Origin of the sequence: Mangrovimonas xylaniphaga (assembly GCF_001280435.1) — a bacterium.
Lineage (GTDB): Bacteria > Bacteroidota > Bacteroidia > Flavobacteriales > Flavobacteriaceae > Mangrovimonas_A > Mangrovimonas_A xylaniphaga.
In genome coordinates this window covers 1-57,671 of record NZ_LBIP01000018.1, presented here as the reverse complement: position 1 = coordinate 57,671, position 57,671 = coordinate 1, and the positions used below count along the sequence as shown (strand labels likewise).

The 57,671-nt window shown below is 36.5% G+C and carries 53 protein-coding genes, 1 rRNA gene and 1 pseudogene (1 of these 55 running past the window's edge); 26 read left to right on the top strand and 29 right to left on the bottom strand.

From position 1 onward, the window contains the following. From ZA06_RS11345 to ZA06_RS11325, 5 genes are all read left to right on the top strand, one after another. Positions 1-1,176, top strand: partial view of a 3'-5' exonuclease family protein gene (locus ZA06_RS11345; RefSeq protein WP_053977597.1) — the 3' portion only. The gene continues 192 nt to the left of window position 1, outside the view; the window shows 1,176 of its 1,368 coding nt (coding positions 193-1,368); its start codon lies beyond the left edge, outside the window; its stop codon occupies positions 1,174-1,176. Positions 1,177-1,181: 5 nt separating this feature from the next. Further along, a complete protein-coding gene (locus ZA06_RS11340) occupies positions 1,182-3,146 on the top strand; it encodes a DUF3857 domain-containing protein (RefSeq protein WP_053977596.1) in 1,965 nt (654 codons plus the stop codon). Positions 3,147-3,168: 22 nt separating this feature from the next. Continuing rightward, positions 3,169-4,026, top strand: coding sequence for an ion transporter (locus ZA06_RS11335; protein ID WP_053978066.1), 858 nt, complete (start codon positions 3,169-3,171; stop codon positions 4,024-4,026). After that, positions 3,977-4,930, top strand: a complete 954-nt coding sequence (gene miaA / locus ZA06_RS11330; RefSeq protein ID WP_240472245.1) for a tRNA (adenosine(37)-N6)-dimethylallyltransferase MiaA — start codon at positions 3,977-3,979, stop codon at positions 4,928-4,930. Before ZA06_RS11335 ends, miaA begins: the two co-directional genes overlap by 50 nt. A 78-nt stretch (positions 4,931-5,008) precedes the next feature. After that, positions 5,009-5,200 (top strand): cold-shock protein, encoded by a 192-nt coding sequence (locus tag ZA06_RS11325; protein WP_053977594.1) that lies wholly within the window; start codon positions 5,009-5,011, stop codon positions 5,198-5,200. A gap of 72 nt (positions 5,201-5,272) precedes the next feature. On the opposite strand, the gene ZA06_RS11320 is transcribed toward ZA06_RS11325, so the two are convergent. The 13 genes from ZA06_RS11320 to ZA06_RS11260 all read right to left on the bottom strand — a co-directional run bounded on the left by ZA06_RS11320 (position 5,273) and on the right by ZA06_RS11260 (position 17,820). After that, positions 5,273-5,983, bottom strand: a complete 711-nt coding sequence (locus ZA06_RS11320; protein ID WP_053977593.1) for a response regulator transcription factor — start codon at positions 5,981-5,983, stop codon at positions 5,273-5,275. Between the two features lie 3 nt (positions 5,984-5,986). Further along, entirely contained in the window at positions 5,987-7,567 is a 1,581-nt protein-coding gene (locus ZA06_RS11315) for a sensor histidine kinase (protein WP_053977592.1), read from the bottom strand. 69 nt (positions 7,568-7,636) lie between these two features. After that, entirely contained in the window at positions 7,637-8,230 is a 594-nt protein-coding gene (gene coaE / locus ZA06_RS11310; protein ID WP_053977591.1) for a dephospho-CoA kinase, read from the bottom strand. A 46-nt stretch (positions 8,231-8,276) separates the two neighbouring features. Beyond that, positions 8,277-9,245, bottom strand: a complete 969-nt coding sequence (locus tag ZA06_RS11305) for a CdaR family protein (RefSeq protein WP_053977590.1) — start codon at positions 9,243-9,245, stop codon at positions 8,277-8,279. After that, entirely contained in the window at positions 9,235-10,248 is a 1,014-nt protein-coding gene (locus tag ZA06_RS11300) for a glycosyltransferase (RefSeq protein WP_053977589.1), read from the bottom strand. Before ZA06_RS11300 ends, ZA06_RS11305 begins: the two co-directional genes overlap by 11 nt. Before the next feature lie 193 nt (positions 10,249-10,441). Further along, on the bottom strand, positions 10,442-11,260 hold the full coding sequence (locus tag ZA06_RS11295; RefSeq protein ID WP_053977588.1) for an enoyl-ACP reductase FabI: 819 nt from the start codon (positions 11,258-11,260) through the stop codon (positions 10,442-10,444). Between the two features lie 72 nt (positions 11,261-11,332). Continuing rightward, positions 11,333-12,985 (bottom strand): DNA repair protein RecN, encoded by a 1,653-nt coding sequence (gene recN / locus ZA06_RS11290; RefSeq protein WP_053977587.1) that lies wholly within the window; start codon positions 12,983-12,985, stop codon positions 11,333-11,335. 54 nt (positions 12,986-13,039) lie between these two features. Then, the gene (gene porD, locus ZA06_RS11285; protein WP_053977586.1) at positions 13,040-13,930 is read right to left on the bottom strand and encodes a type IX secretion system protein PorD; all 891 of its coding nucleotides are present in this window, start codon (positions 13,928-13,930) and stop codon (positions 13,040-13,042) included. After that, the gene (gene coaBC / locus ZA06_RS11280) at positions 13,923-15,131 is read right to left on the bottom strand and encodes a bifunctional phosphopantothenoylcysteine decarboxylase/phosphopantothenate--cysteine ligase CoaBC (RefSeq protein WP_053977585.1); all 1,209 of its coding nucleotides are present in this window, start codon (positions 15,129-15,131) and stop codon (positions 13,923-13,925) included. The genes porD and coaBC overlap by 8 nt, the downstream gene beginning before the upstream one ends. 8 nt (positions 15,132-15,139) lie before the next feature. Continuing rightward, a complete protein-coding gene (locus ZA06_RS11275; RefSeq protein ID WP_053977584.1) occupies positions 15,140-15,469 on the bottom strand; it encodes a DNA-directed RNA polymerase subunit omega in 330 nt (109 codons plus the stop codon). Positions 15,470-15,481: 12 nt separating this feature from the next. Next, entirely contained in the window at positions 15,482-16,297 is an 816-nt protein-coding gene (locus ZA06_RS11270; RefSeq protein WP_053977583.1) for an outer membrane protein assembly factor BamD, read from the bottom strand. 123 nt (positions 16,298-16,420) lie between these two features. After that, positions 16,421-17,299 carry a 4-hydroxy-tetrahydrodipicolinate synthase gene (gene dapA, locus ZA06_RS11265; RefSeq protein WP_053977582.1) on the bottom strand — a complete coding sequence of 293 codons (879 nt, stop codon included), beginning with the start codon at positions 17,297-17,299 and terminating at the stop codon, positions 16,421-16,423. Further along, positions 17,299-17,820, bottom strand: coding sequence for a DUF6913 domain-containing protein (locus tag ZA06_RS11260; RefSeq protein WP_053977581.1), 522 nt, complete (start codon positions 17,818-17,820; stop codon positions 17,299-17,301). The genes dapA and ZA06_RS11260 overlap by 1 nt, the downstream gene beginning before the upstream one ends. 70 nt (positions 17,821-17,890) lie before the next feature. Here ZA06_RS11260 and ZA06_RS11255 point away from each other — a divergent pair, with 70 nt between their 5' ends. Both ZA06_RS11255 and ZA06_RS11250 read left to right on the top strand, forming a co-directional pair. Beyond that, positions 17,891-18,646 (top strand): 5'-nucleotidase C-terminal domain-containing protein, encoded by a 756-nt coding sequence (locus ZA06_RS11255; protein WP_053977580.1) that lies wholly within the window; start codon positions 17,891-17,893, stop codon positions 18,644-18,646. Between the two features lie 39 nt (positions 18,647-18,685). Beyond that, a complete protein-coding gene (locus ZA06_RS11250) occupies positions 18,686-19,594 on the top strand; it encodes a bifunctional metallophosphatase/5'-nucleotidase (protein WP_053977579.1) in 909 nt (302 codons plus the stop codon). A gap of 1 nt (position 19,595) precedes the next feature. Here ZA06_RS11250 and ZA06_RS11245 read toward each other — a convergent pair whose 3' ends face one another. From ZA06_RS11245 to ZA06_RS11215, 6 genes are all read right to left on the bottom strand, one after another. After that, entirely contained in the window at positions 19,596-20,354 is a 759-nt protein-coding gene (locus ZA06_RS11245) for a hypothetical protein (protein WP_053977578.1), read from the bottom strand. Between the two features lie 214 nt (positions 20,355-20,568). Next, positions 20,569-21,288, bottom strand: coding sequence for a hypothetical protein (locus ZA06_RS11235; protein ID WP_053977576.1), 720 nt, complete (start codon positions 21,286-21,288; stop codon positions 20,569-20,571). A gap of 98 nt (positions 21,289-21,386) precedes the next feature. Beyond that, entirely contained in the window at positions 21,387-23,381 is a 1,995-nt protein-coding gene (ligA, locus tag ZA06_RS11230; RefSeq protein WP_053977575.1) for an NAD-dependent DNA ligase LigA, read from the bottom strand. Positions 23,382-23,567: 186 nt separating this feature from the next. Further along, positions 23,568-24,158 (bottom strand): LOG family protein, encoded by a 591-nt coding sequence (locus ZA06_RS11225; protein ID WP_053977574.1) that lies wholly within the window; start codon positions 24,156-24,158, stop codon positions 23,568-23,570. Next, a complete protein-coding gene (gene prmC, locus ZA06_RS11220) occupies positions 24,155-25,021 on the bottom strand; it encodes a peptide chain release factor N(5)-glutamine methyltransferase (RefSeq protein WP_053977573.1) in 867 nt (288 codons plus the stop codon). The genes ZA06_RS11225 and prmC overlap by 4 nt, the downstream gene beginning before the upstream one ends. Beyond that, a complete protein-coding gene (locus ZA06_RS11215; protein WP_053978065.1) occupies positions 25,018-25,506 on the bottom strand; it encodes a GNAT family N-acetyltransferase in 489 nt (162 codons plus the stop codon). Before ZA06_RS11215 ends, prmC begins: the two co-directional genes overlap by 4 nt. Positions 25,507-25,540: 34 nt before the next feature. Between ZA06_RS11215 and ribD the strand changes: the two genes are divergently transcribed. Genes ribD through ZA06_RS11200 form a run of 3 tightly spaced genes read left to right on the top strand, consistent with a single transcriptional unit; the run spans position 25,541 to position 27,847 of the window. Beyond that, a complete protein-coding gene (ribD, locus tag ZA06_RS11210; protein ID WP_053977572.1) occupies positions 25,541-26,593 on the top strand; it encodes a bifunctional diaminohydroxyphosphoribosylaminopyrimidine deaminase/5-amino-6-(5-phosphoribosylamino)uracil reductase RibD in 1,053 nt (350 codons plus the stop codon). Next, entirely contained in the window at positions 26,586-27,197 is a 612-nt protein-coding gene (locus ZA06_RS11205; protein ID WP_053977571.1) for an HAD family hydrolase, read from the top strand. The genes ribD and ZA06_RS11205 overlap by 8 nt, the downstream gene beginning before the upstream one ends. Positions 27,198-27,226: 29 nt before the next feature. Further along, positions 27,227-27,847 carry an IMPACT family protein gene (locus tag ZA06_RS11200; protein WP_157503274.1) on the top strand — a complete coding sequence of 207 codons (621 nt, stop codon included), beginning with the start codon at positions 27,227-27,229 and terminating at the stop codon, positions 27,845-27,847. On the opposite strand, the gene ZA06_RS11195 is transcribed toward ZA06_RS11200, so the two are convergent. Next, the gene (locus ZA06_RS11195) at positions 27,844-28,254 is read right to left on the bottom strand and encodes an acyl-CoA thioesterase (protein ID WP_053977569.1); all 411 of its coding nucleotides are present in this window, start codon (positions 28,252-28,254) and stop codon (positions 27,844-27,846) included. The two genes, ZA06_RS11200 and ZA06_RS11195, sit on opposite strands and share 4 nt — an antisense overlap. Positions 28,255-28,452: 198 nt before the next feature. On the opposite strand from ZA06_RS11195, the gene dnaA reads away from it, so the two are divergent. The 4 genes from dnaA (at position 28,453) to ZA06_RS11175 (ending at position 32,530) form a co-directional block, all read left to right on the top strand. Further along, positions 28,453-29,880: a chromosomal replication initiator protein DnaA gene (gene dnaA, locus ZA06_RS11190; RefSeq protein WP_053977568.1), complete on the top strand. Its 1,428-nt coding sequence runs from the start codon at positions 28,453-28,455 to the stop codon at positions 29,878-29,880. A 3-nt stretch (positions 29,881-29,883) separates the two neighbouring features. After that, on the top strand, positions 29,884-30,345 hold the full coding sequence (locus ZA06_RS11185) for a low molecular weight protein-tyrosine-phosphatase (RefSeq protein ID WP_053977567.1): 462 nt from the start codon (positions 29,884-29,886) through the stop codon (positions 30,343-30,345). 62 nt (positions 30,346-30,407) lie between these two features. Continuing rightward, entirely contained in the window at positions 30,408-31,811 is a 1,404-nt protein-coding gene (locus ZA06_RS11180) for a PQQ-dependent sugar dehydrogenase (RefSeq protein ID WP_053977566.1), read from the top strand. Between the two features lie 2 nt (positions 31,812-31,813). Then, a complete protein-coding gene (locus ZA06_RS11175; RefSeq protein WP_053977565.1) occupies positions 31,814-32,530 on the top strand; it encodes an SAM-dependent methyltransferase in 717 nt (238 codons plus the stop codon). 9 nt (positions 32,531-32,539) lie between these two features. Here ZA06_RS11175 and ZA06_RS11170 read toward each other — a convergent pair whose 3' ends face one another. The 5 genes from ZA06_RS11170 to dapF form a co-directional block, all read right to left on the bottom strand. After that, the gene (locus ZA06_RS11170; RefSeq protein WP_053977564.1) at positions 32,540-33,214 is read right to left on the bottom strand and encodes a hypothetical protein; all 675 of its coding nucleotides are present in this window, start codon (positions 33,212-33,214) and stop codon (positions 32,540-32,542) included. Between the two features lie 106 nt (positions 33,215-33,320). Next, entirely contained in the window at positions 33,321-34,232 is a 912-nt protein-coding gene (locus ZA06_RS11165; RefSeq protein WP_157503238.1) for a DUF2279 domain-containing protein, read from the bottom strand. 2 nt (positions 34,233-34,234) lie between these two features. Beyond that, positions 34,235-35,278 (bottom strand): endolytic transglycosylase MltG, encoded by a 1,044-nt coding sequence (gene mltG / locus ZA06_RS11160; RefSeq protein WP_053977562.1) that lies wholly within the window; start codon positions 35,276-35,278, stop codon positions 34,235-34,237. Beyond that, positions 35,279-35,803 carry a GNAT family N-acetyltransferase gene (locus tag ZA06_RS11155; RefSeq protein WP_053977561.1) on the bottom strand — a complete coding sequence of 175 codons (525 nt, stop codon included), beginning with the start codon at positions 35,801-35,803 and terminating at the stop codon, positions 35,279-35,281. Next, positions 35,797-36,576: a diaminopimelate epimerase gene (gene dapF / locus ZA06_RS11150; protein WP_053977560.1), complete on the bottom strand. Its 780-nt coding sequence runs from the start codon at positions 36,574-36,576 to the stop codon at positions 35,797-35,799. Before dapF ends, ZA06_RS11155 begins: the two co-directional genes overlap by 7 nt. Before the next feature lie 159 nt (positions 36,577-36,735). Here dapF and ZA06_RS11145 point away from each other — a divergent pair, with 159 nt between their 5' ends. The 7 genes from ZA06_RS11145 to rplS all read left to right on the top strand — a co-directional run bounded on the left by ZA06_RS11145 (position 36,736) and on the right by rplS (position 43,442). Then, entirely contained in the window at positions 36,736-38,142 is a 1,407-nt protein-coding gene (locus ZA06_RS11145) for a trypsin-like peptidase domain-containing protein (RefSeq protein ID WP_053977559.1), read from the top strand. Between the two features lie 148 nt (positions 38,143-38,290). After that, positions 38,291-39,736, top strand: a complete 1,446-nt coding sequence (locus ZA06_RS11140; protein WP_053977558.1) for a glyceraldehyde-3-phosphate dehydrogenase — start codon at positions 38,291-38,293, stop codon at positions 39,734-39,736. 397 nt (positions 39,737-40,133) lie between these two features. After that, positions 40,134-40,649, top strand: a complete 516-nt coding sequence (locus ZA06_RS11135; protein ID WP_053977557.1) for a hypothetical protein — start codon at positions 40,134-40,136, stop codon at positions 40,647-40,649. A gap of 1 nt (position 40,650) precedes the next feature. Continuing rightward, complete coding sequence (locus ZA06_RS11130; protein ID WP_168155224.1) at positions 40,651-41,394, top strand: LVIVD repeat-containing protein; 744 nt, start codon at positions 40,651-40,653, stop codon at positions 41,392-41,394. Between the two features lie 130 nt (positions 41,395-41,524). Further along, positions 41,525-42,136 (top strand): hypothetical protein, encoded by a 612-nt coding sequence (locus ZA06_RS11125; RefSeq protein ID WP_053977555.1) that lies wholly within the window; start codon positions 41,525-41,527, stop codon positions 42,134-42,136. A 145-nt stretch (positions 42,137-42,281) separates the two neighbouring features. Continuing rightward, the gene (gene trmD, locus ZA06_RS11120) at positions 42,282-42,959 is read left to right on the top strand and encodes a tRNA (guanosine(37)-N1)-methyltransferase TrmD (RefSeq protein ID WP_053977554.1); all 678 of its coding nucleotides are present in this window, start codon (positions 42,282-42,284) and stop codon (positions 42,957-42,959) included. 132 nt (positions 42,960-43,091) lie between these two features. Beyond that, positions 43,092-43,442 carry a 50S ribosomal protein L19 gene (rplS, locus tag ZA06_RS11115; RefSeq protein WP_053977553.1) on the top strand — a complete coding sequence of 117 codons (351 nt, stop codon included), beginning with the start codon at positions 43,092-43,094 and terminating at the stop codon, positions 43,440-43,442. A 594-nt stretch (positions 43,443-44,036) separates the two neighbouring features. On the opposite strand, the gene ZA06_RS11110 is transcribed toward rplS, so the two are convergent. Together ZA06_RS11110 and ZA06_RS11105 are read right to left on the bottom strand one after the other, a co-directional pair. After that, positions 44,037-47,552, bottom strand: coding sequence for a glycosyltransferase family 2 protein (locus tag ZA06_RS11110; protein ID WP_168155223.1), 3,516 nt, complete (start codon positions 47,550-47,552; stop codon positions 44,037-44,039). A 226-nt stretch (positions 47,553-47,778) separates the two neighbouring features. Continuing rightward, positions 47,779-49,095 carry a glycoside hydrolase family 2 TIM barrel-domain containing protein gene (locus ZA06_RS11105; protein WP_168155222.1) on the bottom strand — a complete coding sequence of 439 codons (1,317 nt, stop codon included), beginning with the start codon at positions 49,093-49,095 and terminating at the stop codon, positions 47,779-47,781. Positions 49,096-49,264: 169 nt separating this feature from the next. On the opposite strand from ZA06_RS11105, the gene ZA06_RS11100 reads away from it, so the two are divergent. The 4 genes from ZA06_RS11100 to ZA06_RS11080 all read left to right on the top strand — a co-directional run bounded on the left by ZA06_RS11100 (position 49,265) and on the right by ZA06_RS11080 (position 53,481). Continuing rightward, a complete protein-coding gene (locus ZA06_RS11100) occupies positions 49,265-49,834 on the top strand; it encodes a pentapeptide repeat-containing protein (RefSeq protein ID WP_053977550.1) in 570 nt (189 codons plus the stop codon). A 192-nt stretch (positions 49,835-50,026) separates the two neighbouring features. Continuing rightward, positions 50,027-52,252 (top strand): NADP-dependent isocitrate dehydrogenase, encoded by a 2,226-nt coding sequence (locus tag ZA06_RS11095; RefSeq protein ID WP_053977549.1) that lies wholly within the window; start codon positions 50,027-50,029, stop codon positions 52,250-52,252. Positions 52,253-52,436: 184 nt separating this feature from the next. Beyond that, the gene (gene murQ / locus ZA06_RS11085; RefSeq protein ID WP_053977547.1) at positions 52,437-53,255 is read left to right on the top strand and encodes an N-acetylmuramic acid 6-phosphate etherase; all 819 of its coding nucleotides are present in this window, start codon (positions 52,437-52,439) and stop codon (positions 53,253-53,255) included. Then, complete coding sequence (locus ZA06_RS11080) at positions 53,245-53,481, top strand: DUF6095 family protein (RefSeq protein WP_053977546.1); 237 nt, start codon at positions 53,245-53,247, stop codon at positions 53,479-53,481. The genes murQ and ZA06_RS11080 overlap by 11 nt, the downstream gene beginning before the upstream one ends. Positions 53,482-53,572: 91 nt before the next feature. Here the strand turns inward: ZA06_RS11080 and ZA06_RS11075 are convergent, their stop codons facing one another. Then, on the bottom strand, positions 53,573-56,725 hold the full coding sequence (locus ZA06_RS11075; RefSeq protein ID WP_082332016.1) for a lectin-like domain-containing protein: 3,153 nt from the start codon (positions 56,723-56,725) through the stop codon (positions 53,573-53,575). A gap of 460 nt (positions 56,726-57,185) precedes the next feature. On the opposite strand from ZA06_RS11075, the pseudogene ZA06_RS16795 reads away from it, so the two are divergent. Beyond that, positions 57,186-57,311 (top strand): annotated as a pseudogene (locus ZA06_RS16795) (universal stress protein); the annotation flags it as partial. A 249-nt stretch (positions 57,312-57,560) separates the two neighbouring features. Here the strand turns inward: ZA06_RS16795 and rrf are convergent. Further along, positions 57,561-57,668, bottom strand: a 5S ribosomal RNA gene (gene rrf / locus ZA06_RS11070). Between the last annotated feature and the right edge of the window lie 3 nt (positions 57,669-57,671).

Here is a 57,671-nt window from a genome sequence, read left to right as displayed (position 1 = left end):
CCTAAGTTTTACGAAGTAGCCAAACGTATAGTAGAAATTACGGAAGACTGCATTATCGTAGCCCACAATGCCCAATTTGACTACCGAATTCTGAAAACCGAATTCAAACGCTTAGGTTTTGGCTACAAACGAAAAACCCTTTGTACCGTTGAATTGTCGAAAAAGTTGATTCCTGGGCAGGACTCTTATAGTTTGGGAAAATTGGCAAGATCTTTAGGAATCCCTGTAAGCGATAGACATCGTGCTGCTGGGGATGCCATGGCAACGGTGAAGCTTTTCAAAATGATCCTGAACAAGGATTTGGACAAGTATATAATTCAAGATGCTTTAAAGTCTGACCAGAAGCAAATCAACCCCAATTTAAAACGAATTATTGATGAATTGCCCAATGTGACTGGCGTCTACTATTTGCATAATGATGATGGTGAAATCATTTACATAGGAAAAAGCAACAACATCAAAAATAGAGTAAGTCAACATTTTTCGGCCACTACAACCAAATCGAAAAAATTACAACTGCAAACTGCTGCAGTTACCTATGAAGAAACAGGTAGCGAACTTGTTGCACTTTTAAAGGAAAGTGCCGAGATTAAACGTAACAAACCACTTTTTAATAGAGCATTACGACGAAACAACTTTACTTTTGCTCTTTATTCACATAAAGATGAAGCAGGTTATATCAACCTAAAAATTGACAAAACCGACGGACGTAAACACCCCATTACCACATTTACAACCAAACAAAGCGCCAAACAATTTCTTTTTAAGATTGTAGAAGAATTTCAATTGTGTCAAAAATTGGCAGGACTCTACCCTACTTCCCGTAATTGTTTCAATTATACCATCAAGGAGTGCCTTGGAGCTTGCGTTAAAGAAGAACCCCACGAGAACTATAACTCAAGGGTAATGGAATTTATTGACAAAAACAGCTATCGAGACAAGGACATGCTCATTATTGACAAAGGACGGGAATTGGACGAACGTTCTGTTGTGAGCATTAAAAATGGGGCTTTTGTTGGTTTAGGGTATTACAATTTGAACCATCAAATTACCAAACCTGAAATTTTGGATGCCATCATCACCCCCATGGAAAACAACCGAGATAGCCAACACATAATTCAAAGTTATTTGAGGAAACATAAAAAATTAAAACTAATTACTTTAACCAATTCTTAAAATTTATGAAACAACCAACCTTAACCATTCTTTTTCTTTTCTTCTCATTCTACCTGTTCTCACAATCACCTTTTAACTCCGTCGACCTAAACGTTACCAAAGGTGACCTCGAAACAAACATTTACCCAAATGATACAACTGCCAATGCCTTGATGCTTTATGAGTATGGCAAAAGCTACGTGAACAAAAATACTTATAAGCTAAACACTGAAATCACCAAAAAAATTAAAATACTTAACAAGAAAGGATTTGGCAATGCAACAATAACTATTCATTTATACAACGATAAATCCAACCAAGAAGATATCAAAAACATTCAAGCTACAGTATATAATTTGGAAAACGGGAAAGTTACCAAAGTAAAACTTAAAAAAAATGAGGTTTTCAGGGAAACCTATGATGAACACAATACTTTGGTGAAATTTACCTTTCCAAATATTAAAGAAGGTTCTGTTATCACTTACAGTTATACCCTTACCTCTCCTTATATGTTTAAGTATAAATCATGGGAGTTTCAAGGAGATATTCCAAAGCTTTACAGTGAGTATGAAACTAGTATTCCAGGTAATTGGGAGTATAATATAAAACTTGTGGGATCCCAAAAATTGGTAAAAAACGATTCCCATATTGAGCCTAATTGTCTCAGTGGTGCTCGAGGCGCCTATTCGGGTTGTGCAGTAAGCACTTATGCCATGGAAAATATCCCTGCCTTTGTTGAAGAAGACTACATGACCACTAAAGAAAATTATTTGGCTAGAATTGACTACGAGCTAAAAACATTCAAGGGATTTGATGGCTCTATTAATAATTATACTAAATCTTGGAAAACAGTTGATCACGAACTAAAAACAGACAAAGATATAGGAAGGCAGTTCCTTAAAAACAGTGGATTAAGTGATGAAATGACGAATCTTTTGTCTGGAATTGATTCGCCTTTAGATAAAGCTCTACTTATTTATAAATATGTTCAAGAGAATTTTCGATGGAATAAAAAATATAATCTTTTCAAGGATGTATCTGTCAAAGATTTGATTAAAAACAAAAGTGGTTGTGTTTCTGAAATCAACATTTTACTTCATAACCTCTTAAATGAACAAGGCATTGATGCTAAACCTGTGCTTTTGTCTACTAGAGGCAATGGATTTGTCACTAAACTATACCCTGTCCTATCCGATTTTAACTATTTAATTGTACAAGTCAATATTGGCCGTGAGAGCTTTTTGCTGGATGCTACAGATGAATTCTTGGATTTTGGAGAAATACCATTCAAATGTTTAAATAGAGATGGACGACTTTTAGATTTTGATAAAGGAAGTGAATGGATAGAAATTTCCCCTAGAAAAAATTCTGTTATAGTACAAAGTCTAGACCTGAAACTTGACACCGACAATGTTTTATCTGGCAATATTAACCTAAGGTCTACTGGTTACCACGCACTACCTAACAAGAAAAAATTCCATAGTAACAGAGACGATTACTATGATAGCTACTTCAAAAAATTTGAAGATATCGAAATAATAAACCATGAGGTAACAACCCAAAACAAATCGGATTACGAATTTTTAGAAAATTTGGAAATTTCATATCCACTCAACGAATCAGGCAACAAAATTTATATCAATCCATTTTTGCTAAAATTCTTCTCACAAAATCCTTTTAAACTGCAAGAGCGAAACTACCCTATCGACTTTGGTTTTAATGATTCCTTTATGTATAAACTACAAATACAAGTGGCAGATGATTTAGATATCTTAGAAATCCCTGAAAATTTCACAATCTCATTACCCAACAATACAGGTACCCTAATATTCAATTCTAAAAAAGAAGACAACAATGTTATGCTTTACCTCAAATTTGATTTTAAGGAATCTATTTACGGTCCTGAGTATTATAAAAGCCTAAAAGTTTTCTTTGGAAAAATTGTTGACATACAACACAACTCCCTGATTGTATTGGAGAAAAAATCCTAAATCTTTTAGTACTTTTGGATTAATGAGCAACCAAAAATCAAATAAAAACTGGAAAACTCAGCTTCATGAAATCATTTATGAAGCTGATACTCCTGCTGGAAAGTTATTTGATATTATTTTGTTCTTTGCCATACTTGCCAGTATTATTTTGGTGATGTTGGAAAGCGTAAAGAGAATTGACAATCGCTATCATGACTTTTTAAACATCTCAGAATGGATCATTACCATTCTATTCACCATTGAATACATTGCCCGAATTATTTCAGTAAAAAAACCCATTAGGTATATTACCAGCTTTTATGGAATAATAGATTTACTTTCTACCATACCAAAATACTTGTCACTTATTTTTGCAGGAACCCATGCCTTGATTGCTTTACGAGCCTTGAGACTTTTGCGGGTATTTAGAGTATTGAAGTTGGCCAGATTTTTAGGCGCCTCCAATAATTTGGTCAACGCCCTTAAAGCCAGTAGAGCAAAAATTGCTGTGTTTTTATTCGCGGTGCTTATTATTTCCATTATTTTGGGAACCATAATGTATCTAGTAGAAGGTGAAGAAAATGGGTTTTCAAATATTCCCAAAAGTGTGTATTGGTGTATCGTAACCTTAACCACCGTAGGGTTTGGAGACATTGCACCACAAACACCCTTAGGGCAATTTATAGCGTCTTTAGTTATGATTTTGGGTTACGGAATCATCGCGGTGCCTACAGGAATTGTCTCTGCAGAATACACCAACCAAAGCAAGTCTTCAAATAAAATAACAAAAGACGATACCGTACATGTGAATACGCAAAGTTGCTCCAATTGTTTAGCCGAAAAACATCAAGATGAAGCAAAGTATTGTTATAACTGCGGAAGCGAATTACACCATGACTAAATATCTTATTTCTATAGTTGGACCAACAGCCATAGGAAAAACAGCCTTAAGCATACAACTAGCCCAACATTTTAACACCGAAATAATTTCTGCAGATTCCAGACAATTTTTCAAGGAAATGCAAATAGGCACCGCTGCCCCTTCTCCAGAAGAATTGGCTGCTGCGCCCCATCATTTCATTCACCATAAATCAATTGAAACCGATTATAATGTTGGAGCCTTCGAAAGAGATGCCATAGAATGTCTAGATGTATTGTTTAAAACCCATGATGTGGTGATTATGGTAGGTGGTTCTGGACTATATGTAGATGCCGTGACCAAAGGACTGGATGATTTCCCAGACCTAGACCCTAAAATTAGAGAAGGACTAAATGAAACTTTAGAAACCGAAGGACTTGGCGTTTTGCAAAACCAATTAAAGGAACTCGATCCAGAATCCTACAATCGTATCGCGATTGATAACCCGCATAGAGTGATACGTGCTTTGGAAGTTTCTATTGGAACAGGAAAACCGTATGCTTCTTATTTAAACCAAAAGGAAAGCAAGCGTCCATTCAAAACTATTACTGTTGGTTTGACTGCCGATCGTGAAATCGTTTATGAAAGAATCAACAAACGAGTAGATATCATGATGGAAAGTGGCCTTCTTGAAGAAGCCAAAGCTTTGTTACCCAACCAGCACTTAAATGCCCTCAATACCGTAGGTTACAAAGAATTGTTTGAATATTTCAATGGCAATTGGACTTTGAATTTTGCTGTCTCGGAAATAAAAAAGAACTCCAGACGCTTTGCCAAGCGCCAATTTACATGGTTCAAAAAAAATGAAAACATCCTTTGGTTTAACTATACAACACCTTTGAAAACCATCATAAACGACATCACAAAACTAGTTGAAAAACAATAAATTAAAATAAACTTAAGATTATAGCTGTAATCCGTTTATTAACCCTACCTTTGGCCCTTTATTAAATTAATTTATATTATGAGTAAAGGTACAGTAAAGTTCTTCAACGACTCAAAAGGTTTTGGGTTTATCGTTGAAGAAGGGACCAACAAAGAACATTTTGTACACATTTCTGGTTTAGAGGATGAGATTCGCGAAGGAGATGAGGTAGAATTTGATCTAACCGAAGGAAGAAAAGGATTGAACGCAGTAAACGTAAAAGTTATCTAATATTCACCCATTTTTTTAAGTAAAAAGCCTATCAAAAATTGATAGGCTTTTTTATTATTGGAAGATGAAGAATTAAGCGCTTTGGTTCACTACCAATCTAAACCCTTCTCCATGTATATTTAAAATCTCTACGTTTTCATCTGGTTTTAAATATTTACGAAGCTTGGCAATGTAAACATCCATACTACGAGAGGTAAAATAGTTATCGTCTCTCCAAATTTTTGTCAAGGCCAATTCCCTAGGCATCAAATCGTTTTCATGAAGCGCCAACATACGTAACAATTCATTTTCTTTTGGTGACAATTTGATAGGTTCCCCGCCGTCAAATCGCAAGAATCTCAATTTGGAGTTTAAATCGAATCTACCTATTTTGAACTCAAACTGTTTGCTATCTGTAACTGTTTCGGTAGCCTTACGTTGCATGATGGCCTTAATTTTCATAAGCAATACCTCACTGTCGAAAGGTTTGTTCAAATAATCATCGGCTCCTACTTTATACCCTTTCAAAACATCTTCCTTCATTGCTTTGGCAGTTAGAAAAATGATTGGAACTTCAGTGTTTTTCTCTCTAATTTCCTTAGCCAAGGTAAACCCATCCTTGTAAGGCATCATGACATCTAGGATACACAAATCAAAATCGTCCTTCTTGAATTTTTCAAAACCTTCCATCCCATTTTTAGCATGAACAACATCGTAATCGTTCATGGTTAAATAGTCCTTTAATACCGTTCCAAAATTTGGGTCATCCTCAACAAGGAGAATTTTTTTATTTTGTTCTTCCATAATTTATGATATTAACGGTAGTTTAATTGTAAATACACTACCTTTTCCTTTTTCGCTTTCTACTGATATATGACCGTGATGGTCTTCTACTATTCGTTTTACATAGGCCAAACCTAAACCATGGCCCTTAACATTATGCACGTTTCCGGTGTGTTCTCTATAGAATTTTTCAAATATTTTTCGCTGAACCTGCTTGGACATTCCGTTACCTTGATCGGCAATTTTTAATAAAATATTGTTCCCTACATTCTCTGTATACACATCGATTTTTGGTTCGTCGTCTGAATATTTTATAGCATTGTCCAAAATGTTAACGATAACATTTGTAAAATGACTTTCGTTGGCTAAGATTGAAGATTTCGTGGCGTCCAAATGTGTTTTCACGTAGCCTTTTCTATCTTCTACAATTAGCTCTACATGGGTAATAGCATCTTCTATTAAGTCGTGTAGTTTTACCCGGTCCTTACTAATGTTCAATTCGTTCTTTTCAAGCTTTGAAATCCGAAGCACATTTTCTACCTGTGCATGCATCCGCTTGTTTTCATCCTTGATCATTTTTAAGTAACGCTTTACCTTCTCTTTGTCCTCAATAACCTTTGGATTTTTAATGGCATCCAAAGCCAGATTAATGGTTGCAATGGGCGTTTTGAACTCATGGGTCATGTTATTGATAAAATCTGTCTTGATTTGCGAAATCTTGCGCTGTTTTATCAATTGGTAAATGGCATTTGAGTACGCAATAATGATAATTAATGTAAACACTACCGACAGCACAATGGCCTTAATAATGGTAGAAAACAAAAACTTTCTACGGTCTGGAAAGTTTACATACAACCTATAATCATTTTGATTGTCATTTCCCGAATAGACCGAAATCCCATAAGTGGAAGCCTTGTCCAACTCAAAATTTTCTGATTGTACCTTTGTGGCCAGATCCTTATCGTAAATGGCAAACTCAAAATCGATGCCAATACCATCTTCCTTTAATTGATAATTCAAAAGCTTTGCTACTTCTTCCGAAGACACCCTTTTATAAATTGGAAAATTCTTGTAGGTATCCCTATAACTATCTTCCATGATTTTTTTTGTAACCTCGGGTAACTCCGAATACTCTCTGTAAGTGCGCTCTGGGTTTACGTTTAAATCTCCTCCATTCCCCAAAGCTGTGTTACTATATATCTTAGTTTCACGTTCACTAAACAAACGACTGATGCTGACACTATCTACTCCTAAATCAAAGAACACCGATGGCACCTTAAAGCTTTCCTCTAAAACTGTGTTTCTGTAAATTATGGTTTCATCTCTTTCATTATCCTGAGTTTTCACCAAAATTTCCCTAATGGTACTCGTATCTGCCTTAGCATCATGTCTTCTAATTTGGTTAAGAGCCTTTTTAGTATAATCTTCAAGCTCTCTGTCTTCCAAATTTTTTGATACCAAGCTTAAAGCATGCTTTACGTTTCTTTCAAATTGCTTTTCTTCAATCTCAACCGAATTTTTGATAAAAAACGCTTGCACTAAAATTATACCAATGAGTGAGACACTCATTAAAATCACCAATAAGACGAATAGCTTTCTGCCCATCGTTCAAATTTAACATTTTAACATTTATTAGATATCCGCTTTAACCTTACATTAACAAAAATGTTAAAATCAGGGTTCTTTTCCTACAGAAAGCAGGGTTTCATGAAGTTTTATCACCTGATTATGAGTAGCTTCTAACTTATCATTAACAATAATGTAGTCTGCCAATTTGAGTTTTTCGTCATCACTAAATTGGTTGTCCATGATGGCTTGTATTTTTTCTCGGGAAGTATCTTCTCGCTTTAAAAGGCGCTCTATTCGCTGATTGGTACCTGCAATCACCAAAATAACCGCATCGTACTCCTTTTCCATATGCTGCTCAAAAATAATCGCCGCTTCCTTAATTACATAAGGAGAAGATTGCTCTGCCAACCATTCTTTAAAATGTTTGGCCACTTCTGGATGCACAATGGCATTCATAGCTTCCAACAAGGCTTTATTGTTGAAAATGGCATCTGCTATAAAGGGTCTATTAAGTTCTCCGTTCACATAGGCCTGTTCTCCAAAAAGTACTTTTAATTTACGCTGAAGCTCAGGCGAAGTTGCCATAATCCTTTTGGCCTCCATGTCTGCCGTATATACTGGAATCCCTAAACTTCTAAACATATTGGCCACAGTACTTTTACCGCTTCCTATGCCACCCGTAACTCCTATAACCTTCATACAACCGTTAATTATCTAATTAATTGATATTCAGAATATAAATTTATCATTTTACAACGATAAACTCAACTTTATTTTGCTTGATTCTTGTACTTTTTGCCGCTTCAGGTACAGAAGTTAGTTTTGGAGTCATGGTATTTTTCTCTGTTTCCGCTATTTCCTTGTAATCGCAAACCACTTTAAAATCAGAAGCTTTTATTTCATTGAACCTGTTCAAAGGCACATAATACAAGACGGTTACTGCTTTGGGGAAATAGTTTAGCGTTAACCTTTTGGGAACATTGATCATTGTAACGGGCACTTCTATAGCACCTTCCGTAAATTTTACAACTTCAGAAGAGACAGTCACCTTAGGTGTTGAAAGTTTCAACTCCCCATCCATTTTCGGAATTTTGATTGAAATTGGCATTGTAAAACTTGCATTCACATCCTTTAAAGCCAAAGGTTCTGTTGATAGTTCCATAATTCCATTCACAATGTTTTCTGGCCCTATAACGGTTACTGAATCTGGCTCAACCACCAACTTCTCCAACACATCATAGCCCACAGTATAGGAAATATTGGCATCCAACTTAATTGGGACTTTTTTGGTATCCAAAGTCTCAAAATAAAAATTCAAGGTATCGGGCTTTACAGAAAGCATCTCCACTTTTTGTCCTAACATAGATTTAATCTTATGCGAAGATTTGCTTGCAATCCATGAATAATGGTCTTCGTTATAATACAAATCTGATTCAAAATCTATTTTAACAGGACGATTGAAGAAGATTAAAGGTAAAAGATTGAATCCGTTGGAAGATATCACAGCATTAATTTTTTGCTTTTTCTTCTCAAGCAAGACTTTATTTTCAGGCACCTTTTCAAAAGACACATTAAAAGCAACTGTTTCGGTATACTTTCCAGAAAGCTTGCCAATAATCAAAAACAAAAACGACAACAGAAGAAAAAAGCCAAAGACATTGAGCTTTTTGTTTCTTATTGATTCTAACAGTTTTGATCTTAATTTATTCAGCATGTTTAAAAAATAAATGAGGAAAAGCCGCTTCTGGCGTTTTTCCCAGCACCTTCAATGCAATGGTAGATTTTAGAAATCCATAACCATATCCAAAAAACTGAACCGCTATAGCATACATTGATTTTAGAGCTACTTCCAAACTCTTCGTTTCAAAAAGGGCTAAAAGAAATGCTATGAAAAAATACGCCAGATAAGCCAAAATTCCAAAACTATAGCCAAAAAGCCACAAAATAACAGCTCCAACAAATCCTAACATAAACAAAGTAGGGAACCAATAAGTAAGCTTTGATGTTTTTGGATGCCATGAATTTAAAATCGGTCTTACTAAACCAAACTTATGAACTTGAGTATAAAACTTAGACCAAGAGATTCGTCGTTTATGATATACAAAAGCATCCTCTATTAATGCGGTTTGAAACCCTAAATCTGTCAATCTAATTGAAAGATCTGGATCTTCACCGGGATGAATAACTCCAAATCCACCAGAAGCCTCAAATGCTTCTTTGGAAATTCCCATATTGAAACTTCTAGGCTGGAACTTTCCAACCTGTTTCTTCCCTCCTCTAATACCTCCAGTGGATATAAAAGATGTCATCGCAAAATTGATAGCCTTTTGTAGTGGCATAAACGACAAATGTGCCGTATCTGGCCCGCCAAAACAATCCACGTAATTATTTTGCACATAAGCAAAAACCTCTTTTAAATATTGGGGAGGCAGGACACAATCGGAATCTAAAATGATAAAATAATTGCCCTTAGCCCGTTCCATTCCATAATTACGGGAATCGCCTGGTCCCGAGTTAGACTTGAAAAAATATGTTATATCTAAAGAATTAGCATAACGCTCAACTTCCGGTTTACAATCGATAGAGGAGCCATCCTCTACGATCACAATCTCAAAAGGATCAGGGTATTCTAACTTGGAAAAACTCTCCAATAATTCAGCAACCTCATCAGGTCTGTTGTATACAGGTACAACAAATGAAAAAGACAGTGTATTCATACGATACAAATGTAACCAAAGAAAATATAATACATCCCTCAAGGGAGATTTATAAAATAATTGAAATCTATTTTTCCAATATTATAGTCTACAAAACAGGTTTCTTAATTTAAGATTCATAAATTCTAATTCTAATAAATAATAAAAAAAAGGCGCTAAATAGCGCCCTTTCATTAATATATATTTTCTTTCTCTATTGCTCCTTTACAAAAGCCTCCATCACTTCGGCACTCACACCCATGTTACTAAAGCCTCCATCGTTGTATAAGTTTTGTAAGGTCACACGACGTGTTAAATCACTAAACATAGCCACAGTATAGTTGGCACAATCTAGAGCGGTTGCATTTCCTAGTGGCGACATTTTATCGGCATAGGCGATAAATCCGTCAAATCCTTTTACGCCTTGTCCTGCAGTAGTAGGAGTTGGAGATTGTGAAATAGTGTTTACTCTAACCTTTTTGTCTTTTCCGAAGAAATACCCAAAGCTTCTTGCAATACTTTCCAAATACGCTTTGTTATCAGCCATATCATTATAATCTGGGAATACACGCTGAGCTGCCATATAAGAAAGGGCTACAATACTTCCCCATTCACTCATGGCATCATTTTTATAAAGCACTTGCATTACCTTATGAAAAGATACTGCAGATACATCCCATCCTTTATGAGTGAAATCGTAGTTTTGGTTTGTATAGTGATTTCCTTTACGCACGTTAACCGACATACCAATCGAGTGCAATACGAAATCAATTTTACCTCCCAAGATTTCCATTGACTTGGCTACTAGATTTTCTAAATCCTCTAAATTGGTTGCATCGGCAGGAATAATTTCAGAACCTGTTTTTTCAGCCAACTCTTTAATTTGTCCCATGCGCATTGCAATAGGTGCATTGGTCAACACAAAGGTTCCTCCTTCTTCGTGAACACGCTCTGCGGTTTTCCAAGCAATTGAATTCTCATCCAATGCTCCAAAAATAATCCCTCGTTTTCCTTTTAATAAATTATATGACATGGTATTTATTATTTAGTCAATTGTTGTTTTTGGTTTTGTGGGGCAAAGATACTATTAAAATGAGAATTTCCTCTAATTCAATAATTGTTTTGCATGTTCTAATGCTGAATTGGATACATCTATGCCTCCTAACATTTGTGCGATCTCCACAATACGTTCATCATGGGTCAATCGTTTTAATTGTGTTTGGGTTACCTCATCAATATCGGTTTTAAACACTTTATAATGTGCATCTCCCTTTGCAGCTACTTGAGGCAAATGTGTAATGGTAAACACCTGCATGGTTTTACTCATTTCTTGCATAAGCACTCCCATTTTATCTGATATTTCACCAGAAACCCCTGTATCTATCTCATCAAACATAATCGTTGGTAATTGCTGATATTTACTCAAAATAGACTTAATCGCCAACATAATTCGGGAAAGCTCTCCTCCAGACGCCGCTTTTTTAAGTTCGTTAAATTGTCCTCCTTTGTTTGCCGAAAACAAAAACTCCAAATCGTCCTTACCGTTATTATAAAACTGTTTGGACAATTCAAGTCCTATTTGGAATCTTGCATTTGGCATTCCCAAAACAGACAATAGCTTTTCCAATTGTTTCTGAAGTTCAGGAATTGCTGTATTTCTGCTTTTGTGAATTTTAAGAGCAAGTTCATTTAAATCCTTTTCGATAACTTTCTGTTCTTGCTCCTTTTTAGAAATGACATCGTCCAAATTTTGGGTGATATTCACCTTTTCCTTTAAATCATCCCTTATGGCAATCAACTCCCCTACATTTTCAGCAACATGCTTTTGCATCAAGTTATGAATCAACTGCAACTTAGTATTCACTACGCCCAATCTTTCTGGATCTGCCTCCAACTGATCTTGTAAGCGCTCTATTTCAACAAAAACATCATCCAGTTCAATGACCGTGCTATTGACTCTTTCAAACAACGATTCATAGTTTTTGGAGTAAGAAGACAACCTAGATAATTGATTTTTAATTTCTGTCAAACTTGGAATTACCCCAACAGTTTCATCACTCAACAAACCATGCGAACTTCCTAAACGTTCACTGATTTCCTCAATATTGTTAAGGGTTTCGTATTCTTCTTCCAAAGCCTCCATTTCACCATCAATTAAATTGGCCTTTTCCAATTCTTCCAACAAAAATAAATTGTAGTCCAACTCTTTGGCTGCCTCAATTTTTTGTTGGTTTAAATCATTCAACTCACGTTGAACGCCTTTATAGGCTTTCAGCTTCTTGCCATACTCAAGAATCAACTCTTGATTTTTGGCCAAAGCATCTATGACTTGAAATTGAAATGAATCATCCGTTAACTGAAGCGTTTGGTGCTGCGAATGGATATCCAATAGATACACTCCCAAAGTCTGAAGGTTCCCAAGAGTTACTGGGGTATCATTGATAAATGCCCTAGATTTCCCAGAAGGCAAAATTTCCCTTCTAATTATAGTTTGAGGCTCGTAATCTAAATCCTCCGATTTAAAAAGAGCTTTCAAATTATAATTGGTGATATCGAAAGTGGCCTCGATTACACATTTTTTGGATTCATCTTTAATGCTGCCCAAATCGGCTCTTTTTCCCAAAATCAACGAAAGCCCTCCTAAAAGGATGGACTTTCCCGCACCAGTTTCACCGGTAATTATAGATAAGCCATTATTGAATGTCACATTAAGTTCATCAATCAGGGCATAGTTTTTTATTGAAAGATTTGTAAGCAAACGGAAATGTTTAAAATTAAACTATCAACTGAAATCGAGTATGACCACAAAGGATCAATAACTTATGTTACGCCATTTTGAGGCGTAGGTTGGTGCAATTCTATTAAGAGAAGATACCACGTTGGTGATATTCACATTAGGTCCATCACTAAAAATTTCTTCAATCTCATCAGACTTGGCATCGAAAAACACACGCATCAAGAAGGAATTGGGTCTTTTGTTATGTAGCTTTTCCAAAGTCCCAATGGCAGTGGCAATCTCCTGCTTTCCTTTTTTAGGGTTTTCATGCATCACGTCCAAGCCATTTCTGTGGTAATTGTACATTACCTCCCTGAATTGTTCAAAAGTTGGAGACATTAAGTTATCGATCAACACAAAACGGGATTGCGTACCATCTTCAAGTTTCCATCCCTTGAAGTTTTCCTGTTGTGAATAGTTTAAAATGGTTTGTGCCTGTTTAAAATACTCGTCGCCCCCATTAAGTTCAAATGTATCGGCATCCATCCCCAAAATCATGTAGATATGATAGGTCAAAACCGAAACCAAGTTGGATTCATACTGATTTGGATTGAATACCAAATTTTGGAATTCCAAATACTGAAACGTAAAGTTTCTATCATTAAAATTATAAACTGGCGTACTATACGTTGAATTGAATACAGGTCTTGAAGATTGTACTTGTATGGAAGCCTGAAACACATCGGTATCATAATCTGCAATGGTGATAATCATGCTACAGTTAATGCGTTCCTGAGGTTTAAAGTCCTTGTTGGTCCAAGTAGTATTGTTGACAAACTCTGTTAATTGTCGCTCCAAAGTTCTAAACACCTGAACGTTTTCGTTTCCTGTTTTTTGCGCATTAACCACTAAATTACAATTGAGTTCCTGGGCATAACCAGACACAAAAAAGGCAACAAAAGTAATTACAAAAAAGACTCTATGCATTGAGTTGTTTAATTATTAGGTTCATTAAATCGCCTGCCACTTCGGCCTTCGATTTCAAGTCTTGACTCAAGACTTCGTTTGTATTGGTAATAAAAGTAACTTTATTTGTGGAAACCCCAAAACCTGCACCTTCGTCATTCAGGGAATTTAGTACTATGACATCTAAATTCTTGGATTCCAACTTGCCTTTGGCATGTTCCAACTCGTTGTGGGTTTCCAAAGCAAAACCAACCAAGAATTGATTCTTTTTGATTTTCCCCAAAGATGCCAAAATATCTTGAGTACGTTCCAACTCTATACTAAACGTATCGGCTTTCTTTTTTATTTTTTTATCGGCTACATATTTTGGACGATAATCGGCCACTGCAGCAGACAAAATTGCAATGTCCACATCTTTAAAATAGTTGTGAACCTCAGTGTACATTTCTGCGGCACTGAAAATTTTTATAAGTTTTATAAATTGATGGTTGACCGTTTCATGTGTTGGTCCTGAAATTAAAATCACCTCAGCGCCCAAATTGGCCGCAGATTTTGCAATTTCAAAGCCCATTTTCCCACTAGAATGGTTACCAATGAATCTTACAGGGTCAATAGCTTCATAAGTAGGACCTGCTGTAATAAGCATCTTTTTCCCCTTCAAAGGCAAACCTTCCAAAATATCCCTTTCAATGAAATCCACAATATTTTCTGGTTCTGCCATACGCCCCTCTCCTACCAAACCACTGGCCAGCTCTCCGCTAGTAGCAGGAATCATAATATTCCCAAAACTATTCAACAAATCGAAAGAGCGTCGTGTAGTAGGGTGTTTGTACATATCCAAATCCATTGCTGGCGCAAAATACACAGGACACTTGGCAGACAGATAAGTTGCCATAAGCAAATTGTCGCAGACACCATTGGCCATTTTAGCCATGGTATTGGCCGTAGCTGGAGCAATAAGCAAGAAATCTGCCCACAGCCCTAATTCTACGTGATTATTCCAAACAGCATCATCTTCATCATGGGTAAATGATGAATACACAGGATTTTTGGATAAAGTTGAAAGGGTTAAAGGTGTAATGAAGTCTTTAGAAGCAGGCGTCATGACGACCTTTACGTCTGCGCCTGCTTTTATAAATAACCTAACAAGGTTTGCCGTTTTATAAGCGGCAATACCAGCAGTAATGCCTAGAAGTACCTTTTTGCCACTTAATACCGACATTATTTAATTTATGCCTGAGTTTCGTCCTCAGTGTTTCTGAAGTAGATTTTATCGTCAAGCCATTCTTGAACTGACAAAGCGTGAGGCTTAGGCAATTTCTCATAGAATTTAGAAACCTCTATCTGCTCTTTGTTTTCAAAGATTTCCTCCAAGCTATCATTATAGGTGGCAAACTCATCAAGTTTGTCAACTAGTTCTCTACGGATATCAGTGTTAATTTGTTCTGCTCTCTTTGCAATAACAGAAATAGCCTCATAGATATTTCCTGTTGGCTCATCTATTTCATTTCTGTCGTAAGTAACTGTACTTACCGGAGCATTGGTTTTCTTTAAATCCATCGTATTTATAAATTAACTTTTTGTTTCAAATTTATTTAATTCCGCCGTCAATTCGTCGTTCATTTTATTGGCTTGTTCGGCAAATTTAGAATCCGAATAATACTTGATAAACGAATTGTAATAACCTTGAGCCGTCAATAATCGGGCTTCTTTTTTATACTGCATACTGTTTACAGCCAAACGGTGAGCCGAGTCCAAACGATAGAACATGGCCTCTTCCCTAAACGTACTTCCTGGATATTCCAATAAGAAATTATCAAACGACTTGATGGCCGCCTCATAATCTGAAGCATCATAATAGGCTATTTGGTTATATTGTTTCGCAATTTCAAAGGCCTTTCTTTCTAATTTATAATCCAATTCTTTTACCATTGTGTTTACTTCTGGCAAATATTCTGAATCTGGATATTTACTTAAAAATATTTGAAGCTTGTCCAAAGCCTGAACAGTTTCCTTTTGTTCTTTACTGTAAACAGGAGACAACATGTAGTAGCTTCTTGCAGAAAGAAACGATGCCTCTTCAGCCTTTTCACTTCTCGGATATGCTGTTTCAAACCGTTCAAATTGATAGCCCGATAGGTGATAATCGCCCATTTCATAGTATGTTTTAGCATACATGTAGGTTAGTTTTTCTGCCTGTGGCTTTCCTCGATACTGAGGCATGATCTGTGCAAATAAACGGTTTGCCTTACCGTACTTCCCTTGCTCATAAAGCTCAGTTCCTACGCGAAACTTTTCAGCAATATCTTCCGACTTCAGTGCTTTTTGAAATTCACTACAAGAGGTTAGCGAAAGTACCAGTAAAAATGTATAAAAAATGTTCTTCATAAAATGTAAACAGAATGCAAAAGTAATTATTTATAACTTATTATAAAAACAAAAGTTACACACGAAAATAACGGTTGCAAACTCTTTTACTAAGTCTTTAAGTTAACTTTAACGTTTGTCTGCTTAGTCCAAATTTGCGATAAAATTCTTAATTTTTTGCTTCAACTCTTCAGTTGCAGGCACCAACGGCAAACGTACGGCATCATTTGCAAGACCTAAAGCTTCAAATACAGCCTTGATTCCTGCAGGATTATTTTCAGCAAAAATGTAACCAACAATATCCATAAGTTTAAAGTGAATATCATAAGCCTCTTTAGCTTTACCTTCCAAACCAAGTTTGATCATTTTAGCAAACTGCTTTGGCAATCCCTGACCAATCACAGAGATAACTCCTGCTCCACCAGCCAATACAACCGCTAAAGCTAAATCATCATCTCCTGAAATAATCAAGAAATCTTCTGGCTTATCCTTTAACAATTTTAAATATTGCCCCATGTTGTTACCAGCTTCCTTAACGGCCACAATATTTTTAAAATCATTTGCCAAACGTAAAGTTGTTTCTGGCAACATGTTTGAAGCAGTTCTTCCTGGTACGTTATACAAAATAATGTCTACAGGACAAGCCTCTGAAATAGCCTTAAAGTGTTGGTAAATTCCCTCTTGGGTAGGCTTGCTATAGTATGGAGACACCGAAAGAACTGCATCTATTTGAGACAAATCAGTTGCCTTGATTTCTTCAATAACGTTGGCAGTGTTGTTTCCTCCAATTCCCAATACCAAAGGCAATCTTCCGTTGTTAGCCTCTACGATGGTAGCTATGATAGCCTTCTTCTCTTCCTTAGTAATAGTCACGCTTTCACCAGTTGTACCGCTTATTACCAAATAATCGGTTCCATTCTCTACATTGTAGTTTACAATGTTTTTCAACGCTTCGTGATCTACGGACAAATCTTCATTAAATGGCGTAATCAATGCCACTCCTGTCCCATAAAATTTAGTCATTATATTTTATTTAGTACTGTTAGATATTTATGTAATTCTCTTTTAAACAGTGAAAACTCTTTTGGGTGCACATCAAGAATCAAGTCGTACAACCTATCATCTATTCCCGAGAGTCCCACTTTAAAACGTGCCTTGGATTGTGCTGTGATAATATTGAGTTCCATACGGTCCTCTTTGTAATAACTTATCAAGGCATCAAAATCTGTATCAAGAAACGCTTTCAGGTCGCCATTTTTTATGGCTCCTTTCCATCCAAAGTCCTTGGGTGTTACGTTAACGCCCCAAAGGGTCTCTGGCGCCAACTTCTCATCGGCTACAAAGGCAATGATTTTTAATCGATTCTGTTTCACTCCCAAATCATCAAAAAATCTTTGGAAATTCTCAAAATCAGTAAATTCATTTAAATTCAAAATCACCCCAACCGAATCAATCTTTTTATTGCCAGCCTCTATACTCCTAGAATTTAACAATTTATTGATGTAATTTTGGTATGATTTTTCCTTAAATGCCTTTAAAATCATTTATCTTTATAATTTTTGCAAATGTAGTAAAAGTCACTACATGTTTTGTTAACTTTTCTTAAGAATCTAAATGAATCCAAAACATCTTTTTTTTGTTTTAACAGTTCTCGTTTTCTTCTCTTGCAACCAAACAAAGCACCTCTATAAAATTGAAGGGAAACAGATTTCAATTACAGATAGTTTACCCTCTAATTCAGAAATAGATAGCTTTATCAAACCTTACCATGACCACCTCAACCAAAGCTTGGACAGTGTTTTGTCGTATTCGGCAGGCACTTATACAAAAGAAGACTCCCCATTCAATACAGCAATAGGTAATTTTATGGCCGATGCCATTTACGAACAGTCCAACCCCATTTTTAAAAAACGTACAGGAAAAGACATTGATTTTGTAATGTTGAACCATGGGAGCATTCGTTCAATTCTATCCAAAGGCAATATTACCATTAGAACCGCTTATGAACTGATGCCTTTTGAAAACACTGTTGTTGTAGCAGCTATCAAGGGAGACCAAATCAAAGAACTCTTGAAATACCTAACCGTAAGTAGTAAGGCCCACCCAATTTCAAAATTGAAAGTGACGGTGGATAAGGATTTCAATATTGTTTCCGCCGCTGTCCAAGGCCAACCTATTGACTACAACGAAACGTATTATGTCCTCACCAACAACTACCTGTATAACGGAGGGGACCACATGACATTCTTCCAACCAAACGACACTGTTTACTCTCTGGATTACAAAGTTAGAAATGCCCTGCTGGATTATTTCATAAAAACAGACACCATTAGAGCCGCCATTGACGATCGTTACATGCAAATAGAATAAGCACTCCATTTTTCCGTTTAAAAAATAACATAGAGAATCATGAAACGAAGAGATTTTTTACAACAAACAGCAGTAGCAACTTCATTGGTTGGTCTAGGTGGTTTGGGATTGCAGTCCTTTAAAGAACCTACAAAAAAAATCACCATTCTTCATACCAACGATGTCCATAGTCATATTGATCCATTTAGTCCTCAGGATGGCATGCATCCCAATAAAGGAGGCGTTGCAAGAAGAGCTAGTTTGATAGAAGCCATTAAAAAGGAAAATCCGAACACACTGCTATTTGATGCCGGTGATATTTTTCAAGGAACCCCCTATTTCAATTATTACGGTGGTGAATTGGAATTCAAATTGATGAGCATGTTACAATACGATGCCGCCACGCTTGGAAATCACGATTTCGACAATGGTATCGAAGGGCTTTACGCTCAATTACCTCATGCCAAATTCGATTTTTTGTCTGCCAATTATGATTTCAAGAACACCATTATGGACACACACACCAAACCTTATAAAGTGTTTGTAAAAGATGGTATTAAAATTGGAGTATTTGGTTTAGGAATAGAACTTCATGGTCTTGTTGAAAAAAACCTATATAAAGAAACAGTGTTTTTGGATCCTGTGGAAACCACTCAGGACATGACAAGAATTTTGAAAGAAAAGGAGAAATGCGACCTTATCATTTGTCTCTCCCACCTTGGTTATCATTACGGAAAAAGTTCAAAAATTAGTGATCTGGAATTAGCAAAATCCACAAAAAACATCGATTTAATTATCGGAGGACACACCCACACTTTCTTGAAGAAACCAACCGTAACCAAAAATATTGAAGGCAAAAATATGTTGGTGAACCAAGTAGGCTGTTACGGCATCAATTTAGGTCGAATAGACTTTTATTTTGACAGTTTCAACAACAAATCTGCTGATGGTACTTCTATAATAGTATAATCTATACTGTAGCGTGTTCAGAAGAAGTAGAAGATAGGGATTCTTTATTCACAGAATACCTAACTGCTTTTCTATGATGATTACTCACATAGGCCAGCAAAAATACCAAGGCAGCGAGATGCAATGCTATCGCAAACACTTCAAACACCCAAAAATACACGTATAATTCGCATATGTATTTTAATACATCCCCAAAAGCAAAACATGCCACAGTAACTAATAAGATAATAGATTGCTTGCTTTCTCTACTCAAATAAAGGGCAAAAGCCAAAAAGACCAAAAGCACAATAGCCAATCCTCTACCCGCGTACAGCCACAAGCTTATATCGTCTACAAAACTATTTTTGACAGCCCCATAGAGGATATACAACAGATAGGCATTAAACATAAAAATAAGTCCTAAATAAACCGAAACAACTCCCTCAAACCGAACTTTTCGAAATTGACTTATCAGAACACCCAACAACAAGATATAACTTCCCACATAGGCCATTTCAGATAATTGATGGGTGAGTTCATTTTTGTGAAATACAGTGAATACGTCTCCTAAAAAGGAACAAAGAAATACGGTAAGGAAAATGTTGGCCATATATTTCATTCTAGTAAAATACAAAGTCAACAAAACCGGAATCACTACAATTTTTGCTATCCTATCCAACATTAAATCATCCTGAATTACCGCAAGCACCTGTAGGGCAAACAAAGTACTAAATACAATAACCAAGGACTTATTGGACATCATTTTATGCCAAAATTCCATAACTAAATTTTATAAGTAGGTCATACAAATATATGTATTTTGTCAGTATTTTTTTGCATTTCATCGATTTTAAGAAATTTTCAATAAAAAATAAAGATGTATGCAAAATCAACAACACACCAACCCATAACACTTACAAACCAATGAACGCAAAAGTAAATCTCAAGGTTTCACAGAGCAGACAAAACTATTTTATAAAGAAATCTAGTGAAGATTAAGAATTGGCAATCTGCATTCTTTCCGAATATACCAATCTCGATTGAAGATAAAAAAATACAAAGGCCAATACCAAGAACACCGAAGAAATTACATTTAAAATATTCGTTTCAGAAATATAGAAATACGCCAATTGAATCACTTCTGAAAAGACAATACAAATAGAGCCTATTAAAAAATTCATGGATTTTTTATCATCCTTATGGATATAATTCAGTAACGCCAGAGTCAACAACAACATGATTACGGCATTATAAATAAACTCCAAAACATAAGGATAGACACCAAGCTCGCTTTTTGTAGTGTTAGTTACAATTACCACACAAAAGCAATCTAAAATAAACAGTATAAGAACGTGGAAAGGTAATTTTGCCGCAACTTCACGAATTTTAATAGATTGAAGCAATTTGGCCACCAAAAATAAATAAGACAGAATATACAGTCCGTTTCCTAGATAGTAGTAAACATCAAAATCCCCTTCTTTTAAGTTATAATCCCAAGTAAAAAAATTAAAGATATCAGAAAGCGTGTAAGCCAATAAAAACAAAAAGAAGAAATTACGCTTGTTCTTAACGCTAACTACATACAAAAAGCTTAACAAGATTAACATTAGAGTCCTCACCCCCATTGCATAATATTCATACTGAAGCAATTGAAGGCCAATAAATCCTAAACTAAAAACCGTTAATATTGCGATTAAAATATTCCTTTTCAGCATAAACTTGCTCGATTGGTCTTTGCCAAATGTAACACAATAAATACAATTCAACGTTAAAAAATGTATTTAATCGATAAAAGAATACATTTTGTAGGATTTTACATAACCATTTGCAAAAATTCACTTTCCGAAATAATCGCTAAATTCAATTGCTCTGCTTTAGTACGTTTACTTGGCCCCATTTTATCGCCCGCAACAAGATAACTTGTTTTGGAAGATATTGAAGATGAAACCTTTCCACCGTTATCCTCTATAAGTTTTTTAAGTTCATCCCTGGAAACGGTTTCAAAAACTCCAGACACCACAAAAGTGAGATTTTTCAACTTATCGGTTTGTTCAGCCAATTTTTCAGCTGAAATCTCCAATTGGACGCCAAAATTCTTTAACCGTTCAACGATGTTTATATTAGCCCCGTCCTCAAAAAAGGCTAGAACACTTTCGGCTATTTTCACCCCAATTTCATCCACATTCACCAAATCTTCCAGTGAAGCAGCCTTTAAATTATCTATAGACTTGTAATGTTTTGCCAATTTTTTAGCTACGGTTTCTCCAACATATCTAATTCCCAAAGCATACAAAACTCTTTCAAAAGGAATCTGTTTGGAAGCCTCAATACCGTTCAACAAATTATCCGCACTTTTATCAGCCATTCTTTCCAAAGGAAGAATTTGCTCTTTTGTAAGCTCATACAAATCGGAATAATTATCTATCAAACCACCATTTACTAACAAGGCAACCGTTTCGCCTCCCATGCCTTCAATATCCATGGCCTTTCTGGAAATATAATGCTGAATACGTCCAATAATCTGCGGTTTACAGCCGTTGTAATTAGGACAGTAATGTTGCGCTTCGCCTTCTTGTCTCACCAATTCGGTGTCACATTCTGGGCAATGGGTAATATATTGGGTAGCTTGAGAATCGATTGGTCGTTTACTCAAATCGACCGCAATAATTTTTGGAATAATTTCCCCCCCTTTTTCTACAAAAACTTCATCGCCTACTCTAATATCCAATTTTTCAATTTGATCGGCATTATGCAAGGAAGCCCTTTTCACAATAGTTCCAGCCAACTCCACAGGATCCAAATTGGCAACAGGCGTAATAGCCCCCGTACGGCCAACTTGATAGGTTATACTGTTCAATCTAGTTGAAACTTGTTCGGCCTTAAACTTATATGCTATGGCCCACCTAGGTGCTTTAGCCGTGTAGCCCAGTTCCTCTTGGTGGTACAAATCATTGACCTTAATTACAACTCCATCTGTTTCATAAGGCAACTCAAATCTTTTCGTATCCCAATACCCAATAAACTCCAAAACCTCTTCAATAGAATTCGCCAAATGCGCCGTATTCGGCACTTTAAAGCCCCAAGATCTGGCCTTGTCTAAACATTCATATTGAGTTGCAATATCTAAGTTAGGCCCAATCACAGTATACAATAGACATTCCAAAGGGCGCTTTGCAACCTCCGCACTGTCCTGCAATTTCAAACTCCCTGAGGCTGTATTTCTAGGGTTTCTGTAAGGCTCTTCACCAATTTCAATACGTTCTTCATTCATTTTGTTGAAACCCTCAAACGGCAATACAATCTCTCCTCTAATATCAAATTTTGGAGGGTAATCCCCATTCAATTGCAAAGGAACCGACTTAATGGTTTTGATATTAGTGGTTACATCATCCCCTTGAAAACCATCTCCACGAGTAACCGCTTTTTGTAACTTTCCATCTTCATAAGTCAAACTTATGGAAGCTCCATCATATTTGAGCTCACAGGTATAAGATATATCACCATCCACCAACTTTTTAATACGCGCTTCCCAGTCCAATAAATCTTCTTTGGAATAGGAATTGTCCAATGAATACATTCTGTATTCATGCGCAACTGTTTCAAAATTCTTGGTAACAGCTCCTCCTACTCTTAAAGTAGGCGAACTGCTGTCATAATATTCAGGGTATTTGGCTTCCAACTCCTGCAATTCCTTCAACTTCATATCAAAATCATAATCACTTATGGTTGGATTGTCCAATACGTAGTAATTATAATTATGCTTTCTAAGCTCTTCTCTTAAGGCAGTAATGTGTTGTAGAATATCCATTTAAAAACTTATGAAGATGTATGAATTTTGGTTTAATTTCAGGGTTCCAAGATACTAAAATGCCCCTGACGGCATATTTGTTTTTTGAGTTTTATATTAACAGAAGAATTAGATAAAGTTTCGTATTAAAACCCAAAGAGTTGTTTTAAAAAATAGAAAATTTTGAATGAAAAACCTTTTAATACTTTAGGTTCTGTCAGCCTTTAACCATTGTGGTACATCTTGAGGCTTGAACCCTCTCATTTTATCAAGTAGTCTATTGACATCATCTTCCACAATCAGCAAATCTAAATTTGAAATTTTAAGAAGTCCCTTGGCCACCATGGTCTCGAACATTTTGATAAGGTCATCGTAGAATCCATTAGAATTCAACAAGCCAATTGGCTTTTGATGCAAACCAAGTTGCGCCCAAGTGATAATTTCAAAAAGTTCTTCAAAGGTGCCAAACCCTCCTGGCAAAGCTATAAAGCCATCGGAAAGCTCATGCATCTTCAACTTTCGTTCATGCATGGTTTCTGTGGTAATCAACTCATGCAATCCTAAATGTACCACTTCCTTTAATTTTAAAAATTCAGGAATAACCCCTATTGCCTTGCCATTATGCTCCAAAACGGCTTCAGCCACTTTACCCATGATTCCAATCTTCGCAGCTCCGTAAACCAAGGCAATGTCTTCCTTCGCCATTACCTTTCCTAAAAACTGGGCATCACTGATTACCTTGAGATCATTTCCTTCGCTGCTTCCACAAAATACAGCTATCGATTTTAGTGTTTTCATAACTTTATTCCTTTTAGCATCCTGTTATTCCCAAAAATATCCTGACGCAATTCTATATCTGTAAAATTATTATCAATAAGCAACTGCTGCATTTCCGCTCCAAGATATTGATTGATCTCAAAAAACAACATCCCGTTGTTTTTCAAACTCTTACTAGCAAATTTAGTGATTACTTTATAAAAACGTAAAGGATCATCATCAGGAACAAACAATGCCAAATCTGGCTCATAGTCCAAAACGTTGGTTTTCATCTCTCTTTTCTCTAGTTCACGTACATATGGGGGGTTGGAGACGATGACATCAAACTTGAGCTGTAAAAACTCAGGCGCTAAATTCTCAAACTGAAGAATATCGCCTTCCATAAAGTTCACATCCACATTATTTATTCCTGCATTTTCTTTGGCCACTTTAATGGCTTGAGCACTCACATCTAGCGTATAAATTTCAGCGTTGGGCAAGTAATGTCCCAAACTAATGGGAATACAGCCCGTTCCCGTTCCTATATCCAAAATCCTTAATCGCTCAGGCTTATTTTTATTAATTTCAATTATCCAATTAACCAATTCTTCCGTTTCTGGTCTTGGAATTAAAGTTGCCGGAGATACTTTAAATGGTAATCCAAAAAACTCGGTTTCTCCCAATATGTACTGTATAGGTTCTTGCGCCATTAACCTCTTTAAAACCTCGTTCATTTTTACAGCATCTTCAGAACCTATTTCGTACTGAGGCTCCAAAACCAAGGTGATTGGTTTTATCTTGAAATAATGGTCTAAAAGAAGACCGAAAAAACTATCTACTTCCTCAACCCCATAGATTGCATCAAGCGACTGGTGAAACTGAGTTTTTATATTCTTTAAAATCATAATTCTTTTATCATCCAAACATTGCACGAATAGTGTCCTGTATTTCCCATTGGCGCTTCCAAAGTTTCAAAACCCACCTTTCCATACAACTTCGTGGCTGCCTTCATATACGGCAAAGTTTCCAAATAACATTTTTTGAATCCCAAGTCTTTGGCCTTTTCCAAGCATTTTGTCATCATTGCACTTCCTAATCCTGTGCCTCTAGCTTCAGGAAGAAAATACATTTTCTGCAATTCGCACACATCGACCTCTCCCTCCAAAGGAGCAATTCCCGCGCCTCCAATAACCTTACCATTGTCATCCAAAACATAGTATACCATTTTAGGAGCACTATACGTTATAGTCATACAATCCAAAGCTACATCCTCATAGGCAGTCCCAACTTTTGGAACCCCAAATTCAATCAGGACATCTCGAATTACAGCCGCTACTTGAGCATCGTCTTCAGCCTTAATTTCTCTAATGACAATATTATTTTTGCTCACTTTTAATTGGTATTTTTGCCACATCAAATTTGGGATGAAGATACACGAAAAATACATAAAACGCTGTATAGATATTGCCAAAAATGGCTTGGGACATACAAGACCCAATCCCATGGTTGGCTGCGTTATTGTTCATGAGAACAATATCATTGGCGAAGGTTTTACAAGTCCATACGGCGGAAATCATGCAGAGGTAAATGCCATACATTCCGTTCAAGACCCAAAACTTTTGGAAGAAGCCACACTTTACGTGACGCTTGAACCTTGCAGCCATTTCGGAAAAACGCCTCCTTGCAGTGATTTGATTATCAAATCCCAGATTCCAAAAGTGGTTATTGGAACCATTGACACCCATAGCAAAGTTGCAGGAAAAGGTATTGAAAAATTAAAAGCCGCCGGATGCAATGTGACTGTTGGAGTTTTAGAAAATGAGTGTCAAGAACACCATAAACGCTTCTTTACGTTTCATAACAAACAAAGACCATACATCATCCTAAAATGGGCACAAGCCCTAGATGGCTATTTGGCACCTGAAACACAAAACAAACAGGAACCTGTTTGGATTACCAATACATTTTCGCGCCAAATTGTTCACAAATGGCGAACCGAAGAACATGCCATTTTAGTGGGCACTAAAACCGTTATTAAGGACAACCCTAAATTAACGGTTAGAGATTGGAAAGGCCAAAACCCAATAAGAATTGTACTCGACAGAACAGGTAAACTCCCTAAAAACCTTGGGGTTTTCAATAATAAATCCAAAACCATTGTAATTTCATCTTCAGAAAATACCAACGTTTTAAATTCTGAATTTACTCAGACAGAATTCATAGCTTGGGAAGACAACACACATATTGCCAAACAAATTTGTGAGCTTCTCCATAAACAAGACATTCAATCTGTAATTATTGAGGGGGGAGCGCAAACACTGCAGACTTTTATAAATGAAGGCCTTTGGGATGAAGCAAGGGTGTTTACCGGCAATGTTCTTTTTGAAAAAGGCATCGAAGCTCCAAAAATTCATGGAACGTTAGTTTCGCAACAACACATTTTACAAGACAGTTTAAACATATACCGCAATGATTAAAACCATTATATTCGACTTTGGAGACGTTTTTATCAACCTAGATAAGGAAGGCGCCATAGAGACTACCAAAGCCACTTTGAACCTTCAGGAATTTCCAGAAGAAATGCTATCGGTGAACTGTCTTTACGAACAAGGACTTATTTCCACAGAAGAATTCAAGGATTTTTACTTCCAAAATTTCAAGAACATCTCCGAGGAGACTTTAAAAGATGCCTGGAATTACATTTTAAAAGACTTTCCAGAGCATAAACTGGATTTTTTGAAACAGTTGGCAAAAGATGGCAATTACCAACTTATCCTTTTAAGCAACACCAATGAACTTCATATTGATTGGGTAAAAGAAAACATTTCTGTGTTTGAAGATTTCAAAAAGCAATTTGACAAATTCTACCTGTCTCATGAAATTCAACTAAGAAAACCTGATACCGAAATCTACGAATTTGTACTAAGGGAAAACAATCTAAAACCAGAGGAATGTCTTTTTGTTGATGATTTAAAAGAAAACACAGATGCCGCAAAATCATTGGGAATTCACGTATGGAATATCGATCCTAAAACCGAAGATGTTTGCACTTTGTTTGCTACGCACAAACACTTATTTTAAAACAATACCGATATTCATTATCCAACACACTGATGACTAAAGACACTTACAAAACCATTACCAAAGCATCTGAAGAAGTCTTGTTTAAGGATAAAAACAGTAAGTTTTTCGGCTATGCCATCCCCATTAAATCTGAAGAAGAGGCAAAAACCTATATTGAAGCCCTAAAAAAACAGCACCACTCGGCACGCCATTGGTGCTACGCCTACCAAATAGGCACAAAGGAACCCAACATCATTTTTAGAGCCAATGATGACGGAGAACCTAGCAACAGTGCCGGGATGCCAATTTACGGACAGATCCAATCTTTTGAAGTGACCAACATATTAGTAGTTGTGGTTCGCTATTTCGGAGGCGTCAAACTTGGTGTTGGCGGGTTGATAAATGCTTACAAAACTACTGCCCAAATGGCACTTGAGGTTTCCAAAATTGTGACCAAAACCATCAACGCGGAATTTCTGATCCATTTCGATTATGTGAACATGAACAAAGTCATGCGAATCATCAAAGAAAAGGACCTAAAAATCGTCAATCAGAAGTTGGAAATGGACTGTGAAATAACCATTTCTGTTCGCCTAAAAAATGCCGATGAAATTCTCCAAATTTTTGATGCTTTATATGAAATCGACATCAAAAATTTAAACGATTAATTTTGCAGTTGGTCTAAAATATTTTTTGGACATCTGGTTGGCCGATTGCGTTTCATATCGATAAATGCCAAAACAGTTTTCCCAGTTGTTAACAATTCATTTTCCGCATTAAAAATTTCATAATCAAACTCAATTGAAGCCGAAGGAATTTTTGCCAAGGTTGTCACTACACGAACTTGATCATCATAACGAGCTGACTTCTTGAAATTTACACTCAAAGACACCACAGGAAGCATGATTCCTTCCTCCTCCATTTGCCGATAACTTACCCCAAATTTTCGTAACCATTCGGTTCGTCCCATTTCGAAGTACTGCGCGTAGTTTCCGTGGTATACAACGCCCATTTGATCTGTTTCTCCATATCGGATTCTAAATTGTATTTCATCTGATTTTAAAGCGTTACCCATTCTTTTTTAATTTTTTTTTCGTACTTTCAAGGAAATTTAAACATGCTAAAAAAATTCTAAAAATTCAACCCCTATTCAGTTTTTTTTTTAAGAATTTTGTTCACATATTTGTCATGTAAAAATTTGATCCAAGAGAAACTCTATTTTCTCTTTTTTTTACTAAAACTAAACTAACTAAACAACAAATAATCTTAGAGAATGGATGTAACTGCGCAATCAGTTTGGAATAATTGCCTGTCTTTTATTAAGGATAACATACAACCCCAAGCTTATAAAACTTGGTTTGAACCCATACAAGCAGTCAAACTTTCAGACAAAGCGTTAAGCATTCAAGTTCCCAGTAAATTTTTCTACGAATGGCTTGAGGAGCACTACGTAAAAATCCTTAAAGTTGCCCTTACCAAAGAGCTTGGTGACAGTGCCAAATTGGTATATGTTATCAAGATGGAAAACACCTATGGCAACAAGCAGCCGTTCACTGAAAAAATACCGAGTTCCAACCGTACTGCGGTAAAATCCCAAGATGTTGACATTCCATTCAACAACAAAAATCCAGAACTTAAAAATCCATTTGTAATTCCTGGTATCAGAAATATCAAGATTGAATCTCAGCTGAATCCAAATTACAATTTTGAGAACTTTTTGGAGGGAGACTCTAACCGATTGGCCAGAAATGCCGGTTTGGCTGTAGCTAGCAAACCAGGAGGAACTTCTTTTAATCCTCTTTTGATTTTTGGTGGTGTTGGCTTAGGAAAAACCCACTTGGCACACGCCATTGGTATTGATATTAAAGACAAGTATCCAGAGAAAACTGTTCTATATATTTCAGCTGAAAAATTCACTCAGCAGTACATTGATTCCGTAAAAAAGAACAACAGAAATGACTTCATTCATTTCTACCAAATCATTGACGTTCTTATTATTGATGATGTTCAGTTTTTGTCTGGAAAATCAGGAACGCAAGACGTGTTTTTCCACATTTTCAACCACTTGCACCAAAACGGCAAACAGGTAATCCTTACCAGTGATAAGGCTCCTGTAGACATGCAAGATATTGAGCAACGCTTGTTGTCCCGTTTTAAATGGGGACTTTCTGCAGAATTGCAAACCCCAGATTTTGAAACCCGAGTTTCTATCTTAAGAAACAAATTGTACCGTGACGGTGTAGAAATCTCTGACGATATTATTGAATACATTGCCAAGCATATCAAAACCAATGTAAGGGAATTGGAAGGCGCTATCATCTCTTTGATCGCCCAGTCTTCTTTCAACAAAAAGGAAGTCACCCTTAACCTTGCAAAAGATATTGTTGAGAAATTTGTAAAGAATACCAAACGCGAAGTTTCTATCGATTATATCCAAAAAGTCGTGTCGGATTATTTCCAAATGGATGTAAGCACCTTGCAGTCTAAAACTAGAAAAAGACACATTGTGCAAGCTAGACAATTGGCTATGTTCTTTGCTAAAAAGTACACCAAAGCCTCTTTGGCAAGTATTGGATCTCAAATTGGAAAACGCGATCACGCTACAGTATTACATGCTTGCAAAACAGTTGATAACTTGACTGCTACAGACAAGCAATTTAGAAAATACGTAGACGATCTTTCTAAAAAATTCTCCGTTTAACAAATGGCTATCACAAGAATTTTAATGGTGTGTCTCGGAAATATCTGCAGGTCACCATTGGCTCATGGAATTTTGGAATCCAAACTTCCCGACCATTTATTCTATGTGGATTCTGCAGGCACTTCCAATTATCATATTGGCCAACAGCCGGACAGAAGGTCTATAGCTGTTGCTAGATTGCACGGCATTGATATTTCCCATCAAGCCGGGAGACAGTTTAGCAAAAATGATTTTGATACTTTTGATATCATCTATGCCATGGACCAAGACAATTATAATGATATTGTTAGATTGGCCCGTACCGAGGATGATATTGCCAAAGTCCGAAAGATTTTGGATGCAGACACCAATATTTCAAGCAAAAATGTTCCCGACCCTTATTATGGCGACATGAGTGATTTTGAACATGTTTTTGCCCTTTTGGATACCGTTTGTCAAGAAATTGCAGACCAACTTAATTCCTAACCACCCCTTTTTTCAATCTCATTTTTGTATTTTGTTGTATCTAAGCATTCTAATACATCAAAATGAAACTTCCCTTTACCCTTCTGTTGGCCCTTTTTGTTCAGATTAGCTTTTCCCAAGACATTGAAATTACATCTTTTGCCACTGGGTTGGTAGATCCGGTGAACATTAAACATGCTGGTGATGAAAGACTGTTTGTTGCAGAACAAGCCGGCACCATTCAAATTATAAGTTCTGAAGGAACTTTAAACGCAGCTCCTTTTTTGGACATTACTTCCATTGTATATGACGGTGCTAGCGAACAAGGTTTGTTGGGCTTGGCCTTCCACCCTAACTATGAAACCAATGGCTATTTTTATGTAAACTATATCAACAATAGCCAAAACACAGTCATTTCCAGATTTGAAAGAACCGATACCAACACAGCCGATCCCAACTCTGAATTAATTTTATTAACCATCACCCAACCCTACAACAACCATAACGGCGGAGATCTTGCCTTTGGTCCAGATGGCTATTTATACATTGGCACAGGTGATGGCGGAAGTTCAGGCGATCCGCAAAATAGAGCTCAGAATCTTACCTCTCTTTTAGGAAAATTGTTGAGAATTGATGTGGATAACCCCTCTGTAGGAAACAACTATGGGATTCCAAGTGATAATCCTTTTGTATCCAATCCCAATGCCCTAGATGAAATATGGGCCTACGGACTGAGAAACCCTTGGAAATTTTCCTTTGATCGTGACACCAATGACTTATGGATTGCTGATGTTGGTCAGAATTTATACGAAGAAATCAATATGGTTACTCCTTCAACTTCCGTAAACGGATTAAACTACGGATGGCGATGCTATGAAGGAAATACAGCATACAATTCAACAAATTGCCCAGACGACAGCACTCTAACTTTTCCCGTTGGTGTTTATAGCCACAGTGGCAATGGAGGCCCCACGAAATGCTCTATTACAGGGGGCTATAGATATCGAGGTTCGGAACAAGCCGGCTTCAATGGTCTCTATTTTTTCGCCGACTTTTGTAGCAATGAAATTGGCACCCTTCAAGCTAATGGCAGTGATTGGACCATGACTTTCACCCCTCCATATTTAAACAATGAATGGAGCTGTTTTGGAGAAGATGTGAGTGGTGAATTATATATTGCAGGTTTAACTTCAGGAACTATCTACAAAATCACCGGGAACAGTTTAGGAATGGAGGATGAACACATGGCAGAAGTAAAAATATATGCAAGTTCCCAAAACCAAACCATAACTGTAGACCTCAACAACAACACTTCCATAAACCAATTAAATCTTTACGATATTCAAGGGAAATTCTTAAAATCTATCACTAATTTTGAAAGCTCTATAATTACCATCTCTTCTGAAAACTTTTCAGCAGGGGTCTACCTTATGGAACTCAAAAAAATAAATGGCTCAAGGGTTATAAAAAAACTAATCGTTGATTAAGAATGGAAAAGAACACTGGTAAATTATACCTCATCCCAACTCTTTTAGGAGACAATCCCTCATTGGAAGTACTTCCTATTTCGGTAAAAAGTGTCATAGAACATATAGATTCTTTTATTGTAGAAAACGAAAAATCGGCAAGGCACTTTATAAAACATGTCTGTCCTCAAAAATCGCAACCAAAATTGCATCTACAAGTACTTAACAAATACACGGAGAGTATGGAGATGATGACTTTTTTAGATCCATGTAAAGAAGGCATAGACATGGGACTTCTTTCTGAAGCTGGCTGTCCTGGAGTTGCAGATCCCGGTGCTGAAATTGTGAATTTGGCACATCAAAACAACATTCAGGTTGTTCCTCTAGTAGGACCTTCTTCTATAATTCTAGCAATGATGAGTTCTGGAATGAATGGGCAGAGTTTTGCTTTCAACGGTTATTTACCTATCGACAAACAGGAACGCAAAAACACATTAAAAAAATTGGAGAGACGTTCTCAAGAAGAAAATCAAAGTCAGATTTTTATTGAAACCCCTTACAGGAACAATAAGCTTTTAGAAGATTTATGTCAAGTTTTACAGCCTCAAACCAAAATTTGTGTGGCCTGCGACATTACATTGCCTACCGAATACATTAAAACCTTAACGGCCAAGCAATGGAAAACGACAAAGATTGACTTACACAAACGTCCGTCAATCTTTATCATTCATAAGGAATAATCAATACAACTATAAAATAGCTTTTGCTGTTTTATTAGGAACAATATGGGAAGTATCGTACCCTGAAAATCGTTTCATATAGTACTTTACAGATGTTCCATAGGCATCCTTGAAATTGTCAACCCCCGAACTTCTCAGGAATTTCTTTACGCTTCCAGGTCCCGCCAAGTGAGCCGCAGCTAAAATACCGGATTCCGTAACGCTGATACCGTTAATGGTAGTTCCTACAAAACGCTTGATGTCTTTACGCAAAATCCACTTATTGCGTTCTGCATTGGCCAAAAAGGCTTTTTCTTGAAGTTCCGGATTGTACAAAAACTGGTTAGGATTATAAATTCCTATTAATTTCAAGGTTTCTGCACCAAATTGGTACTTTCCAAGATAGCCTAACGTATTCACCGTAAAATAATTTCCTCTGGATTCCTTAAAAGCAATCGCTTCCTTGAATCCTATATAGGTTTTTCCTATATTTGGAAAATAGACCTCCTCGGAGAAAGGAGTTGTGGGCTCTTCAGTTTCATTAGCTAAAAAAGCCAAATCTTCTGAAACTGTAAAATCAAGTTCTAACCCTTCTGTTGAATAGTCACCCATATCAACGGCTTCTTGGTTAGAAGAAAGCGCCAAATAAATCAGCGCACAAATTGTAAGAGGGATTACGAAAAAATTAGTTTTCTTTTTTATCATAATAGCTAATTTATAAAGCCGTTATCTCCCCAAAAACGGGCTTTAAATTTCAGCGGGCAAAGGTATAACTTTTTTTTAAACCCTGAAAATTAATCGCTTAAGTACTTCAAAAATAGATTCCGTGGAACTTTATGCAATTTTTATCGGTGAACTCCACTGTAGGAAAAGGTATCTTAATAAGGTTAAAAACTTCAAAAACAGTTCTTAAAAAATGGGAGTTTGTGTTAATTTTAGTTAAATCTACATCGAGGCTAAAAAAATACTGTCGGCGCCTATTTTTTTCAATAATTTCTTCAATATTTTCATTTTCCGATCCAAAAAGCATTCCCTCTGCTCCATAGCCAAAAGCCATGTTCAACCACCTCGGAATTTTACTTTCCTTAAAAAACGAATGTAGATTAATACTTAGCCAATAAGTTTGCCCATTGTAATCTTTCAGGATTTCTTCCAAAAATCCATCTCCAAGGGTTTCGGGCCGCAGCTGTGCATAATGGGTTTCATGAAACGAATATTTTAAAGTCATTCGCTGTTCTTTCCAAAGTAATTCTTGGCCAATATACAATCCCGTACCCGAAGCATTGGCAATAACATCTCCCCAAGAAAAGCCCCATTCCTCTGAAAATCCATCAAAAACCTCCACTGCCGTTAAAAAAGCAAAGCCTAAAGTACCGCCGTACAACAATTGGTCTCTTTCGCTTACCCCACTCCATTGCAATGTGTTTGCTCCCAATCTCCCCATTTGGTAAGAGGTGTAAACATGTCCCAATTTATCCATTTGCAACCATTCTTGGTTGTCATTTAGGGTATGGAATTTTGAACGAGGATAATCGGCGTACCAAAGTTGGTCCAAACCAATCAACGCCATGGTTGCAAGTGAAGCTTCGGAAATAACCACTGCATTTCTCCTTTTTATATTGAGAGTGTCACTTGGCTTAAGAAACTTATTTATTCCTGTTTGGGCATAGCTGGCAGTAACCGCAAAACAAAACAATATTATTTGAGTGAGGCCACGCTTCACCCCTATCGTCTTATCCCTTGAGAAGATAAATAACTTTGGTATTCCCTAGCATTAATGTTATGCTGTGTCAAAGTTTTGGCAAATTTATGGTATCCCAAACGCTTGGCATCGGCAGCAAAATACAAGTAATTATGTTTCTCATAGTTCAAAACCGCATCTATGGCCGAAATATCTGGCATGGATATAAGCCCAGGAGGCAAGCCAGCATATTTATAGGTGTTGTATGGCGATTCAATTTCCTTATGGACATTCAAAACACGTTTAATAACCGTACCCTGATATTCTGGTAATTGGTAGGCCGCATATTTCAAGGTTGGATCGGCCTGTAAAGGCATACCAATCTTGATTCTGTTCATATACACCCCTGCAATTCTAGGTTGCTCACTTGCTTGTTTGGATTCTTCATGTACAATGGAAGCCAAAGTCATGACCTCATTTTGGCTCAAACCAATTTCTTTGGCTTTAGCCTTTCTACTGTCATTCCAAAACCTACTGTATTCGGTTGCCATACGCTCGCAGAATTGCTCAGAAGAGGTATTCCAAAAAAATTGGTAACTGTTAGGAATGTACATTCCTAGAGCTGTTTTCTCAGAAAATCCATTGGCGTCCAAAAATGCCTTGGAAGTCATTTCGTTCAACAATGACAAACTATCGGCTTCTATCTGGACAGCAATCCTTCCCGCTAATTTTGCTAGACTTTCCTGATTGTTAAAAGACAGTTTGATAGGAATATTATTGCTTCTTATGGTATTTATAATGTCATTATTGCTCATGCCTTTTTTAATGACATACTTCCCTGCTTTGATATTGGTTGTGTATTGCTTTCTATTGGCAAGGGCATCAAATTTATCGATATCCAACAACAATGGTTCCAATTGCTCCCTAACATCTTGGTAGGTAGCTCCGGACGGAATATACACATAAGCCTGCTCATTATTAAAGCTTGTATTTGGCTTAAACATGGCTCCATAAATATAATATGCAATAAAAGCAGCAATGGCCAAGCCTAAAAGGGCAATTGCCAACAGTATTTTTTTAAAGTACATTTAACTAGATATACGTTGAAATAAATATTCGTTTTTGAAGGAACCATCTGCAAAGTTCCAATCCTTCTTCAGCCCTACTTTTTGAAAGCCGTTGCCCTCAAACAATTTGATACTGGCTTTATTTTCTTCAGAAATATTGCAATACAGTTGATGTAGATTTAAATACTTATCGCAATACCCTATGAGCAGCTTTAGAGCGTCATTACCATGGCCCATACCTCGATTCACCTCATCTTTTATCAAAATTCCGATACCGGCTCTTCTGTTTTTGAAATCGAAATCAAAAAGGTCGATCAAGCCAATGACTGTATCACTATTGTTACAAATGGCCAATCGCAACTGTTTAACTTCAAAAATGTCTCTGTGGGCATTTTCCAGATACAGCTTGATGGCATATCTGGAATATGGGGTTATGGTGTTGCTAATTTCCCAAACGGACTCATCATTTTCAATGGCATGGACAAATTCCAAGTCTTCTGGCTCCAACGCCCTTAAATAGATATGATCCCCTTTGAGTGTTAGCATTCAATTTCACCTTTAAACACAAATATTGCAGGACCAATAAGCCAAACATTATTGTAATGGCCATTTGTAACTTCAAAAGACACCTTCAATTGTCCTCCTTGAACTTGCAAAGCTATTGTTTCCTTATCGGTTTGTCCTGTATTGTGCATGGCAATAGCTACAGCAGTAACGCCTGTTCCACAAGATAAGGTTTCATCTTCCACTCCTCTTTCATAAGTTCTCACAGCGAAAAAGCCGTCTTCAATTTTACTCACAAAATTAATATTGCTTCCTGCTTTACCATACAATTCACTATAACGGATTTTAGCGCCTTCGGTTTTAACATCCATGTCGTCCAAATTACTATTGAATTCCACATGGTGAGGAGATCCCGTATTTAAAAACACATGCGATTTGTGTTGTTCAACCAAATCCACATCCTGCATCTGTAGGTGTACAATATTGTTGTCTACCGTGGCATGGTGAAGTCCGTCCACAGCCTCAAACGTAGCCTTGTCTTCAATAACTCCCAAATGTTTTGCAAACGCCACCAAGCATCTACCTCCATTACCGCACATAGAGCTTTCGTTTCCATCGGCGTTGTAATACACCATTTTGAAGTCATATTCTGGGTGGTTTTCCAATAAAATCAAACCATCGGCACCAATGCCAAAACGTCTGTCACACAAAAAAGCTACTTGTTTGGTATCATTTTTGTCGAAAGTTTGTTGACGATTATCAATCATCACAAAATCGTTCCCTGTTCCTTGATATTTGTAAAAAGTAAGTTTCATATTGGGGACAAATATAGGAATAATCGACGGTAAATCCCGTTGTTAAATAGGCGTTAAAACCAACGTTAAAAAGCGTTAAATAGAAATTGTCCATTCAATAAAAAAGTAATTTTAAACGTTAAATTATTCAATATATAAACCATAAAATCCTAATAAACTATGAAAAAATTACTGTCTTTAGTTTTAGTTTCCGTATTAGGTGGAGTCATTACACTGTCTGCCTATAAAATGTATTTCGATCAAAATACTGCTTTCCAATCCCCTACGACGGTTAGCGAATCTACATATTTTCCCACCGTCCAGAACGTTTCCAATATTGCCAATGCTGTGAATGCCCCCAATTTTGTTTCAGCTGCCGAAAAAACGGTGCACTCTGTAGTACACGTTAAGAACACGGCCATCATTACAGGACAAAACAGTTTTGAAGATTTTTTCTTTGGAAGGCAATCCCAAAGAGCCCAGGTTGGAACCGGAAGCGGCGTGATAATTTCTCCAGATGGCTATATCATTACCAATAACCATGTGATTAATGGTGCCAGAGAAATTTCAATTACACTAAATGACAACAAAATTTACGATGCCCAACTTATTGGTACGGATGAAAAAACCGATATCGCCCTGTTAAAAATTGATGCGGAAGAAGAATTGCCATACATTTCCTTTGGTGATTCGGACCAAGCAAAAATTGGTGAATGGGTATTGGCTGTTGGGAATCCATTCAATCTAACTTCAACCGTAACTGCGGGTATCATCAGTGCTAAGGCAAGGGATTTGTCTGGTAGAAACATGCAGTCCTTCATTCAAACCGATGCCGCCGTGAACCCAGGCAACTCTGGGGGCGCTCTGGTAAATGCCAATGGAGATCTTATAGGAATCAACACCGCTATTTCTTCCCAAACAGGCTCATATATTGGATATTCCTTTGCAGTGCCAAGTAATATTGCCAGAAAAGTAGTTGAAGATATCATGGAATTTGGCGATGTACAAACTGGTATTTTGGGTGTTACGGGAATTTCCCTTAACAGTGAATCGGCTGAACATTTTGGTGTGGAAACTTCGGAAGGATTTTATGTAAACGGCATTGAAGAAGACACCGGAGCAGATTTGGCAGGTATTAAAGAAGGAGATGTCATTACAAAATTGGATCACATTAAAATTTCGAAGTTTGCCGACCTAAAAGGTTATCTTACTACAAAACGTCCGGATGACGTAGTCAATGTGACATTACTAAGAAATGGAGATACAAAGGTACTTCCTGTAACCTTGATGAAGAATTCTACTTTAACGCTTCCTATTGTTGGACAGGTGAAAAATGCTAAAGCTTCCGATTTGCAAAAATACCGTACCAATAATGGTATTAAAATAGCGGCTTTGGACAATACTTATGCTAGATATTGGAAAAAGAATGGCATTGAAGAAGGTAATATCATCACAGCTATAAACGATGTTAAAGTTCGTGACGTTGATGAAGCTAAAAAAATTATTACCGAAAACACAAACGGAGAACCATTGAAGTTCGAGATTATCAACAAAAATGGTCAAAAAGAAAATTTTTATTGGAGATAAGTTAAATTCCTTAAAAACATGTTAATCTCCTTACGCTATTTTGGGTAGTGTAAGGGGATTTTTATTTGTTAAAATTGGTTACGAAAACGTTTGAAATAATGTACTTTTGACAAAAATTTAATTTTAACAACACACTAAACATTAAAAAATGAGTCTTAACGGTACTTATGAAAAGGAATTAGCTTTTCAGGCAGACAGACGTCGCGCCACTGTAGAATTTATTAAAATTGTCAGTGACCTTTGGTACGATAAATCTATAGAACTTGTTTTATTCAGAAACCAACTTATCGACAAAAACGTAAGTGAAATCTTGAACTTACATGAATATGCCGGAGAGTTTGTTCAAAAGCCAATTTCAATTTTTGATTCGGTAGAAATTGCCCAAGCCATTAAAAACTTGGACTTGCCACCAGCCAAATTAGACATTGGAAAGCTAACCTATGAATTTCATATAGAAGACCAAAAGTATAGCGCTGCAGATTTTGTGGCCAATAAATTGAAAGATGCCTATAACAACGAATCCATCAAACCAAAAGACGTCGTGCTTTATGGATTTGGAAGAATTGGACGTTTGGTTGCAAGGGAATTGATGTCTAAAACAGGAAAAGGAAGTCAATTGCGCTTAAGAGCTATTGTAACTCGTAGTGCCGTTGACGAAACTGTGTTGGAAAAAAGAGCTTCTCTTCTACGCAACGATTCTGTACATGGAGATTTCTCTGGAACCGTTTCAACCGATCCAAAAAACAATGCCCTAATTATCAACGGAACAACCGTAAGCATCATTTCGGCAAATAGTCCAGAGGAGATTGATTACACCGCATATGGCATTAAAAATGCTTTGGTTATAGACAACACAGGTGCCTTTAGGGACAAAGAAGCGTTGAGCAGACTTTTAAAATCGAAAGGAGCCGATAAGGTATTGTTGACTGCGCCTGGTAAAGGAATCCCAAACATTGTATACGGCGTAAACCATTTGGATAACAACCCTGACAAAATAAAAATATTCTCAGCTGCTTCTTGTACAACCAATGCAATCACGCCTGTTTTAAAGGCTGTAGAAGATACTTATGGTGTTGTAAGCGGACATTTGGAAACCATCCATGCCTATACCAATGACCAAAATCTAGTGGACAACTTCCACAAAAAATACCGTCGTGGACGTGCTGCAGGATTGAATATGGTAATTACCGAAACTGGTGCTGGAAGTGCCGTTGCAAAAGCATTACCTGCTTTGGAAGGCAAATTGACTTCTAACGCCATTCGTGTACCTGTTCCAAACGGGTCTTTGGCGATTTTAAATTTAAATTTAGAAAAAGAGACCTCTGTAGAAAGCATGAATACCATTATGAAAAAATATGCTTTGGAAGGGGATTTAGTAGAGCAAATAAAATATGAAATGAGTGACGAACTGGTTTCAAGCGATATCATTGGAAGCTCTGCACCTTCTATATATGACAGTAAAGCTACCATTGTAAGACTAGATGGCAAGAACGTGGTCTTATACATTTGGTATGATAACGAATATGGCTATAGCCACCAAGTTATCAGATTGGCTAAATACATTGCTAAAGTAAGACGCTACACTTACTATTAGTAGATTTTCAACTAAAAACTGAAAGAGCGGATTCAAATTGAATCCGCTCTTTTTATTTTGAATTTACTCTTTTTGCTTAAAGAGGAAAATTAAATTGATTTCTTCGTCTCTCTTTTGTCGACCAATACACGAAATAATCTAGGTATCACAAATACAAACACTGCAGTGTAAATTGAAGTCAGTAGTTCTATATTCAGATAGAAATATAGAATCAAAAAAAGTGCAACAGCGCTTAATAAGTATGATAATGTTATGTTATACTTTGTCATCAATGATTTTTTTGGAAATGTAAGCAAAAACGAGAAAATTTTACAATAGTTAATATTTTTCTGTAAAGATAAAGCAACCTTTTAACTTAAAATGCATCTATTTACAAAACAACCAATCCATTAAAAATATGAAATCAAAAAATGTACTATTAGCATCCTTATTGGCCCTGTCCCTACTAGCATGTCTGGCGGGATATGATGATGAAGTTTTTATAGAACCTTTGCCCTCCTCACAATACACTCCCGTGATTATGGAGCGAAGTGAATTTGAAGCCTCGACTATCTTTGAGTCTCCCAAAAGCATTGTCAATTCCGGCAAAATTTATCTCAAGGACAACTTCCTATTTATTAACGAAAAGAACGAAGGCTTTCATGTATTTGACAATTCTAACCCTGAAAACCCAATTAACCTAGGGTTTATTAAAGTTTTAGGCTCTTCAGACCTCGCCATAAAAGGCGACATTTTGTATGTGAACAATGCAACGGACCTTATTGCCATACAACCCAATATAGAAACTTCAACAGTAACAATTACAAAACGTATTTCCAACACGTTTCCGCAATTGTTCTCTCCTGATGGTTTTGAATATTACAATTTAGAAGAAAATGAAATTATTATAAACTGGGTTTTAAACGATGAATAACATGAAAACATATATCTCACTTTTGGTTGCTTGCCTATTACTAACTGCTTGTAATAGCGACAGCATTGTTTCCTCTCAGGATTCTGGATATGCAGAATCAGGACAAGGTGGTTCCCTGGCCAGATTTATTGTAAAGGGCGATTACCTTTACTCGGTAGACCTTTACGGTTTACATGTCTTTAATATTGCCGATCTCTCCAATCCAGTTGAAGTCAATTCGGTGCCAATAGGGTTCAACATTGAAACCTTATTTGCCTACAAGGAATATTTATATATAGGTTCAAGAAATGGGATGTACATTTATAGTGTGCAAAATCCTGAACTTCCACAATACCTTTCCGATGTGCAACATTTTACGTCATGCGATCCCGTTGTGGCCAATGACACCTACGCTTTTGTAACACTTCATGCCGACATTGGTTGTGGCAATACAATTAATGTATTGGAAACATATGACGTAACCGATATTGTGAATCCTATTCTAATTTCTTCTAGAAATTTAACCCAACCAATCGGTTTGGGGCTTTACGGCGATTATTTATTTGTTTGCGATGATGAAGTCAAGATTTTTGATATGTCGGATCCTGCGAGTTCAACCTTGGTGAATTCCATCAACCGAAATGGTTTTGATGTGATTATTCACCAAGACCTTTTAATTTTAATAGGAGAAAATGGCTTGTATCAGTTCAGTTTAAATCCTAATGACATTCAGGACATCACAGAATTAAGTACATTAAACATCTAAAACCTTATTTCCTTCGTATATACCAATAGCTCCACCAAAACTGGGGCTATTGGCATAAAATAGGCCTTTACATCAATAGAAATTATTATATTGCCCCCCGATTAACTATAAGTAATTTAATCTAGCTGAAATGAATATTTTAAAAACTGTATTATTTTCCTCAATTTTCCTTTTAAGTTTTTCCACAACCCAAGCCCAAGAATCTAACGACGAAGACGACCAACTTTCATTAAACTCTGGTTCTATTGACAACCAATTTGAATATGTTATTCAAAAATCAAACAATTATCAAGATTACAAGGTTATTAAAAGAGCGTGGTTGTACACATTAAAGTCACACACCTTGGATTCTTTGAAAGCTGTGCATAAAGAATTGGCAGACACTCAAGTTGTAGTAGACTCGCAAGCAGTGGAAATAGCTAGCTTAAAAAGCAATCTAAACAATACTCAAGAAACTTTGGATGCTACCAATCTTGAAAAAGACAGTATGTCACTGTTTGGCATCCAAATGAGCAAAGGAAATTACAGTACGCTTTTATGGAGCATTATTGGAGGCCTTTTGGCCTTCTTGTTGTTCTTCATTTATAAATTCAACAACAGTAATACAGTTACCAAACAGGCTAAACAAGCATTGGCGGAAACTGAAGAAGAATTTGAAGAACACAGACGTAATGCCTTAGAGCGTGAGCAAAAAGTAAGACGTCAATTACAGGACGAAATCAACAAACAAAAGAACGGCTAATTACTGCCTCTTACAATATTCAAAGCCTCTGCATTCTTTTGCTGAGGCTTTTCTTTTTCTACACAATGGGTATATGCTAAAAAAGTGCAAAGCCTTATGACCAAATGCGGACTTTTTCACATCTTTGCAGTTCATAATTTTGATCATGCGTATAGATATCATCACTGTATTACCAGAATTGCTCAAAAGTCCATTTGAAGCTTCCATCCTAAAACGTGCTATTGAAGCCAATTTGGTAGAAGTTCATTTTCATAATTTGAGAGATTACACCACCGATAATTACAAAACAGTAGATGATTACCAATTTGGTGGTGGCGCTGGCATGGTAATGCTAATTGAACCCATCGATAAGTGCATTACCAAACTGCAATCGGAACGCGACTACGACGACATTATCTATATGACCCCAGACGGTGAGCGCCTGAAGCAAGGAACTGCCAACCAATTGTCATTAAAGGAAAATCTTATCATTTTATGTGGACATTATAAAGGCGTAGACCAACGGGTTCGTGATAAATTCATCACCAAGGAAATTTCTATTGGGGATTATGTGCTCTCTGGAGGCGAATTGGGAGCTGCCGTGCTTTGCGATGCGGTGATTCGGTTGATTCCTGGCGTGCTTGGAAATGAGACTTCTGCCCTAACCGATTCTTTCCAGGATAATTTGTTGGCGCCTCCCATTTATACAAGACCAAGAAGCTACCAAGGCATGGATGTTCCCGAAATATTGTTCAGTGGTAATTTCCCTGAAATTGAAAAATGGCGTGAGGAACAGGCTTATTTACGTACTAAGGAACGTCGCCCAGATTTGCTAGATGACTAGCTTTCATGTAAAAAAACTTGACTTTTCGTTGTAAATAATTAATTATTCACTATTTTTGCAGCCAATTTCAGATTAACCTCTGGCGATATCCGTGAATGTTGGTTTGGACATAACCATTTAAATTAAAAAGAAATGAATTCTTTAGTAAAATTTGTACAAGACGAATTTGTAGCAAAAAAAGATTTCCCAGAGTTTGGAGCTGGTGACACTATTACTGTTTACTACGAAATTAGAGAAGGTGAAAAAGTAAGAACACAGTTCTTTAAAGGAGTTGTATTGCAACGTAAAGGTTCTGGAAGCTCAGAAACTTTCACTATCAGAAAAATGTCTGGAACAGTTGGTGTAGAGCGTATTTTCCCAATTAACTTGCCTGCACTTCAAAAAATTGAAGTTAACAAAAGAGGTAAAGTTAGACGTGCAAGAATCTTCTACTTTAGAGGTCTTACAGGTAAGAAAGCTAGAATTAAAGAGGTTAGAAAATAATCTTATAATTTCCTTACAATACAAAGCCTTGAATTTTCAAGGCTTTTTTTATGAACTAATGTTTACAAGTCAAGTTCATAAAAAGTTGATAATTAAGCACATAATCTCTTTTAAATCAGGCTTTTTTGTCGTAATTTAGCATAACGTTCTAATAACAACATCATGTTGGTTTCAAATGGTTTATAATTTGAATTTATATTAAACGTATAAAGACAACGTTCTTTATAAAATGTTTTTCGAGGTTTTTACAAACCATGATATTTTAAAAAGTATTGAATGTGCAAACAGTCAACAACTAGTAAAATTGAAAGTTTCCAAAGGAAGCATAAGCGAAAGTGATTGTTTAGGTAGGAAGCAATGTATAATTCTTTATATATTATACATCAAGAAAAACAATTGAAACATTTATTAACACGGCAATACATTTTGAAAGTTAGTAAGTGTTTCATTGAAACAGTGAAACTTGAATTGAAAAGGACGATGGAGCATGAGTTCTACTCGGCTGATTTGACAGTATGTTAATTAGGTCACGAAGTAACTGTTTCAGAAAGCCATGTCAAGGTAGTTAATCTACAATGATATGGCTTTTGTTTTTTATTCATTTTTATAATCCAACCTTGTCAAATAGTTATACATAATCTCACCACGCTTTACAGTAAGCAAAAGCCTGTAATCATTATAATCTTTAGGCATGTGTATATCTACTTTCTGAGAGTTCCCTACTCTGTTAATGGTTAAAAAATCGCCTTTTGAGTTTGTTTTCACCAAAGACCATTCGTAACCTGATATATTTTCATCCTCTTTGGGGATATGCCATCCTATGCTATCATCATACTCCATAGCACTATAGGTGAAAGCATAGCCTGGAGTTAAATGTTTATAGGGCTTCAAAACTTTTACTGTTGGCATGTTTTGAGAATTTGTATTTAAGCTTGTGTAATTAAGATAATCGAAGTATTCCTTTTTAAAACGTCCTTCCCTATCCACCAAACCATCAAATGTAAGTCTGTTCACTTCAAAACGGTCTTGCCATTCAGACAAACAAAATGTCGTTTCCTTAGGCTTTAGTTTTATAAAGTTTTTAACCTCAATATCAGATATCAAAAAATCTAGAGAATTACTATTCAAATAATTTGCCATCGGGGCATAATAGTCTTTATTTACAACATGTAAACCAATTACGAAGTCACCTCTAAGGTTCTCCTGTATTTTTTGAAGACTTACGAGTCCGTCGCGATTAACAGTAGTAGTCAAGGAAACTGGTCTGTTTGGATCTAAAGTATTTATCTCCAAAATCAAATCATCCAACCATTTTAAATAAGCCTTCCCCTGAAAAAACTGTTCCTCCACACCATAAACTCTTTTTTGGTGCTTCAGAATATCATTTTCAATGGCCCAAGAAACAATATGGTTTTCATTCTTTCGCTCTTGAATTTTCTCAATAATATGATTTTTCAAAGTAATCGGCGCGAGTGAATCTTTATGGAAATCTATTGCTTCAGGAACAAAAAAACTATAAACTACCTTCAGTCCATATTCATTGGAAATACTTAGCAAATTGTAATCATACGTATCGTTCTCCATGAACTTGATGGTATTAATACCTAAGTCCTTCATTTCTAAAAAATCCTTTTCCAACCTTTCCCGCGTTAAAACATGATAATCCGTTTTCCAATTTTGCCCTTTTTTTATGTTCACTCCTTGAAATTTGTGTAACAAAAAATCTAGGTTGTCATTTGTTTTATGTGAAGCCTTTAAAGCGCTTTCATTTTTATGCTCAACCTCCACATTCTTTTTAACAGTACCCCATGGCTTAAAATGTTGATAGGCAACCCTATCTCCTTGAATACTCCAATCAAAAGTTTCATTGGCTTCATAACCTTTAGGATGATTATTATCTAGATTTGAATTAAAAAATACAATAGCCTGCACTTCTGGAAACTCGCCATATAAAACCCTAAACGCCCCATTGATCCATTTTCGCTTGTTTTGTTCATTTCCCAAGGAACCAAATTCCGAAATCATTACGGGTTTATCTGAGACGTCTTCTAATATATTATGGAAAGGATCATACATTAATTTGAACGTTTTCATTTCTTGAGGAATGGAATCTGTATCATAATTTAGAATATTTGCACCTACCCAATCCACATAATGGTCACCAGGGTAAAAGTCTTGGATATTTTCTGCCTTCCAAGGATTCCACACCCAAATTACATTATCGGCATACGCCTCCATAAACTTTACGTACACATGTCTCCAAGCTTCCTTAAACTCCTTGCTCGCATTCTCCTCATTACTATACCAGGGATAAAAAGGATTGTCAAACTCATGGGCGAACCTTAAAAAGACTGGATTTTTAAGCTCTCGTAATTTTACTGCGAATTCAGAAATATAGGAATCGAACACTCCTTTATTAATTAATTGAAATACATTTTTCTCCTGAATTGAATCACTTTCAAACGTATGAATCCAAGGTTCCCAGGTAATTATTGGGATGGCATTATTGGCGTAAATGGAATCTAAATATGAAAGGGGAATATCATTTTCTTCTTTGTTCCAAGCTAGATACAAAGAGGTAATATCCAGAGAAGTTCCTAATTCTCTTGAAAACTTATCAGCTTCCTTCAATGAAGTCATACCGTCATCAATGGTTGGTACAAAAGCTCCCAGCATTTTATACGGCTTTTTATCAGCCTTTATTTCCGTAGCAAAACCTCTTATTTTTATACGTTCACTTTGAAAGAGCAAAAATCCACTGGCTAAAACAAAAAAACACACTGTTGGAACGGCCACTTTCTGCCAAATATTGAAAGAGTAAGAATTAAATTTAGAAATAAAACTTTCCTCCTTTTGAGCTTTACTCTTTGCCTCCCCTCCATAGGCAAAGGCTAAGGTATAAAACATGTCGAATGCATTGTAAAGAGCATAAAAGGACATAAAAATTGAGAAAGGCGTAAAATCTCTTTTGAGTCCATACACAATCGCAATAATTGACATTGCACCCAAAATGAGATTTGGTAAAACAAGAGTAAATTTTGTGTTTTCAGTATTTGCCTTAGGAGTTGCGATGTAAGGAACCTTTTTTCTGATAAGGGTATAAATTGTTCCCAAAATATAGATCCACCAGGCAGAATGCATCAACAAACCTGCTGTAAAGTGTACACCTCTTTCTTCAGGTTTGACAAGCCATTTCTGCACATACATTCTAATGCCAATCAAACAGGCTAAAACGGGAACCGTAATGAATCCAAAATTATAAATGTTTCCTTTCCAAGGTGATGTACTGAGAAACAGTGACAAAATCGGGATGAGCATACAAAACAGATAAATAAACCCTGTTAAATAATGAAGCGGCAAAATGCCAAAGTGTAGCTTTTGACGCCAAGTAAATTTTGAAAATAACCTAGGGTATGTACTCACCAACAATTCGAAGGTACCTCTTGCCCATTTTAACTGTTGCTTATAATAAGCTCCTAGACTACTTGGCACTAATCCTTTGGTTAACATTTTAGGCAAGTAAACCGACTTCCATCCTTTGGCATAAAGCTGCATACTGGTATGCATATCTTCAGAAAGTCCAGAGGCATGTCCTCCTATAGAATCCAAAGCCTTTCGCCGAAACGCACAATTGGCTCCAATGGCATTCACGGTTCCGTAAGAGTTCATGGTCATCATCAACGGACCATAAAAAAGATAGGTTTGTTCTGCGGCTCCCTTTGCTACTAAGGACTCATCTTGGTTGTAATAACCTTGAACAGTTTGCACAAAGCCAATCTCATCATTTTCAAAATAAGGGATTACCTCTAAAATGAAATTGGGCTCAGGAACATGGTCTGGGTCCAAAATGATGCAAATATCTCCAGTAGCCTGTTTTAAGGCATTATTGATATTTCCCGCTTTTGCATCTATTCTATTGTCCCTTGTTACATGAATGATGCCATGGATTTCGCAAAACTCTTTTAACCGTGCATTGCCTTCCTCGTCACATAGATAGGTTTTGTGGGGTGCCTCCATATCAGAAATGGCCAATAATGTTTTCTCAACCATTTCAATGGGCTCTCCTGGGCAATAGGTGGTAAAAACATCGATACTAAACGTTTTTGTCAATTTTGGTTTATCTGGGATAGACAAATCCCAATAATGGTACCAGATGTAAATGATCCTAAAAACATCAAATAGTATGACACAGGTAAGCAAAACAAATAATAATCTGCTTTCAACCAAATCTGGTTTGAAAAACCAATACAAAAAATTAAGTATACTAATGCAACCTAGAACAATCAAAATTCTGAGGTTACGTTTATCTTTTTTATTTGGAGCCTTAATTTGCATATTAATCCTTCTTTAATACAAAAAATGGAATATTAGCCGTTGCAAAGTTTTGATGATCATCATATACATAAGCCATAAGCCTATAGGTACCTTCCTCTGTTGGAGCACGAAATGAAATACCTAACATTTTGTCTTTAGAGATAGTATCCAATATAAATGATTCTGCCTCTAGTTTACTTGAAATACCAAAGCTTAAACCTTCTTTTAGGATTTCCCATTTAAAAGTATAATTAATAACAGGATTTTCCATCTTTAAAACTGCTTTTAGTGTGTCATTGGGACTATGCAGTTGTAAATCTGTATCCTTTCTTTCATTTAATAACAATTGTGAAATATTTGGGGCATCTTCCTCTATTTCCATTCCTGTCCAAACTTCTTTTAAGGCAAAATAAACATTGTTTTTACGTCCTTCTTCATCAAAAATATTAAACCATGTTGGAGTTCCTTCATTTTTGTCTCCCCAATAGAAAGCGACGCTACCCAAACTTTCTTCATCCAATTTAATGTAAGTCTCATATTTTCTCTTACATACTTCCGCCTTTTCTTTACTAGTAAGCTCCAATAACCTACTCCATTTAGTATTTTCCGTTTCCCAAGGCCCCGCCACAGACCATTCGGTTATATAATAAGGCATAACATTTGTCACCATAGATAACTGCCTTTGATTCCTTTCTATTTCTTTTAAGTTTTTAAAAATATTATACCCCACTAGATCTAATTGAGGAGAATTCAAATGAATGGATAAAGTTTGCCCTCTAGAGGCCCCAGCAACAGTAGTGCTTACTGGATGGTTAGGATCGTCTTCATGAATTTGCTCAATCATGTCATTAAATGTCTTTATAAATTCATTTTCACCTAAAGTCAAGGGATAAACAAGTTCATTTCCCAAATTCCACATTAATAATGCTGGGTGATTTTTATGCTGATTAACAAACTTTTTAACAGCTTCCTTCATTACTTTGACATACTCTTTATCCTTATAGTAATTATAGTTGTTTTGATATTTGGGTAACCAAATGTCCAAAATTACAGCTATATTATATTTCTGTGCTTCATCTAGTATTTTAGCAGTATTAGTAGTATCATAAAGTCTTAAGGTATTGCCTCCAGCTTCCGAAAGTTCTTTTAGGTAAGGTTTCCCTCCTGCTCCTTTTATATAAAAAGGTTTACCATTTCTGATGATTTCAAAACCTTTTTCTGTCTCAACAATCCTTACTGTCGCACTTTCGTTCATGACATGCCTATTAGGGCGATTGACATAAAAAAATGTCGACAACATAATGATTACCAAAACAATAGAAACTGAAAGGCGCTTCATACAAAAAATCAATTTAGACATTGAAAATCAAGTATATAAAATAACTAAAAATAAAATTTCAAATGTATTAAAACTTAAAGAGCCCTTAAGAATATATCTGATAAACGTCAAATAAAACTGATTAAAGGATTATTCATAACTTTACCTACTTTCGCAATAAAGAACTTTTATGAGCCTAAGCATAGTTGACCGAATATTCAAAAGCGAAGATTTCGTGAGCACTCCCCTCCAAAAAGGGGAATATGATTGTTGTATTTTTGATAATTGCAATTTTGCTGAAGGCGATATTTCCAATAGTTCCTTTATGGAATGTGAGTTTATAAACTGTAATTTAAGCAATGTCAATATAGCCCATGCCTCTTTAAAGGAAATTACCTTTAAAGACTGCAAGCTCACTGGTGCCCAATTTCATAAGTGTGACCCATTTTTGCTAAGTTTCAAACCCAACAACTGTCAATTGAACTTCGCATCCTTTTACAACTTGAATTTAAAAGGCATTAAGTTTACCGATTGCAACCTTCAAAATTGCGATTTCACTCAAGCCAACCTTTCCAAAGCGGTATTTCATAATTGCGATCTCAAAAACAGTCAGTTTGACCAAACCAACTTAAAAGACACCGATTTTAGAACCTCATTTAATTACACTTTCAATCCAGAACACAATCAACTAAAAGGTGCGAAATTTTCAAAAGATCAGGTGTTGGGATTGCTTTCCCATTTACGAATTAAAATAGACTAGAAATGGATTTCAAAACCCACTAGAATTTTACTACAATTTCTCAATAAAAATTCCTTTTTAAGCCTAGAAAATTCAGCAATATTTTCAAATTGTCAACCTATTGTTAGTCTACCGTAAATAACTTGTTGATTTTTGTATATTTGCAAGGCTTTGAAAAAAGCGCGTTTTTATTAATTAAATTACAAACCTTAAATGTCAAACAATCCTACAATATTTTATACAAAAACTGACGAAGCTCCTGCATTAGCTACACAGTCATTTTTACCAATAGTTAAGGCGTTTACAAAATCGTCAGGAATTACTATAGAAACCAAGGACATCTCATTGGCCGGCAGAATTTTAGCCACCTTCCCGGAAGCTTTGACCGAAGACCAAAAAGTTGAAGATGCTTTGGCAAAATTAGGAGAGCTTGTAAAGTTACCTGAAACCAATATCATTAAACTTCCAAACATCAGTGCTTCCATTCCACAGTTGAAAGGAGCCATTTCAGAATTGCAAAGTCAAGGATTCAACATTCCAAGTTATCCAGACGAACCAAAATCTGATGACGAAAAAATGATCAAATCTAAATATGATAAGATCAAAGGAAGTGCTGTAAACCCTGTATTGCGTGAAGGAAACTCTGATAGACGCGCACCAAAAGCAGTTAAAAACTACGCTAAAAAGAACCCGCACTCTATGGGTGCTTGGTCGGCAGACTCTAAGTCGCATGTAGCAACAATGGACCATGGTGATTTTGCACACAATGAAAAATCGGTAACCTTAGATCATGCCACTTCTGTAAAAATTGTTCATACCGATGCTAATGGGAATGAAACCATTTTAAAAGATAGTTTCCCTATTTTGGAAGGTGAAATCATCGACGCTTCTGTAATGAGCAAAAAGGCGCTTTTGGAGTTTTTGGAAGCTCAAATTGCAGATGCTAAAGATCAAAACATTCTATTCTCTTTACATATGAAAGCAACCATGATGAAGGTGTCAGACCCTATCATCTTTGGTCATGCTGTAAAAGTATACTTCAAGGAAGTATTCAGCAAACATGCTGAAACATTTAAAGCCATTGGAGTTGATGCCAACAACGGACTTGGAAACTTATTGGCAAAATTGGAAGAACTTCCAGAAGACAAGCGTAAGGAAATTGAAGCCGATATCAATACTGTAATTTCAAACAGTGCCGATTTGGCTATGGTAAATAGTGATAAAGGGATTACTAACCTTCACGTACCAAGTGACATCATCATCGATGCTTCTATGCCTGCTATGATCCGTACTTCTGGACAAATGTGGAATGCTAAAGGTGAGCAACAGGATACCAAAGCGGTAATTCCAGATAGTAGTTATGCAGGTGTCTACACAGCAACTATCGATTTCTGTAAACAACACGGAGCTTTCGATCCAACTACTATGGGAACTGTTCCTAACGTAGGTTTAATGGCTCAAAAAGCTGAAGAATATGGATCTCACGACAAAACATTCGAAATCACTGCAAACGGTACTGTAAGCGTTATTGATGCCGAAGGGAATACGTTAATTCATCACAACGTTGAAGCTGGAGATATCTGGAGAATGTGTCAAGTTAAGGACGCGCCTATCCAAGACTGGGTAAAATTGGCCGTGACGAGAGCTAGAGCTTCTCAAACACCTGCCGTATTCTGGTTGGATGAAAACAGAGCACACGATGCCGAATTAATCAAAAAGGTAAATGCATACTTGCCAAACCACGATACCGAAGGATTGGATTTAAGAATCCTTTCTCCTATCGAAGCAACTAAGTTTACATTGGAGCGCATGAAAAATGGTGAAGACACCATTTCTGTTTCAGGAAACGTATTGCGTGATTACCTAACAGACCTTTTCCCTATTTTAGAATTGGGAACTAGTGCTAAAATGTTATCTATCGTACCATTGATGAATGGTGGTGGATTGTTCGAAACTGGAGCTGGTGGATCGGCACCTAAGCACGTAGAGCAGTTATTGGAAGAAAACCACTTGCGTTGGGATTCTCTTGGAGAATTCTTGGCCTTGGCAGTTTCTTTTGAGCATATGGCCGTAACCCAAAACCATCCTAAAGCGCAAGTTTTGGCGGACACTTTGGATAACGCTACTGAAAAGTTATTAGAGAACAAAAAAGGACCTTCTAGAAAAGTTAACGAACTTGACAATAGAGGAAGTCATTTTTACTTGGCAATGTACTGGGCACAAGCTTTAGCAGCTCAAACTACTGATGCCGATTTGCAAGCTGTATTCGCACCTATAGCGCAAGCCTTAACAGACAACGAAACGAATATTGTTTCCGAGCTTAACGAAGTTCAAGGGCATGCAGTATCAATTGGTGGCTATTACGAACCAAGTTTCGAATTGGCAAGCAAGGTGATGCGTCCTAGCGAAACCTTCAACAATATTATCAATTCATTGTAATTGTTATCATACACACAAAAAAAGGCTTCTTAATAGAGGCCTTTTTTTATACCCTTTCTTTTCTATTTGGGCATTCCCTTTTTTAACAAAAAGGGCGTGCTGTTCGCTATATCTTTTGCAAAAGTCTTTGCAAAAGGATGCCGCTACCATCACTAACGCAATTAAAATTACGTATTTTTGAACCATGGAATTTATCAAGACAACAGAACAAGGTTCAAATTATAACAACCTAGAGGCCATGAGCCTTTCAGACTTATTGGTTAACATTAATGCCGAAGACAAAACCGTTCCATTAGCCGTTGAAAAAGCCTTGCCACAAATTGAGGCTTTGGTCTCACAAATTATTGCCAAACTTAAAGAAGGAGGCCGTCTTTTTTATATTGGAGCTGGAACCAGTGGCAGACTAGGAATTTTAGATGCTTCAGAATGTCCTCCTACTTTTGGAGTCCCACATGATTTGGTCATCGGACTTATTGCCGGAGGTGATTCTGCCATCAGAAAAGCTGTTGAATTTGCCGAAGATTCTACAACTCAAGCATGGGAAGACTTATCCCAATACGAGATTTCCTCAAAAGACGTTGTCGTTGGTATTGCTGCATCTGGAACCACACCTTACGTAATTTCAGGATTGGAGCAATGCAATCAACATAACATCATTACAGGCTGTATTACTTGTAATCATCAAAGTCCACTATCCAAAACAGCCCAATTTCCTATTGAAGTTATTGTAGGCCCCGAATTTGTAACGGGTAGTTCAAGAATGAAGGCGGGTACAGCCCAAAAATTGGTTCTTAATATGATTACCACCAGTACCATGATTCAACTAGGACGTGTAAAGGGAAATAAAATGGTCGACATGCAATTGAGCAACGATAAGTTAGTCAATAGAGGAACCAGAATGCTAATGGAAGAACTCCAAATTCCTGAAGACAAAGCCCAGGAATTGTTGAATAAACATAAAAACGTACGTAGTGCTATAGAAAATTACAACCATGGAAACTGAAACCAAACGCACCAATAAAACGATTCTCTTAAAAGGCATTAAAACAATGGCTCTATCCCTTGTTTGCATGTTTGCAGGCCCTACTCTTTTATATATCGCCTTTAGCAATACCGAAAAACCTTTATACATCCCCATTTTATTGGCTGCACTTTTTGTATGTGGTTTAGCCATATACTTTGCTTTTAAAGGCCTTAAAACTATTATGGATAGCATGTTTCAAAAGTAAAATTGATACTCTCTATTTCTAAATACAAAAAATCCCGAATCACATGGTTCGGGATTTTTTGTATTGTATCTATTTTACTTTAATACTTAGTCTAACGTTTCAGGGTAAAGTGGGCTCTCAATTCCTTACTCTGTCCAGTTGATGGTTCCATATATTCCAAAAGAAACCAATAGTCACTACTAGGCATTGGAGCTCCATTGTAGGTGCCGTCCCATCCGCTTCCGGTTGGTGAAATTTGTTTCAAAAGCTTACCTAACCTATCAAAAATATAGATTTTAGTAGCTGATTGGTCACTAAACCCAACAATATTCCATGTATCATTATAGCCATCATCATTAGGCGTAAAGAATAATGGATAATCTATGACCGTCACTGTCGCACTTGTTTCTCCACAACCCATAATATCTCTAGCTGTTACAACATGTTCTCCTAAAGTTACATCCTCAAACACGCCACTTTCCTGCCATGGCCCTCCATCTAGACTATATTCGTAACTTCCATTTCCTGTTGCAGAAGCAACAATAACGTGAACATCTGCAAAAATCTCTGAAGCTACTTCAGCCACCAAAGTTGGAGCTGTACTCTTTAACAACTGCAATGTTACTAACTCATAACAACCAGTTATAGCATCATCTACACGCACCCATATTTCTTGAGAAAAAGGTTTAATATTGGTATATTCTAAAGGATTATCTATCATTCCAGCTCCAGATTCAGCATTTTCCTGAGTTTCGTAATATGTCACTAGATAGGTAGTAGGGTCTAACCCTGCTAATACTTCGCTATCTTTTAAAGTCAAATCAAATTGTGTGTACCCATCACTAGAGCTATCATCACACACTATCAAAGGAGTTGGTTCCGCTATTGGCGGAGTGGGATTAACTATTAATCCAAGCTCTACCACTGTAGCACAATCAGTAGCAATAGCCAAACTCTCTACTCTAACATAGATTGTCTGTTCCCAAGCTACAGTATTATTATATGGACTTTCTAAGGCGAATTCTCCATTTTCAGCATGAGAAAAAGTTTCATGATAACTAACCACAAGATCAGGATCGCCTCCCGTAATTTCAGTCTCAGTATCAAAAAGATTAAATACAGCATAACCATCTCTGTCAGAATCACAATATTCCAATGGAACAGGGATATTGGCACTAGGTGCTTGTTCTACATTAAGTTCCACCGTAGTAGTTGTATAGCAACCAGTAGATGTATCAACCAATCGAGCATAAATAATTTGAGGATTGGTAACATTTGTATATGGATTTGGTAGCGGACCTGTATCACTATCGGCATCAGCTTGTGATATAAAATAATTCACTACATAACCACCTCTTCCTCCTAAAATGCGGTTATTCATTAATGAGGACAAATCAATTTCAGTAAGCCCATCAGCAACATTATCATCGCATACAACCAGTAACGGGTCTACTTCCGAAACAACTGGCTCTGGATATACCGTTACCGTTTTAGTACTGCGCGATGGACAAGATCCACTAGTAATATATTCTACTTCATATACCTCTTCAAAACCTGCTCCTGTAATAGTTCCTGTAGAAGCATCAATTACACCAGCACCAGTTGAAGATATAATTGAATATGTTCCTCCAGGTATTGTTGTATTAGTCACTATTGCACCATCACAAGTTGGTTCCAATGAGAAAGACGCATCATCTAAATCTGCAAAATTAATAGTTTCAGAATCATTTAAATCATTATAACAGCCTGTAGGTTCATGAGTATATTCTACACCATCTATCCAAAAATAACCACTAATCCCTTTAAACGTAAGTTTATTTGTTTCCTGTTCTGTTATAAATGAAAAATATTCAATCGCATTTATAGCTCCAGTGTCGATTCTTAGTGTCGCAGTTCCATCAGTTACCTCCATTGCTGAGTAACTAAAAACCTTGGCTGCACTAATAATGATTTCAGTTCCCACTGGCACAGTATGTTCCAGAGCCAGTTCCAATGGAGCTGTATACTGTCCTACTCTTGCAGAATTAGTAGTTGTTGCTTGTAAACCTTCTGCCTCTATTATACCTTCAGCATTAGTTGTATCAACTCCACCAGAAGCTTCTAGCCCATGAGCAATAACAGATGGAACTACCACCTCTACGCTTTTAAGTTCTAATGTCGGTTCTGTTACAGGGTCCACTACGGATATTGTAGCCTCTCCAAACTCATCTAACAATACCGTTTCTTCAACGCCATCTAAAGTATAGGTTACCAAATTGTTTGGTGTTCCTGTAATTAAGAACTCGGCATCACTATCCGCACAAATAGGATTTTCTTTAGCTGTCACTTCTGCCTCAGGTACTGGAATTACCACTACATCAAAGCTATTGGTTATTTTATCCCCACAATAATCGGTTATTGTTACGGTATAAGTTGTATTTTCTGTTGGTGAAAATATTGGATTAGGAATCGTTATGTCACTAACTCCAGTACCAGGAGACCATTCATAGGCTGTAGCTCCATCATATGTAGCATCATTGTCATCGATGCTGCCTCCATAACAAATCTCTTGATCCTGCAAAGCTACCATATCGGAAAAGGACAAAAACTTAAAACATACCTCCTGGAGATTATAGTAGGCTCCTGTTGAACCTACAAAGCCAAAATACACCTCCGATTGTCCTCCAAACACATCCGTCACAAGATCCGTACCATCATAAGAAATTCTTTCTTCACAATCAAAAACTACTCTAAAGATTTTTGTAGAAGCCCTCCAAGAAATTTTTACTTCATGATATTCCCCATCTTCAATATTTGCCGAAGTAGCCGAAGCCTGAACAGGCCCCGCAAGATTATCCACAAGGGAAGTATGCCTATTATCCCCATTTTTAATCAAAGCTATATGATCTTCATCAATATCTCCTCTATCCCCATTTTTCCAAGTATCAAACTCAACTCCTAATGAATTATCAATATCTTCATATCCCATGCCTCCTCCTGCTTTTCCATAAATAGGATCAAAAGATTTTTTCATCACAAACGTAATCCCATCAGCACCATAAGCATCCCTATTACCAAAATTAGCATCAAAAATAATATCAAAATCTGAATTAAAGTCAACAGGGTTATCATAATAAACCGCCCCTCTTTGAGTTGTTGTTGGTTCAGTGATTCTATAACAATCACCTCCTTGTGAAGTAGCAGAACCGTAAAAGTGAGGTATTAATTGGGCAGATATATTTAACGAAAAACACAAAAATATAGTTAGAAGAGTTAGATTCCTCATAAAAATTTATTAATAGTTGAAGGTTAATTTGTCGCTAAAATAACATAATTAGTTTTTAATTAACAACTCTTTAATGTTAATATGAAAATTTTATATTATATCACTATAATTTACAAATACTTTCAATTTTTAAGTGTAAAACTAACAATTGTTCACTATCAGGAAACAGTGATTCTAGCTAACTTTATTAGATTTTTGATTCTTGTAATCTTACACAAAAAAATAACATCCTCACTCACAACACCCTGCCCAAATAGAAGCATCAAATATTTTCAAATCTTATTTATAAATAAAATCAATTTACCCCAGAAAAAAATTGAAAGTTAGTAGTTTTATTATGGTCGGAATTTATTCCTTTAGCCCTTCTATTTCATGTTTTAATATGAAAATCATCACCATTTATAGAACTCCATTTTTGATTATGAACTTGTATTAATCCAATATGAAAAAAAAATAGTAAATCAATGCCGATTTAATTGGAATCAGCACACACGGCAGACAAGGAATTGCCCATTTCTTTAATGGTTCGATCAGTGAAGATTTGGTCAACCACGCAAAACGCCCCGTAATTACTTTCAAAATATAAATAGGCAGCCCTATTTAAGGAGTTATCTAAACTGAATATTCATAGTAGTTTTTGTTTGTCTATAGACGAGCAAGACACTTCTTTATATTAACGCTCACAAAAGGGCCTTAAAATAGTTTTAAAGCAATAAAGACGGTCAATGCAAAACCCCGACTTTAGCAGTTGGGGTTTTGTATTATTTGAAGAGTATTGTTTTGGCAAGGTATATAAAAACAAAAAGCCCCCAGCAGTTGATGCTGGGGGCTTCAAAAAAGGCGACGACCTACTCTCCCACGGGTGCAGTACCATCGGCGCTAACGGGCTTAACTTCTCTGTTCGGAAAGGTAAGAGGTGAGCCCCGTCGCTATAACCGCCTTAAAT

Bases quoted from the DNA above. Each gene is read 5' to 3' on its own strand.
- ribD (WP_053977572.1), top strand. From the start codon at position 25,541: ATGAAGATACACGAAAAATACATAAAACGCTGTATAGATATTGCCAAA.
- ZA06_RS11275 (WP_053977584.1), bottom strand. From the start codon at position 15,469: ATGGATTTAAAGAAAACCAATGCTCCGGTAAGTACAGTTACTTACGAC.
- trmD (WP_053977554.1), top strand. From the start codon at position 42,282: ATGCGTATAGATATCATCACTGTATTACCAGAATTGCTCAAAAGTCCA.
- ZA06_RS11225 (WP_053977574.1), bottom strand. From the start codon at position 24,158: ATGAAAACACTAAAATCGATAGCTGTATTTTGTGGAAGCAGCGAAGGA.
- ZA06_RS11255 (WP_053977580.1), top strand. From the start codon at position 17,891: ATGAATCCAAAACATCTTTTTTTTGTTTTAACAGTTCTCGTTTTCTTC.
- ZA06_RS11145 (WP_053977559.1), top strand. From the start codon at position 36,736: ATGAAAAAATTACTGTCTTTAGTTTTAGTTTCCGTATTAGGTGGAGTC.
- ZA06_RS11260 (WP_053977581.1), bottom strand. From the start codon at position 17,820: ATGATTTTAAAGGCATTTAAGGAAAAATCATACCAAAATTACATCAAT.
- ZA06_RS11075 (WP_082332016.1), bottom strand. From the start codon at position 56,725: ATGAGGAATCTAACTCTTCTAACTATATTTTTGTGTTTTTCGTTAAAT.
- coaBC (WP_053977585.1), bottom strand. From the start codon at position 15,131: ATGTCGGTATTAAGTGGCAAAAAGGTACTTCTAGGCATTACTGCTGGT.
- ZA06_RS11080 (WP_053977546.1), top strand. From the start codon at position 53,245: ATGGAAACTGAAACCAAACGCACCAATAAAACGATTCTCTTAAAAGGC.
- ZA06_RS11140 (WP_053977558.1), top strand. From the start codon at position 38,291: ATGAGTCTTAACGGTACTTATGAAAAGGAATTAGCTTTTCAGGCAGAC.
- ZA06_RS11125 (WP_053977555.1), top strand. From the start codon at position 41,525: ATGAATATTTTAAAAACTGTATTATTTTCCTCAATTTTCCTTTTAAGT.
- coaE (WP_053977591.1), bottom strand. From the start codon at position 8,230: ATGAAGGTTATAGGAGTTACGGGTGGCATAGGAAGCGGTAAAAGTACT.
- ZA06_RS11305 (WP_053977590.1), bottom strand. From the start codon at position 9,245: ATGCTGAATAAATTAAGATCAAAACTGTTAGAATCAATAAGAAACAAA.
- ZA06_RS11205 (WP_053977571.1), top strand. From the start codon at position 26,586: ATGATTAAAACCATTATATTCGACTTTGGAGACGTTTTTATCAACCTA.
- ZA06_RS11320 (WP_053977593.1), bottom strand. From the start codon at position 5,983: ATGGAAGAACAAAATAAAAAAATTCTCCTTGTTGAGGATGACCCAAAT.
- ZA06_RS11130 (WP_168155224.1), top strand. From the start codon at position 40,651: ATGAAAACATATATCTCACTTTTGGTTGCTTGCCTATTACTAACTGCT.
- ZA06_RS11270 (WP_053977583.1), bottom strand. From the start codon at position 16,297: ATGAAGAACATTTTTTATACATTTTTACTGGTACTTTCGCTAACCTCT.
- dapA (WP_053977582.1), bottom strand. From the start codon at position 17,299: ATGACTAAATTTTATGGGACAGGAGTGGCATTGATTACGCCATTTAAT.
- ZA06_RS11335 (WP_053978066.1), top strand. From the start codon at position 3,169: ATGAGCAACCAAAAATCAAATAAAAACTGGAAAACTCAGCTTCATGAA.
- murQ (WP_053977547.1), top strand. From the start codon at position 52,437: ATGGAATTTATCAAGACAACAGAACAAGGTTCAAATTATAACAACCTA.
- mltG (WP_053977562.1), bottom strand. From the start codon at position 35,278: ATGTACTTTAAAAAAATACTGTTGGCAATTGCCCTTTTAGGCTTGGCC.
- rplS (WP_053977553.1), top strand. From the start codon at position 43,092: ATGAATTCTTTAGTAAAATTTGTACAAGACGAATTTGTAGCAAAAAAA.
- ZA06_RS11235 (WP_053977576.1), bottom strand. From the start codon at position 21,288: ATGCTGAAAAGGAATATTTTAATCGCAATATTAACGGTTTTTAGTTTA.
- ZA06_RS11105 (WP_168155222.1), bottom strand. From the start codon at position 49,095: ATGAAGCGCCTTTCAGTTTCTATTGTTTTGGTAATCATTATGTTGTCG.
- ZA06_RS11170 (WP_053977564.1), bottom strand. From the start codon at position 33,214: ATGATAAAAAAGAAAACTAATTTTTTCGTAATCCCTCTTACAATTTGT.
- ZA06_RS11250 (WP_053977579.1), top strand. From the start codon at position 18,686: ATGAAACGAAGAGATTTTTTACAACAAACAGCAGTAGCAACTTCATTG.
- ZA06_RS11340 (WP_053977596.1), top strand. From the start codon at position 1,182: ATGAAACAACCAACCTTAACCATTCTTTTTCTTTTCTTCTCATTCTAC.
- ZA06_RS11095 (WP_053977549.1), top strand. From the start codon at position 50,027: ATGTCAAACAATCCTACAATATTTTATACAAAAACTGACGAAGCTCCT.
- ZA06_RS11325 (WP_053977594.1), top strand. From the start codon at position 5,009: ATGAGTAAAGGTACAGTAAAGTTCTTCAACGACTCAAAAGGTTTTGGG.
- ZA06_RS11185 (WP_053977567.1), top strand. From the start codon at position 29,884: ATGGCTATCACAAGAATTTTAATGGTGTGTCTCGGAAATATCTGCAGG.
- ZA06_RS11300 (WP_053977589.1), bottom strand. From the start codon at position 10,248: ATGAATACACTGTCTTTTTCATTTGTTGTACCTGTATACAACAGACCT.
- ZA06_RS11135 (WP_053977557.1), top strand. From the start codon at position 40,134: ATGAAATCAAAAAATGTACTATTAGCATCCTTATTGGCCCTGTCCCTA.
- ZA06_RS11100 (WP_053977550.1), top strand. From the start codon at position 49,265: ATGAGCCTAAGCATAGTTGACCGAATATTCAAAAGCGAAGATTTCGTG.
- miaA (WP_240472245.1), top strand. From the start codon at position 3,977: ATGAAGCAAAGTATTGTTATAACTGCGGAAGCGAATTACACCATGACT.
- ZA06_RS11175 (WP_053977565.1), top strand. From the start codon at position 31,814: ATGGAAAAGAACACTGGTAAATTATACCTCATCCCAACTCTTTTAGGA.
- ZA06_RS11245 (WP_053977578.1), bottom strand. From the start codon at position 20,354: ATGGAATTTTGGCATAAAATGATGTCCAATAAGTCCTTGGTTATTGTA.
- ZA06_RS11155 (WP_053977561.1), bottom strand. From the start codon at position 35,803: ATGCTAACACTCAAAGGGGATCATATCTATTTAAGGGCGTTGGAGCCA.
- dnaA (WP_053977568.1), top strand. From the start codon at position 28,453: ATGGATGTAACTGCGCAATCAGTTTGGAATAATTGCCTGTCTTTTATT.
- ZA06_RS11180 (WP_053977566.1), top strand. From the start codon at position 30,408: ATGAAACTTCCCTTTACCCTTCTGTTGGCCCTTTTTGTTCAGATTAGC.
- ligA (WP_053977575.1), bottom strand. From the start codon at position 23,381: ATGGATATTCTACAACACATTACTGCCTTAAGAGAAGAGCTTAGAAAG.
- dapF (WP_053977560.1), bottom strand. From the start codon at position 36,576: ATGAAACTTACTTTTTACAAATATCAAGGAACAGGGAACGATTTTGTG.
- ZA06_RS11195 (WP_053977569.1), bottom strand. From the start codon at position 28,254: ATGGGTAACGCTTTAAAATCAGATGAAATACAATTTAGAATCCGATAT.
- ZA06_RS11315 (WP_053977592.1), bottom strand. From the start codon at position 7,567: ATGGGCAGAAAGCTATTCGTCTTATTGGTGATTTTAATGAGTGTCTCA.
- ZA06_RS11295 (WP_053977588.1), bottom strand. From the start codon at position 11,260: ATGTCATATAATTTATTAAAAGGAAAACGAGGGATTATTTTTGGAGCA.
- prmC (WP_053977573.1), bottom strand. From the start codon at position 25,021: ATGATTTTAAAGAATATAAAAACTCAGTTTCACCAGTCGCTTGATGCA.
- porD (WP_053977586.1), bottom strand. From the start codon at position 13,930: ATGCATAGAGTCTTTTTTGTAATTACTTTTGTTGCCTTTTTTGTGTCT.